Genomic DNA, 57671 nt, shown 5'->3' on the forward strand with positions numbered 1-57671 from the left:
GTTTGACCCCTGGTAAATTATTCTACCAAAATATCACAAATTCCTTCTAATTACTTACATTTTGATATAGAAATTACTTATATGGGTCTTTAGAACGATAAACATTCGCAGTTGTATATTTTTGTCGTTTGAATATTAAAAATTAAAACATTCAAGTTAAAACAAGAAAAAACCATGCTTCTCTAAACTCGAGAAAGGCACGGTTTTCAATGATTTCATCTGGAATTTTCAGCATTCATTGGATTCATATCATTGTTACAGATATGGAAACAGCCTAGGAATATCACCTTTTAAAGAGGATTAAATTCGCGTAACAATACTTTTGATTATATCTAATTACATTTCGGGTTTGAATGCCTCAATACGAATACGTTTGTAATCGGCATAGATCGCATCGTTTTTCCACAGCTTAGGAATGACGATCTCGCTAATCTCCTGACACCATTCATTCACCTGCTCAGAGCTAAAACCCTCAAAATAGTCATCTCCAAAATGAGCCAACCAGCCTATAATTCCATCTTCCCCATCTGCCAGTTTGGTAGGGCGGTCATAGTGATAGGCCTGTCGAACCACAAAGCCTCTGTCTTCCAAAAGAGTGCTGTATTGTGCAATCGTCGGAAAATACCATGGATTACGTTCGGAAGCCTTGATCCCTGTATGCCGGTCCAGCACTTCCTCCAGTGCGTTAACGATGATCTGCACATTCCCTTTACCTCCAAATTCAGCCACAAACCGTCCCCCAGGCTTCAGTGCATGCCACACACCTTCTACAACATTTCGAGGCTTTCGCATCCAGTGCAATGCAGCGTTAGAAAAGACCGCATCATACTGATGCTCTGTTTCGAACTCCTGACCATCCGCTTCCCAGAACTCCAATTCCGGAAACTTTTTCCTCGCTTGAGCAATCATATCTGAGGAAGCGTCTATGCCAGTCACTGCTACCCCGTATTGGGAAATCTCATGCGTTAAATCACCGGTTCCACAGCCAAGGTCAAGAATAGATTCTCCTTCTGTCGGACGAAGCCAGGGAATGAGACTTTTTCCATACTCCGATACAAAAGCCAGTTGATTGTCATACTCTTGCGCCTGCCACTGATTGATCGATTTCATCTGCTCCACCGTCGCTTTCACTGTTGTATCCTCATTGTGACACATTTTCTCTTATTGATAAAATATATATAATCTATTTATTTTATAGGTAAAACCAATTAGAATAACACTGGTGTCAACAGACCCGGAAGTCCGCTCGATGAAGGAGCACATTTATCACCTCATGATTCGTAGCGGTTTATTGAGCTGAATTTCCTAACGATCATCAGAAGCCTTATTCGGAGGAAAAAGAGTCTTTTTCAATTCTACCGATCCTCAGAAACGCTATTTAGTTAAAACAGCATAAAGAAGTACAAAAGAAACCTGAAATTAAGATAATAAGCTCGCTGGTGATCGTTAAAATTTCAAAACGCCGAAAATGGGGCAAATAGCGTCTCTGGTGATCGTTAGAGTTTTGTGGCACGGTGGAGAGGAGCTATTGAATGATGGAGAGAGGCAATTTCACTGTGAAACGCCTTATTAGCTCTCAAGAACGGCATTCTGCCTGTAGTCTGTAGTTGAAAGCACGAAGTCAGTGTTGAGGAAAAAGTAAGTACAGTCGAGACTGCGATGCTTGTGCTAACGAAGCCGATGCGCCGACGAACCTCTGGGCTTCTCATCCCCTGAGCGCAAAAAAGCTTCCCGAAGGAAGCTTCTTTAAATGACGTCCCAGGAGGGATTCGAACCCCCGACCGACGGCTTAGAAGGCCGTTGCTCTATCCTGCTGAGCTACTGAGACAAATATGTATAATAAAATTCGGCACGATCTCTATTATACTCTGATTTCTATTTTTAGCAATACCTTTATTATAAATTAATAATGTATCCGATAATCCACCCTTGTAGGATATGTATATGAAACAGATCGCCGAATAGGGTTTCCTTGCCACCTGCCCTGTACCTAAACCTGTAGACAAGTGTATACTTATTCAGCAACCTTCCATCCGGGTAATTGGTTTGCACACACCATATGAAATTCTATTGAAGGAGACCATGCTTATGAGACAACTTTTATCATCCCTATCCTATTTCAGTATTTTCTTTGCCCCGTTTCTGTTCCCCATTATTGTATGGATTGTGGCGAGGGATGAATACATCGCCGGGCACGCGAAGCGCGCTCTTTTCTCCCATGTGTTCCCGTTTCTTGCAGCCATTCCACTGCTGTATTTCTTTGTGACAGCTCACAGTTTGGGATCAGCGATCGGGTTTGTGATTCTGTTCTTCATCATTTACGGCTTAAGCTTTGTATACAATGTGGTCAAAGGAATTCAGGTCTTGCGTGAATATTACTGAACACTGAATAATTCTAACTCACCACAAACAAAAAATGTTCCAAATCACCAAAAAACCCGCCGTGATGCTACGACGGGTTTTTCTATCTCTGCTCATTAATCCTCTAGTGTCCGTTAGTTTCTGTTACTTGTTCGTCCTCTGCTTACCCCTGACCAACCAAATACCGTTGAAGTGTAGGTTTAAGCAAACCAAAGGCCAACAGGTTACTTTGAAATTGAGCCTTGTCTTCCTCCGCCGTGATACCCTCACTATTTTCAAATGCCGTTTCTGTCGCATCTTCAAAAGCGGTATGCATATTGTTGTTATACCAGTCAATGGCTCCATCCGAGTGATTGCGCACAATGCGCACTACCTGCAGTTCATTCCCCGGCTGAGCCCTGGCAACATATACAAGTAAAGACGGATCACCTGCATTCCCCGGTTGTACTTCCACTTCGGCACAAGACAATCCGTCTACTTCCGTTAATCTGCGTATTTTAGCATCCTGAATGGCATACATCGTCATCTTCTCCTTTTGTTCTAATCACTTGCACTTATCGTTCCAATCATGTCGCTTGCCTGTTCAAGTACTTTGTTCGATCTGGTGCCTAGTCTCCGGTATCCCGAGCCGGTAAATTTCCCGATATACCTGCTGCAAAACGGCTTCATAAGCACGGTTCACATGATCTTCTGGTGTGTCAGGCCAAGGAAATACCATTCCCGGAAAGGCTTCTTCTTCCTTTTCCTGCATAAGATAAAGCAATCCCAGTAAATGTTCGGCTTCCTGAGGTGTCGCCTGAATCACCCATTCATACGACGTTGCAGAGGAATCCGGTATGACAGATCGGCCCATGACAGACACATAATAATTGATCCTGTCCATTGCATGTTCTCCCCTTTACAGGCAGCTTTAGGCTGTTATCCCTAGATGTAGTTTCCGAAGAGGACAGACATTTTATGCCTGCATTCGGCATATATTTGTTACGACCTCTGACGAAAAAGACAACATTTGCTAGCCGCTTTCGATTTTTGGCAGCATACGGATGAACGACTCGACCAAGAAAGGATGAACAAACCATGTGCGGTATAACCGGCTTCGTACAGTGGAATCGGGATTTGACACAGGAATCGGAGTTGCTCGTCCGGATGACGGATAGCTTATCGAACCGTGGCCCCGACGCTTCAGGTACATGGATTTCCAACCCCTGTGCTTTTGGACATCGCCGCCTCAGCGTAATGGATCCGGAGAACGGGGCACAACCCATGCATGCGTTACAAGGAGACACCTCCTATACTGTTGTGTATAACGGAGAACTATACAATGCACCCGAATTAAAAAAAGAGTTGCTTCAGCGTGGGCACCATTTCCGTACCCAATGTGACACAGAAGTTCTGCTTGCCTCATATATCGAATGGGGCCCGGCATGTGTTGAGAAGTTTAACGGAATTTTCGCTTTTGCCATATGGGACGGCGGAAGAGAACAGGTTTTCATGGCACGTGACCGCTTAGGCGTAAAACCTCTCTTTTATAGCAACACCAAGGATGCACTTGTTTTCGGTTCTGAACCCAAAGCGTTGCTCCTTCATCCGGATGTCGAAGCCACGGTGGGACCAGAGGGGTTAGCAGAAGTATTTATTATCGGGCCTGCACGAACACCCGGACATGGCGTGTACTCTTCACTCCATGAACTAAAGCCTGCTCACGCTATGATTTACAGCCGTAGTGGCATCAAAACATATGCCTATTGGAAGCTGGAATCCCTCAAACACGAACATAATCTGGACGAAACAGCAGCTGAAGTACGCCGTCTGTTACAGGATACGCTGGAACGCCAGTTAGCTTCTGATGTTCCCGTGTGTTCCCTGCTATCCGGCGGCCTTGACTCCAGTGCCTTGTCCGCTTTGGCTGTCGATTATTACAAGCGTACAGGGCAAGGTCAAATCAGCACGTATTCGGTTGATTACGTCGATAACGCTAAACACTTTCAGGCACACTCCTTTCAGCCCGGAGCTGACGGCCCTTGGATCCAGCGGATGGTTGACGAGCTCCAAACCGATCACCACTGGATTGAGATTGAAAATGGAGAACTTGTGCACGCACTCACTCAAGCTATGCTGGTAAGAGATCTGCCCGGCATGGCAGATGTCGATTCTTCCCTGTATTTATTCTGTAAAGAGATCAAAAAAGGAGCCACCGTCGCCATCTCCGGGGAAGCTGCTGATGAAGTATTTGGCGGTTATCCTTGGTTTCACCGGGATGAAATGTTGAACTCAGGCACATTCCCATGGTCTGTAGCACCTGACATGCGGGCAGGACTGTTATCTTCGGACATTCGGGAGTGGATCAGACCGCTCGACTATCTTGCAGACCGATATTCGGATGCTGTCGCCGAGGTTCCGTTACTCGATGGTGAGGCAGGAAAAGCAGCTCAGATGCGTGTGATGTCTTATTTGAATATTACTCGTTTCATGCCTACACTCCTGGATCGTAAAGATCGGATGAGTATGGGTGCCGGCCTGGAAGTCCGCGTCCCTTACTGCGATCACAGACTGATTCAATATGTATTTAACATTCCCTGGGAAATGAAAATTACCGGTGGCCGGGAGAAGGGTATTTTGCGAAAAGCGCTTGAAGGCGTCCTTCCTGACGATGTGTTATATCGTAAGAAGAGTCCATATCCCAAAACACATGACCCTAAATACCTTGCGGCAGTTAAGCAACAGGTGCTTGAAATACTGGATGATCCAACGTCGCCAATTCTACCTTTAATCGATAAAGCGCAGATTCGGAATCTCGCCTCTTCGCCGGATGCCTCCTCGAATCTTCCGTGGTTTGGACAATTAATGTCAGGGCCACAGTTGTTCGCTTATTTAACACAGATTAATAGCTGGCTGAAAACATACAACGTCGCCATCCGTTAAATAACGCATCCTAAGCTTGCGTGCAGCTCCAAGCAAACTTTAATCACGGCTTCTGACCAATGTAGTCTTCCACAAGTTTTAAGCAACCCAAAAATGCCCCTATACCATTACCATGGTGCAGGGGCATTTTCACATATTCAATTCTATTCTTAATTAAGAAACTTTGAAACGAGCAACCGACTGCTGTAACATCTCAGCCATAGATGAAAGATCATTCGCAGCCGATGCAATCTCCTGCATTGCAGACAACTGCTCTTCGGTTGTTGCACTCACTTCCTCTGTTCCCGCAGCCGCATTTTCTGTTACCTCCATGATGGATTTCATCGATGCATTAATCTGCTCTACGCCCGCATTCATCTGTTCGATCGAAGCAGATACCTCCTGAGCTTGGCCCGCGACACCACTTACCGAAGTTCGAATATCGTCAAACGTAGACCCGGCTTGATTCACTAATTGAATACCTTCCTGTACCTCAGAAGAAACCATACTCATCGAGTGTGCAGCATTTTTCATACCCGTTTCAATGGAGGAAACCAATGTCACAATTTCTCCTGCAGACTGTGCAGACTGCTCGGACAATTTCCGAACCTCGGTAGCCACAACCTGAAATCCTCTTCCGTGTTCTCCCGCTCTCGCTGCCTCAATGGCCGCATTAAGAGATAACAGATTCGTCTGTGCAGATATTTCAGAGATCGCGTCTACCATTTTTACAATATTGGTGGAGTGTTTGCTCAGTTCTTCAATGACGCCAGCAAGGTTTGAAACGGTATTTTGGATGGAGTTCATCTGTCCAACCGCTGAGCGGATGGATTCACTGCCAGATACGGTCTGGGCAGAAGCTTCTGCCGCCTGCTCGGAAACAACAGTTGTATTTTCAGCCACCTGCTGGAAACCCGTCGCCAGTTCATTCATCGTCTGGAATCCTTCACTGACCATACGAACCTGTCCATCCATTCCCTCTGCGATCTCCTCCATCGTAGTCGCTACTTGTTCATTGGCGGTAGCAGTCTGTTCTGTACTTGCTGTCAACTCTTCCGAAGAAGCCGCTACCCGTTCCGCACCATCGTTAACCTGATGTATCAGCATACGTAAATTGTCGGACATCAAGTTAAAAGCCTCAGCCATCTCCCCAATCTCGTCTTTGTTACGAACCTTCAGTGGTCCCCCTGTTAAGTCCCCTTCCGCAATACGGCTCGCGGCTTGTGCAACAGCTTGCACCGGTTTCGAGATAATTCGGGCGATAATAATGGCGATTGCTAGACCAATAAGAATAGAGACGATCCCCAGGATGCTGATTAATCGAAGAACCGTAGCTGTCTGAACATTGGCAGCAGCGACTCCTTCATCCATTGCTTTTTGCTGATGATTCTCCATCGATTCAACAATGTTTTCAAATTTAGTTATAAGCGGCGGAATTGTATTCTCCATTAACTGAGATATTTCTTCCACTTTCCCTTGCTTGGTTATAGACATTACGTTTTTTGAGATATCATAATACTGGTTCATCAATTCGCCAGAGTCCGCCAGATATTGTTTCATATTGGAACTCGTAACCGTCGCTTTTAAATCTTCGCTCAATTTTATGTAATCTTCATACGCCTGCTTAAATACATCCTCTTTATCCTGACCCGGTTGCATGATGTAGTTCCTCAAAGCGACTTGTTGTGACTTGAGATCAATCGTCATATTTTTAATTTTAAGTAATTTGCTAGTTCTATCATTTATTAAATCGGTGAACGTTTTCTCCAGACTTACAAATTGAAAGTATGAAATAGCTGTAACCGCTATCAACAACAATAGAACGGATGAAAAACCGATAAGCAATTTTTGACTGATGGATACTCTTTTCACTTTGAATTCCTCCTGAGGTTCAATGAAATGTTGTAAAACCAAATATATTTTTACGTATTCACCCCTCCTCAACTTGATACTAAAGACCTATATTATGATATACGTTAATACTATATACGCTATTATTATCTCTCATTCAGGTCTTTGTTCCTAATTCATACTAACCCAAATTGAACCAAACTTGAATCAAAAATTATTTTAATTTTGTAAATTAAAAAGTCAAGACCTATTTAAAAATAAAAATTACTTTTCTTACATTCGTCACATAACAAAAAAAACACCTTCCAGTACGCTTGCAGCCAAACCTTTCGGTTTGAAGCAAGCATTTCCTGAAAGATGAATTTATTGATGTATGAAGGCCGGGTTCCGTTCCAACAGCCCTGTGCCAAACATTTCTCTGAACGGAGAATCCTGCATATGGATATAACCAATGTAACAGCCACATTTTTTCATAGTACAAGGTCGATCTGCCGCCAAAGCTTGCAAGCCGTCACGATAGAGATGACCAATGATGCGGCGATCTTTGTAACACCTTTTCACATGTCCCGAGCCTTGCACGTAAAATACATCCGAGCCTGCAGCACAGCTTTTGCCTAAGCTATCATAGTCCTGCAAATTGCCCTCAAACAGCGGGTCGATTCCCTTGAGAAACTTTATCTCGTCCGGGGTGTAGTACTTCGGCCGATCTTTGAACGCATTAACCCACATATAGACATCGTCCGGCAGAGCTTTCCTCATAGATTCTATTGCTGGAAATGCACTGCGCAATCCTACCGTACCTACGCTGAAAGACAGCCCCATCTCACGCAAAGACATACACTGATTAACAAAAGAGGTTTCTTGGGTCTCCCGAGGATGATATGTTGCCCAGAAAGCAGCTTTATCCACATGCAGCTCACGCGCCCAATCCAGCTTAACGGACAGGTTAGTCTGGACTGCTACTTTCTCCACATGGGCCATATGTGACAATTCAACCATCGCTTCCCGATACCAGCGCCGCACCAAAGCTTCTCCATAGGGGTTGAAGAAAATAGAAAAACGATGCCCCTGACTCTCCTGTTCCCTCACCCAGTTAACAAATTGCCGCAACTGTTGTTCATCTACACTTAGCGTTTCTTTGGAATCAACTGTTTTGCTAAACGGGCAATAAGGACAGTCATAGTTACAGGAGGACAACTTCCCCCGATAATATAAGGTCGCTTTCATGAGAAAACAAACCCTTCCATCTGCTCACGGATTTCAGCAGAAATCAGCCAGTCCCCAATGGCATCAGAGTATCCGAGCCCGTCCTCTGTCAAACGCAGCACTCGCTCATCTCCAGCGATATCAAAACATGCCATCTCTTCTGCCAGTAATTCGTTCAGCCACGGATAGTCGGACAGCACATCTGTTCCAAATCTCTCCTCGTAGGTGGACAACAGGAGCCCCTCCCGATGCAGTAACGCTTTTAATATGAATCGGCGTCTCTGTTCTTCACGGCTTAATATAATGCCATAATCCGCTGTGTCATAACGTTCAGCGTTTACGTAATCGGCGATAATGCTCTGCGTTGCTTTATAGGTCACACCATACTTGGACGCATAGTGCACCTCGCTCGTATAGGAGCGAGCACCACATCCGAGACCAACCATGCCCTCTTCCTGGCAGCTGTAGGGTAACAGCACTTTGGCAGAAGACTGCTCCTTCGCAAATCTACGCATGGAATATTGCGTGTATCCTTTGCTTTTTAACAGTTCACGCGCAGCTTTGTACAGTTCCATCCGAATATCGGGTCCTTGACGCTTAATATCTTCGGGCTTCACAATGGTATTCTCCCGTGTATACAAAGGATAAATAAACACTTCCCCTGGATCATAGGCCAGCACACGTTCAAGGGAATAGATCCACGTATCCACGGTTTGCCCTGGCAGACCATAGATCAGATCCAGATTCAACAGCGGAAAATCATGACGAAGCAGCTTCTCCAAAGCCCGTTCTACCTCCTGCGGTTTTTGCGGCCGATAGATGGCAGATGCCTCTGCTTCAATTAAACTCTGAATCCCCATACTTACTCGATCCACTCGTCGTTCTTTCAAAATGCTCAATTTTCCATCCGTTACGGTGTCAGGGGAAGTCTCGACCGAAATAGAAGCTTGTGATGGATCTAGTCCCATCGTATGTTCAGCAATGTCGAACAGCCGGCTCAGCTGCTTCTCATTCAACAACGTAGGTGTTCCGCCGCCAATGGCAAACCTCGAATAGGGTCTACGTGACGTAATCGGCGCCCACTGCCTCGCTTGACGTTCAAGTGCATCCACGTACTGTTCATGGCTATCCTGACGCTTGTCCGGCAGTGTGAACAGATTACAAAACCCGCAACGAGCGGCACAAAAAGGGATGTGCATATATAAAAAATAGGTATCTGTATCTTCCTTTTCCCACAGTGACTGCAGCGGAACCGGGGGATTCAGCTCACGATATGCCGTCTTATGCGGATAGGAGTAGAGATAAGAACGATAAGGGAATTTCAGCACTTCACGAAGACTTGCTCTTGAATCGGAGCCAGACTGTGCGGCACCTGTTGTCGTTTGCTCTGTAGACTCACTCATCGGCATCCTCCTTATAAAATAAATTCACGGTACGGCACAGTCCAAACGACATCGTGTGCCAGACGGTGACCGTGATACCCATCCTCACCGTAGGCGGTACCATGGTCAGAGAAAGCAAGACAAAACGTTGGGCGCTTGCGTTCTCTCATCGCTTCAAACAACGGCCCTAACGCCTTGTCCACATATCGCAGCGCAGCACGTTGTGTCTCCACCGAGTCTTCCCGGGCGCCTTCCACAAAATATCGATTGGGGCCATGAATGGCAGACACATTCATGAACAGAAACAACTTTTCATCAGGCGCAGACTGATGAAGCAGCTTTAAAGCATGGTTGACCTGATTCTCTGTGGACCTGGGGTTGGTGACCCCAAAATTCATTCGCCAATAACTTTGCTGAAAATAACCAGGCAGCACTTTCGCGAGAGGGTTCTTTTTCGTGAAAAAAATGACCCCGCCGATGCAAATCGTACGATACCCCTCAGCGGCAAATCCCGAAACGATATCTGGTGTATCAAACAACCAGGTGTGAGGATGAGTGTTAAGTCCGGTATTCCGAGAATGGAACAACCGGACATGAGATGCTTTATCTGTATTCGCAGGTGTAGGCATAAAACCGCCAAAAAAAGCATGATGTGCAGCATATGTAAAGCTGCCGGGGGTGTGCCTTTCTTCCCACGGACCTGAGCCGCACAGATTAGGGCAATGCTGCTCCTCCAGCTTGGCAACGTCATATCGCAGCGTATCCAGTGTGATCATTAAGATATCATGGGAGCCTACAATGGTGTTCATATCAGTCATGTCTAACAGGCTCCTTTCGCAAAAGCTTCATTTCCCATTCATAAGGGCTCATCCCTTCATGTTTGACCCGGTATAACAGGTCTCCAAACGGATTCACATCCAGCACGTACGCACGAGGATTCATGCCGCTAGTCAGCATCACATCAATACCTGCCGACCATGAATTAGGGAACGCTCTCATCGTATCCCGGGCTGCCTTCTGAATCATGGACAGATGTAATTCGTTCAGGCCAGCTTCTGCTGGCAGCATCCGCTCATTCCGTAGATGAAGATTCGTGATCGGTGTATGGCTAAGACGCATAACTGCGTGACCGACCTGTCCTGCCATCATCAGTTGACGGATATCATAAGCACGTTGATCCAGTGTTGCTTTGGGCATCCATCGCTCCATTTGCGCACCTTCAGCACAGAGCCAGTCCAACAGCGTACGAATTTCATCCTGACGGGTATACTTCTGAAGTTTACCCTGGTTATAAAAAACAGTTTGACCTTGCACGGACTCCATACCTACCGTTGTTATCGCCATCTCCGCACCCGTCCGCGGATTCACCTGATATGCGACAACACCAGAGGCCCCCGAGCCGTAGGCCAGCTTGACAAAGACGCGGTGCATCCCTGAAACGTCCATCGCCGCACGCAAAAGTTCCCAGCACTCGATCGACTCCGAGGAAGGTAATAACGGCGGCACTGGAATACCATGTTTCTTAAGGTGCGTCTGACAATCTCTTTTATCAAACATCATGCCAATCTCCGCAGGATCATTCCAAAATTGCACATCAGGCCACACTTCACGCGCTTCTTGGCCCATTCGGTCAAGACAAGCTTTCCAGCCACGGAACCATTGGGCAGGCGCATAGATTCTACCCCATTGCTGCTCCAATGTGAGAGCCTCCTCGGCGGAGAAACCTTCCTTACCTGTCATCTGCATCTGTGCCGAAGATATCCGGTCACTCGGCAAACCGCATGCTGAACCTTCAAAACCAGGTACCCTATCATTAGACATGGTATGGCTCGGCACTTTAGAATCCGTAGCTCCGAGATGTAACAATCCGCGTTCAACATCCCAATCTTCTCCTGGTGCATCCAGTCGAATCAATGGCGCTGGGCAGTCTGACTGTACAAGTTCAGCCAAACTGCCTCCCTGTCTCCATGTACGGAGCAGTTTCTCATAGGACACCACAGTAGCAGGTCTCATGCCCATTTGTTTTCTGGCTTCTTGCAGCCCTGTCGTTCGTCGATTATTCGGATTACCGATTAATAACAGAGGCTTTTCATTCAACATCAACATCGTTTACTCTGTCACCATCGGGAACCGCCAGTCGTCTTCATCACTTTCCTGCTGATCACTAACATCCACAGACATACCCGATTGGTTAAAGCGCTCCATGATTTCGTCCGTCATGTAGTGATAACTCAGGTTCAGATGTTTTAATTGTTTAATTTTATCGCTGGCGAGCAGCGCCTCTGCGCCTTCATCGGATAATGTGCCTTCGGAGAGATCAAGCACCTGAATCTGATCCAATATCGGTGCTTCTGCAACAGCCTTGGCAATCTCATCCTGAATTTCACTATTCTTCAAACCAAGGTACTCCAGCTTAGGGAAACGTCCTTTTTCGATCAAAGGCAACACATCGTCCAATGAACCATCGAATCCGTAATCTTCAACACCCAGATACAGTTCGAGTTTGCGCAGTTCAGGCAGCTCTGCCGCGGCAATGGAATGTAACACTTTCTTCGGCAGACCACCACAAATAATCTGTAATTCTTCCAGCTTGCTGTGCTTGAGAGGCTCCAGTTCCAGTCCGCTGCTGCCTTGGATCACAAAGGAAGTCAAATGAGGAAAGGCTTGCAGAATCGGCGCAAGATTCGTCTGAACAATCCACGAAATCTCACATTCTTCGGACTCCATATCCCCGATAAACAATCGTTTTAGGGCCGGAAAACTTGATGCAAGCTCAATTAACGTATCCTTGAATTCCTGCGGAGAATTTTCATAAGCTTGTCCCCAATCTCCAATGATCAGACTGTCCAGCGTTGCCGCTTCCGGCTTCGCTGCCAAATCCCGAAGAAGTGTCTCTATCCGAACACCTTCTTCATAGTCATCGTAAGACACAGCCAGCTTCACTTCTTGCATGCCAAATCCCTCCCGTATAAGGTTCAATCATCATTAACTAATTTGAATGTTAACCCATACCCGGCTCGACTTGCAACTTCTTCCAACCCCAGTCCCAAAGCCCTTCCCAATCGTGCAAAAAACCTATTTTTCCTCATAGTAAAAAGAACACATGTTCCCGTGTGTTTCATCCCCTATCAGTCCCTATATTTAGGTACATAGATGGATTCCATATAACATGTGACACACATAAAAAAGACGCTAACAGAAAGGCAACTCATTCCCACAAGAATGTACGTTGTGTCTCCATTAACGTCTTATGAATTAACTTGTAATCTTGCTTACCTCACGCGAAGAGATCAAGCGGTTCTCAGTGAGCCACCTTCATCTTCTATGCTTTTAAACGAGAAACGAGGGCTCGCAGCGCATGACCCCGATGACTAATGGCTTGTTTTTGTTCCAGCGTAAGTTCAGCCATGGTCTTCTCGTACTCCGGCACATAGAAGAGCGGATCATATCCGAAGCCGCCTTCCCCTGCCGCGTCAGCCGTAATCCAGCCTTCCGCCGTACCTTCGGCTTCATACTTGTCCCCGCTTGCCGGATCGTACAGCACCAGTGCACAGACAAATTGTGCCGGGCTCAGGAGGGGCTGCTGGGAATCTTCCCCGGACTTCAGTGCAGCAAGCGCATCCAGCAGCTTCGTATTGTTCTGTGCATCCGTTGCACCTTCACCTGCGTATCTTGCCGAGTAGACACCCGGCTCTCCGTTCAGCAGTTCCACACAAAGTCCTGAATCATCTGCCAGAACGGGTAGCCCCAGCGCATCCCCCACCGTCTTCGCTTTTTTCCACGCATTCTCGGCAAAGGTAACGCCGTCTTCTACGACATCCGGCAGCTCCGGATAGTCAAACATGCTTTTGACCTCTTTACCCAGCGGAGCAAAGGCATGTGCGAATTCACGAACTTTCCCTGCGTTGCGGGTGGCAACAATGATAACCGGACTGTCCAGACTCATTTTACGCCTCACCCAGCCCGCGTGCGCCAATCTTAAGCGCGATCGGCCCGAGCACTTCTTTTTGCCGCGCGATCATCTCCAAAATTCCCTGTTCACCAAGTTCAAGCATCGCGTTCAATTCGCGGCGATCAAATGGCGCTTCCTCACCTGTTCCCTGAAGCTCCACATATTTGCCACTGCCCGTCATCACCAGGTTCATGTCCACTTTGGCTTTAGAATCTTCTTCATAGTTCAGATCCAGCACCGGTTGTTCTCCCACAACCCCTACGCTCACGGAAGCGAGGAAGTCTGTAATTGGGAACACCTGCAGTTTGTGCTGCTGGGCAATTTTGTTCACTGCGAGCGCGAGCGCGACAAATGAACCGGTAATCGACGTTGTGCGTGTGCCTCCATCCGCCTGAATAACATCACAGTCCAGCGTAATGGTACGTTCCCCGAGCGCCTGCAAGTTCACAACCGAACGAAGAGCACGGCCGATCAGACGTTGGATTTCCATCGTACGTCCCGTCAGTTTACCCCGATTCGCTTCACGCTGGTTCCGGGTGTGCGTGGCACGCGGAAGCATGGAGTATTCCGCTGTAACCCAGCCTTTGCCTTGACCTTTCATAAAGGGCGGTACACGTTCCTCTACCGTTGCCGTACAGATTACCTTTGTATCCCCAACTTCAATCAATACAGAGCCCTCGGCGTATTTATTCGTGTTAATTGTTAAATTCATCGGGCGCAGCTGTTCGCTAGTTCGTCCGTTAGATCTCATATTTTCTGCCTCCTACGACTTAAGCATCCTGTAATGTTGAACTTATTCTCTATTGCAGTCATCCTTTATATTTTACCAAAGAGTTCAATTAAAAGCACCCTTAGGCATCTCCTATCCTTTAAATCGGGATTTCGTTGATATACTCCGGCTTCGAAACAGGTGCGCTGTAATCCCGGTTATCGTCGCCTTTGACCGTTTTCTGCCCGTTCCATTCAATCTGCACTTTGGTATCTTTGCTGGCTGTATTCTCTGCGGTTGTCAGGACAACCGACTGCAGCAACTCACTTGGTACGACATCCCCTTCTCTAAACATGTCATCTTTCAGTGCAACCGTCACCGTGCCATCATCAGACGTCTTAACGGACTGGAGTTCTGTTCCACCTGTCATGACTTCTTCCAGTTCCCCGCTCTTGGCCGGCCCTTTGATTAACTCATTTAGTGCGGCCTGCACCCGGTCTCCGCCCGGAGTTACGAGACGTGTAACAGGAACATAGTACTGCACACCAGCAGGGGATGCGGCTGAAAAATAAACCGTAACCGGACTGCTGTTCGTAGTAAAGGACTCACCCAGATCCAGATTAATGCCTACTGCACGGTTCAAAGGCTCCGGCAGCGGCGTACTGTTCACAGGCATCTGGCTTAACTTTTTGCCATCCACCCAGATCTGTACATTATTTACGTCTGGCGTGCCCGTCAGCGTCCACGTCACCGCTTCCAGCATTTTACGCTCATCTTTGGCATCATATTTGGCAAAGTTACCCGAGAACTCGACAACGGCCAGTTTGTCGTCCGCATGGATCGTTACATTTTGCACAACCGTACCCTGCGGTAGTACACCTTTGAAACCTTCAGGTAACATGCCGGCGTATACTCCGCCCGTAACTAATGTATCTAAAGCGGTCTTCGGGCTGCTCACATCGGTTCCAGACGGAAGTGTTAACGAGACTGGAGCGAGCAGCCCCTGCTGGTCTTGCAAATATACGGTCGTCAGCGGAAGGGATGCGAGCGTTCCATTCCCTTCTGCAGCCTGAATCATGGCGGCTTCCTGAATACGCGGCGGCGGATCAATCGCTTCTGAAGATTGGGCACCAAACATACCACAGCCAGTCAAAACTACAGGAATACTTAATAAAGCCGCTGCTGATGCCTTGCGTAAAGATGGGATTTTTCTCATGATCACGTTCCCCCTCATCATTTTTACAGTTTGTACTACCATGTATACGAGCCTTTGATCAAAAAATAACTACTTTTTGCACAAGCCCTCGCTGAATCTGACGATCTTCATATGTAACAAACATAAAAGCAACGCAATACGGTTAATAACGTATGTAGGTAAGAAGTACACAATCATCGATATATAATCGATATATATGTTGAATGATTTTTTTACACGTTAACGGAGAGGACAGAAAAAACCTGGAAAAGCGGAGCGTTCGCCTAAAAGCTTTCTGCAAGAAAGCTACTTCGAAAGCATACGCTTATCAGCGGATTTTCACCTAGATAAAAGGTAATCAAAAAAATCTGGGGATAACAGCGATTGAAAGGTTCTTCTGTCATCGGAGTGTTCCCGTGTAAACCCTTCATTTTAGCTTATAATGACACCAAAGGAGGACTCGCCCATGGAACATCCGGAGCAGGAAAAAATCCCTTACAGTCTGAATAGCCGCAAAGTTGCCGAAGCGACAAGGGAATGGTTGCACAAACGGGGCGTCACGATCCCTGAGATCGCAGAACTGGTTATGCTGCTTCAGAAAAAGTATTATCCTGGACTAACGATGGAAGAATGCATTGAGAATGTAGAGATGGTTCTGAAAAAACGCGAGGTACAAAATGCGGTGTTAACCGGCATCCAGCTTGATCTACTGGCAGAACAAGGACAACTGATCTCTCCTCTGCAAGAGATGATTGAGAACGATGAAGGACTGTATGGCGTAGATGAAATTCTCGCCTTCTCGATTGTGAATGTATATGGCAGCATTGGATTTACCAATTACGGTTATGTGGACAAGCTGAAACCTGGCGTGTTAGAACGCCTCAATGACAAAAGCCTTGGGCCTGTGCATACGTTCTTCGATGATATTGTCGGGGCCATCGCTTCTGCCGCCAGTAGTCGTATTGCTCACCGCAAACAATCCGAGATGGAAGAGGCGCTGGGAGAAAAACCGGTCAGCGACGACAAGGTTTAGTTCTATTTCACTTGCCAGTAACGATAAGTTGGCATAAAACGGATTCGTTTTCGCGTGAATACATATCAGCCTGATATACGTTCATATGAAACGCCTCAGCAAAAAAAGCGGCCTGCATTGGCCGCTTTTCTATTCATAAATGAGGTTGTAGTTCACACCAAAGCAAAAGAGATAGAGACACTATTCCATGTAGCCATGCCTACTTGAGCTGCTCTTGTCCCAGCGGCACAGCTAATCCATAGGTTTACGCCCACTTTCGATCCCTGATCGGTTCTGATTCGGTTCGTTTGGGCCCAATCGTGATCTCCGGTCCTTTACGTTCCAGTAACAAACCGCGCAATACAGTGATACCTATAATACTTATACCTGTAAATACATACATCAAGCGCATCAGGACATGAGCCGAATCATTTCCTGTGACCATGCCATGAACAAGTAACCCGGCAAACACCGGATAAGATAACAGGTTGAACATAAACCAGCATTGGTGACCTAACTTCCGGCGCAGATCACCAGACAATAATACAATCAGCAGACCGTAGACGGCTAACGTCCCCAGCCCACTGCCAATCGGATGTACCGATGCAGTAAATGGAATCAACAGTTCACTCCAGGTAAACGGGCTGTACTGATCAATAATTAGTGTGAGTGCATGGAAGGTTCCAAGTCCAAAGGCAAGCCAGATTGTCCGTGTGTGCCACTCAGACATGAGGGCTCTCGGCTCCCCCTTTGCCATCGGTATGCCTTGAGCAATACCAAGAAACACACCCGTAAAAAGCAGCAAGTATGCGGCAACTCCACTAATTCGAATCATATCCCACGTTGGCAGATCATCTACAATCCACTGTGCCATAACCGGCTCCTCCAAATCTGCTAGAATTGTCCCGTTCCTATTCGATCAAGCTGAACCGATGATCCGGGTCAAATCCAGGCCAGCGCTCAGCAAGTATTGACGTATTACCTCTAAAATAAATGTTCCCATCCCGAGTCGTCCAAAGAACATCGTGCCGATCATAATGACGATTAAGCCAGTTCACTGCCTCCGCACTTCCCAAAATACATACGGTCTTCGCTAAAATTTCGCATTGCGAAGCATGCTGACCGACCACTGTACATTGCAAAATGTCGGTATCCGCCGGTTCCATCGTCCGGGGATCAATAAGATGATGTGTTGTATGACCATGCTCATCTTGCCACTGTCTACCCGTAATGCCTGATGTAGCGACGGCCCCTCGCTGCAGTCTAACAGCCCCATTCATACCTTGCTCCTGTGAGAATGGACTGTTCACCTCAAGTGTCCAATACTGATGCTCTGTCATCCCCCATGCCTGAACTTGACCACCTGCATTAATCATGCCCGCAGTAATCTTCAACGTCCTCTGCAACCAGTCTGCAATACGTTCTACAGCCCAACCCTTCACAATTCCACTGAGATCAAGTTCGGCTCCTGGATCTAAGTGAACCATCCGGCTGCCTTCCCGTTGTATCCAGTTCGGGCGGCTGTAGTCATACCCATATTCGCTCCTATTGACGTGTTTCGTTTCTCCTGTACGAAACAGACGCGCCAAGAGAGGCTGCTGGGAAGCTCGCTGCTGTACCTTCTCAAAGCTTATATCATATCCCGCTGAACGCAGAGCCTGTGAAATACCTGGCTGAAAAATGCCCTCCGTCTGCCCGATATATCCATAAGCCAGACTGAGTACCTCATCCATCGCAGCCGACACAGGTATCCATCCCTCACTCTGATTCAGACGATTCAGTTCACTGTCAGCCACAAAACGGCTGAAACGCTGCTCCTGTGTTTCAAACCAATTTTTGACGAGGGAGGCCGCATGTTCCGCTTGTTCTCTACCTGCCGAAAGCTGTACTTCCACCTTGGTGTTCATCGCATAAAAACAAAATTGCAGGGGACGCAGAGCCTGCTCTGTGCTGTTCATGACGCACCTGTGCGTGACCGATCATTGCCACTACTGATTCCGGAATCTGCATTCCAGTCATGTTGCCCGAATTGCTGACTGCGTGAATTGGCATCCTCACTTTGCTGATCTGCCCCCTCTGGAGACCACTCATCCATCACATCGTCGCGTGATCCAACCGAAGTTGAAGCCGTCACTCCTGTATCTGCACCTTTTGCCGCGGCATAAGCCGTATCAAAAGCATCCGAAGTTCTTACATATTGAAAGAGTGCAGCAACAGTTAACGTTGCTGCAGCCGAAGCTTGCCATTTTCTCCATTGGTTTCGTGTACGTCTTGTCATCGCGTATCCCTTCTTTCTATAGCGAAGTTCATAATTGTATGATAGGCAAGCAGGCTTAAAAGAAGCTGAATAAACCGTTAAGAGTGGCTAAAGCTTTTAAATGTGATGTCACAAAAAAAGCCCGGAACAGGTACATCCTGCTCAGGGCAACGACAAGATTGATATTCAAATCGTATGACTTCTGACTACTTATTATAATGTCGAAAAATAAATGATGCCTTCCGGTTGCTGTTCCTGGCTCACTAAGCCACGCCGGATTAATTCCTGCAAGTGAGCCAGCGTTTCGCTCATGGCAAAGCGCAGCTGATGGGTGCCAAGCCGATCACCAAACAGATGCAGGCAGATGTCATACGCGTGAGCCGAGCTTTCCTGCAAACGTTCCGTCAGTTTTGCCAGACGTTCTTCATGATGAGCAAGTAATTCGGTAGTGCGTTCCGTAAAACGGGTAAACGGATTTCGATGTCCCGGATATGCACATTCCACCGTAAGAGAACTCAGGCGCCGCAAGCCGTCCATGTACGATTGTAACGGTTCCGGGTCACTGCCCGGCTGCAAACTGATATTCGGCGAAATCTGGGGTAATACCGCATCTCCGCACAAAATCTCCCTGGATTCGGGAGCATAGAATGATAGATGACCTGGAGCATGTCCGCCCGTTTCCACAGGGATCCATGCTTTTCCACCCATACGGAGCGTACCCCCATCTGCAATGATCGTTACCTTCGGGAGCGGTGTAATCTGTGAAATGAATGTTTTCATATGTTCCTTGATTTCAACCGTCTTATGCTGCGGCATACCATGAAGAAGGTAATATTCAGGCAGCCTCTCTTCGATACTCGCTCCGTCTCCCCACATATAATCCGTTTCCTGCCGGGATCGTGCTGACATCAACACCGGTGCACCCGACATTTGCTGCATCCATCCGGACAATCCCAGATGATCAGGATGATGGTGAGTTAATACAATTTGGTGAATATCCTCAAAGGTCAGGCCGAGATTCGCCAATGCTTCTCGCCACTCCTGCTCCGTCTCAGCGGTCCGCGGTCCCGGATCAACAATGCTCGCTTGTCCATCCGGTTCAATCAAAATATAGCTGTTCACCCAGCGTAGAGGAAAAGACATGGTGATTTGAATACGGTGCATGCCCTCCGGCATGGATAATGCTTCGGTTCTTGTACGTCTCATCGGCTTCCCCTCCATTTTTAATCCGCAGGACGATGTCCCACAAAAATCATGCGCGGCGATGTCTGCTCTTCATATATCTCTTCATCGTAGCTGCCGTGAACCTGATCTAGATGGAGTTCCGCCTCCCGCAACATTCCGCTGAGCTCCTCACGCGTATAGAGCTTGACACTTTCCTTATAAATTCGCGGCTCCGTTCCGTCTGCGAGGTCCGTAATTCGAATCTCCTTTTGCACAAAACCGTCTTGTATCCTGCGCAATTCCTCAATCCGCTGTCCTTCGTCTTCGCGAACAGAGTGTGGCACCAGATGTTTCTTCACATAGGCTGTGTTGATAAAATCTATAATGAAGCTGCCTCCCGGTCTCAATACATCATGCATTGCACGCAGCACCTTCAATTGCTCAATATCCTCGGGAAAGTATCCGAACGAAGTGAAGAGGTTAACCACCGCGTCAAAACGAGCTTGTAGCGGTAGCCTGCGCATGTCGGCATGATACCACCTGACCCGATGATCGGTATCCAGTTCCCTGGCTTCGTTCAGAAGCACATCCGACAAGTCTACTCCCGTCACCTGAAAGCCAGCATCCGCAAGCGCCAGAGCGTGCCTGCCCATGCCACAGCAAAGATCGAGCACGTCTGCACCAGGATGGAGTTTCAGCCATTGAATCATTTTATGTACTTCTTCATAGGCACCGTGCACATCCCGATGTTTGTATACGAGCAGATAATCTTCGCCAAAACTCTTTTCGTACCATGCCGTCATGTAAATTCTCGACCTCCGTATTGTCAGTGGTACCCTTAAGCCATTTCAATTGAACTAAACTGGTTCTGCTCTATGTATCATTCCAAATTATTGTAACGCTTTATGCCTCAAACTCAAAATAACCCTCTAGCCCCCTCATTGAACGCTCCCATAACGCACGATATAATGTTAGACATGTCATACTCCTGCGAATCGGTTAAAAACATACAACAGGAGGTGTTCCTATGATTCGTATCGGACTTACGGGATGGGGCGATCAAGATGACCTCTATCCAAACCGTACTAAGGCAAAAGACAAGCTTAGTCTATACGGACAATATTTCTCTACAGTAGAGGTGGATAGCTCCTTTTATGCCGTGCAACCTCGGGATCGGATGGCTCGCTGGGCGGCGGAGACACCTGAGTCATTCTCGTTTATTGTGAAAGCCTACCAGGGAATGACGGGACATCTACGGGGCAAGCCTTACTTTGCCAGCACGTCCGAGATGTACAAAGCCTTTCGGGAATCGCTTGAACCTGTGATTGAAGTTGGGAAAATGCAGGCAGCCCTGTTTCAATTTCCCCCTTGGTTTGAATGTAACCGGGACAACGTGAACGAACTGCGGGAAGTGAAGCTTCGCATGGAGGGCATTCCGTGTGCAATTGAATTTCGTCACCAAAGCTGGTATGCAGACCAGATGCGTGAACGCACACTTCATTTTCTGAAGGAGCAGGGATGGATTCACAGTGTCTGTGATGAACCCCAGGCAGGGGTGGGTTCTATCCCCATTGTTCCTATTGCAACCGATCCCCGGATGACGCTCGTTCGTATGCATGGACGCAATGTATCGGGCTGGCAGCAAAACGGCGCACCAAACTGGCGTGAGACACGTTATTTGTATCGGTACAATGAGCAGGAACTGCTGGAGTGGAAAGGTTATTTGGAACAGCTGCAGGAGCAGAGTGAAGAAGTGTTTGTCATTTTCAACAACAACTCCGCCGGAGATGCCGCTACCAATGCACAGATGATGATGGAATTGTTGAGCCAGCCCGTTAAGGCATTTCCTGACCGCACCGAGCCTGAGAATGAAGAAGGGCCCGAGCAGCTGGAGCTGTTTTAGCACTACACATGATTCGCTTTATAATGAAACCAAGTGTCTGGACATTTTTTCGACCAATGTTTTATTAACCTGACAAAATGGATTACAATAGATTGAAAGCAGATTAGAAGGAGGCCTTTTTAATGAAAGAACAAGCTTATTTGGAGCAAAACCGGGACAAACATCTGGCAGAACTGAACGAATGGTTATCCATTCCAAGTATCTCCGCCATTTCTGAGCATAAAGAAGATATTCAACGAGCGGCACAATGGGCAGCAGATGCACTTACACGTGCAGGCATGGAGAATGTCGAGATTATCCAAACAGCGGGTCATCCCATTGTTTATGCAGATCATCTACATGCTCCGGGTAAACCCACAGCTCTGATCTATGGACACTACGATGTGCAACCCGTTGATCCACTTCACCTGTGGGAGACACCACCTTTTGAACCAACCATTCGTGACGGCAAGTTGTATGCTCGGGGTGCAACGGATGATAAAGGACAAATTTTTATACATATCAAAGCCGTTGAAGCGCTGCTTGCGGAAAATAAAGAACTGCCAGTCAACGTAAAATTCTGCATCGAAGGCGAAGAGGAGATCTCCAGCCCGAACCTGCCGATTTATTTGAATGACAACACCGACAAATTGCATGCAGACATGGTGTTGATCTCGGATACGTCCCTTCTGGAAAAAGGAAAACCTGCCATCTCCACGGGCCTGCGCGGCCTGTGCTCGATACATGTGGATCTGTTCACCGCCAACACCGACTTGCACTCCGGTTCCTTCGGCGGCGGTGTACCCAACGCGCTGCATGCCCTCGTCTCCCTGCTGGCATCCTTGCATGATGAGCAAGGCCGCGTGAGCGTAGATGGATTCTATGATGGCGTTCTGCCATTGTCCCCCGAGATGAGAGAAGAGTTCGTGAAGCAAGGCTTCAACGAAGAACAGCTTCGTCAAGATCTGGGACTTGCGCAACTGTACGGTGAAGAGGGTTACTCCTTTGTGGAACGTGTCGGCGCTCGCCCAACACTTGAACTGAATGGCGTATGGGGTGGTTTCCAGGGCGAAGGCAGCAAAACGGTCATTCCCAAGGAAGCTCATGCCAAAATCACTTGCCGCCTTGTCGCGGATCAAGACCCGCAACATGTGCTGGATCGCATAGAAGCTCACCTCCGTGCACATGTACAACCAGGAGCGACTTTGCAGATCAAACAGATCGAGAAAGCTTTTGCGTTCAATACCGATCCGACTGATCCTATCCTGCAAAAAGCCGCAGATGCCTATGCAAAAGTATATGGTGTGCGCGCCCTCTTCACGAAGGATGGCGGCTCCATTCCAATCGTTGAGAAGCTTTCCCGCGTGCTTGGTGTGCCTGCCGTGATGATGGGCTTTGGTCTGCCAGACGAAAACCTGCATGCACCAAACGAACACTTTAACCTGGAGAATTTCGATAAAGGGTTACTGACGGTCGTGGAATTCATGAAAAGCTTATAGTCGTTAAAAGACACGCTTACACGGAGATCACTACGCAGGGAGAACAAGCTTCCGATCGCTGTTATTCCCAGATTTCTTTGATCCCTTTTCTAAAGGGAGAAATCCGGCAATAAAGGCGAGCGCTTCGCTTCTACAGCTTTCTTCTCCCCACTCCGTTTAACGTGTAAATTTTATTTAAAGCTTATAGAGGATAAAGTATAAGAGAGCATGCTTCGCTTCTTCAGAATCAATTTCGCCCCCTCCACTACGTTATGCGCGTTACGATAAGTCGTTTTAAAGCAAAACCTAGCTTTTTTGGGGATGAAGCAGAAAAATGGAGGGCGCTCGGGTGGGCGTTCCGGTGGCGAATCGTTCTGGGCAGATGCCTTGATAACTTCATGTTGTAATAGCGTTAAAACGGTGACCTGTATGGTCATCGTTTTTTTATATTTTTAGATTTCGTTTGTGCAGTGATTAATTTAATCTCATATACAGGATAAATATGGTAATATTCTGTTAAGAGTTTGTGGAAGGACACTCTTATAGAATTATATTTTACGGGACAGCAACATCAATCTTGAGTGTAGATTACTTTTTCCAATCGGATAAGCCCCTATTGCAACCAGTCTTACAACCCGAATCTGAATGATGAGGTGAACGGTAATGTCTGCTTCTCATTTGACCAAAAACGCGCTGGCTCATTCGCTAAAATGCCTGATGGAACACACGCCGTTAAACAAAATCACGGTAAAACATCTGGTGCAGGACTGCGGTGTGAACCGCCAAACCTTTTATTATCATTTTCAGGATATTTACGCCCTGCTTGGGTGGATTTACGAAACGGAAGCAGTGGAAAGTATCCATGCATACCGCAGTTATGATACGTGGACTGAAGGGTTTTATAAAATTTTCTGTTACATCGAGAACAATAAAGCTTTTTGCTGTAATACACTTGAATCACTTGGGCGCTCTCACCTGGATGGATACCTCTATCAAGTTACGCATGATCTGATTATGGGTGTGATCGATGAACTGGCATGCGGGATCAAGGTTCGTAGCGAGGATAAAGAGTTTGTTGTTAATTTTTATACGTTGGCTTTCACAGGCATGATTATTCAGTGGATGAGAAATGACATGAAAGAACCGCCAAAACAGATTATCGATCGGCTAAGTGAACTGATTGAGGGCAATGTTCTCAGGGCGCTGCATAAGTATGAGCATAAATATGTGTACGAGTAAGTGCATCTACAAGGAAACCAGTAGTAGTAACAAAGAATAGCCGACATGCAGTACTTTAACAAAAACGAAACAACATTAAACATAGAAGGAAATATCAAGCTGCCATCCTGTTTAGGATGAGCGGCTCTTTTACCGTTATCGGGTTTGTATTGACGAGTTTAGCTGTTGTTTCGGCTGAATTTCCTATTGGTGTGAATAACTATACGCTGCATCGGCATATCATTGGCACGATTCAACCCCTAAAACTAGACATTTTTCCAAAAGTGACTAAAAATCGGACAGCTCTCTTCTTTTGATCATACCTTCTTTTCCGGTGCAGGTTTACATTGAGAATGTGAAGAATACACCATCTTTGGAGGCGATTGATCGTGAAAAAAGAACATGGCTCTAAACAGGTTTATTTTGTAGGCGGCGGTATTGCCTCCCTCGCGGGAGCGGCTTATTTGGTCAGAGACTGTGACTTCCCCGGCGAAAATATTCATATCATCGAGGAAATGTCCATTCTTGGGGGCAGCAATGACGGTGCAGGTAATCCGGAACAAGGTTACGTCATTCGCGGTGGACGGATGCTCAATGATGAAGCGTATGAAAATCTGTGGGAACTGCTGGAGACCGTCCCTTCCATCGAACATCCGGGTATATCGGTCAGGGAAGAGATTACGGCTTTTGATAATGCAAACCCTACTCATTCCAATGCACGGTTAATAAACCGCGATGGTCAGGTGGAAGACGTGTTGTCCATGGGGTTTGATATGGCCGACCGCCTGGCGATGGGAAAACTCATCATTACGACTGAAGACACGCTGGGTAAATTGCGGATCAACGACTGGTTTGCACCCCACTTTTTCCAAACGAACTTCTGGTACATGTGGGCGACGACATTTGCCTTTCAGCCTTGGCACAGTGCGGTGGAGTTCAAACGATATATGCTTCGCTTTTTTCACGAATTTCCACGAATTCAAACGCTCGAAGGGGTTACACGCACGCCCTACAACCAATATGACTCCATCATTCTACCGTTGCACCGATATTTGGAGCCGTACGGCGTAGATTTCACGCTGAAATGCACCGTTACGGATTTGGACTTCACAGAAGGCGACGGAATTACAGTAACAGCTATGCATGTGCGGCGGAACGGTGTCAAAGAAGTAATTAACATCGATGAAGGGGATTTAGTGATTGTCACGAACGGCTCCATGACAGAAGGTGCTGATCTGGGCTCCATGACATCCGCTCCCAAACTGAACGGCAAGGGCAGCTCTTGGAAGCTGTGGGAGAACATCGCGGCGAAAAAACCGATGCTGGGCAATCCTTCTTCGTTTAACGACCATGTCGATGAGTCCAAATGGGAATCATTCACCGTCACTTTCCAGGACTCGGTCTTCTTTGATCTGATGGAAAAGTTCACACGCAACCGTGCAGGTACAGGAGCACTGGTTACATTTAAAGATTCGAGCTGGTTTATGTCCGTTGTTTTGGCTTTTCAGCCCCATTTCCGCAATCAGCCTGAGCACGTCAAAGTCTTTTGGGGCTATGGGCTATACTCGGATAACGTAGGCGACTATGTGAAAAAAAGAATGTGTGATTGCACCGGGGAAGAGATTATGCAGGAGTTGATCGGCCATCTTCATTTTCAGGAGCATCAAGAGGCGATCATGGCAACAGCCAATTGTATCCCATGTATGATGCCTTATATCACCGCGCAATTCATGCCACGGCTGAACAGTGACCGGCCTCAAGTTGTGCCGGAAGGTTCAACGAATCTGGCATTTATCAGTCAATTTTGCGAGATTCCAGACGACGTGGTGTTCACGGAAGAATATTCGGTGCGCGCTGCACGGATTGCCGTATATACGTTGCTTGGCATCAATCGTCCGATTGAGCCGATCCATCAATATCAATACGATGTGCGGACGCTGTTCAGCAGTTTTGTGACTTCGTTTAGATAAGAAATGAGTTCGTAGGCTGACTTTTATTTTGCTATTGGCTGACCGCGAAGTTCGGATCCAATTACGTTCATTCATGTGAACCTCATTGCAGTATATTGAAAGAGCCCTGTCAGATCTAAAATGTACCCTTGATAAAGGACATTTTAATTCTTTGACAGGACTCTTTTTTTGAATGTATCTTTTGTAGAACTGTAAAGTATGTCTTTTGCAAAGCTGTAAGATATGTAAGAACAAACCCCATCAATAGAAGTGCCATGCTGGGCGGAACACCACCTTCGCGAAAGGAGCAAACAAAAAACTAAGGGCACCAAACAAAAAAACAAAGAGCACACCAAAAACATAGACAAAAACTAGCTACTTGATGCTCTAACGATCACCACAGAGCTTATTTCCCACTTTTAGAGTCTTTTAAAAATCTAACGATCACCAGAGACCTTATTTGCGATGGAGCTTCTCTTTTACACCCCAAAACTGCTCATTTACATGAAATAGCGTGTCTGGTGATCGTTAGAATTGAGAACACTGCGAAATAGGTCAAATAAGCTTCCTCAGGATCGTTAGAGCCTCAAACATCATTGTCACAGTCTGATTCGCTAATCGCCACTAGCGGCAACGGTTTAAAGTGTGAACTATTCGCACTGGTTCAGCTCCCAGCACGTAGTGCCCTGCTTCATGACGAGGGTGGGCAGCTCCCAGCACACAGTGCCCTGCTTCATGACGAGGGTGGTCAGCCACAACTAAGCATGGTTCGATACTTCATCGACATATGTGGGTGATTACTTGGTTACCCACTCTACTGTGCGTCTGGATAAAGTTACAGGCAGGCAAGCATCTGTCCTTGACCAACTCCGCCTTTATTCCAACGTTACGGACGGAATGTCGTGAATTTCAGCATGTGCACCAGTTTGGAGAAATGGGTTATCTCCTGATCTACATCTTTGGTGTCAGTGCCCGCCATGGCCTGATTGGCTCGCAGCGTTCTGCGCGTGTTCAGCATACCTTCGATCAGCTTCATGACCGTGTTGCGTCCACGATGATCCACAATCATGTATTTTTTGCGTGCATCCAGCTCGATCCAAACGATGTTATTAAAGGTTGTGAACAAATGTTTGCGGTACTGCTCCATATCCGTCTCATTATAATGCTCGCCATAAAAAGTATAATATCCGTGAATGTGCAGCTTCTCCGCCAGCACAGGGATAAACGGATCATGTTCCAACATGGCGTTACGTTCCATGGTTCATGCCTCCGTGGATGATCCGCAGATCTCGTTTTTTGAGATCTATTTTAACATATTGTTCAGCGCATTTCCTCTCCACTGCCGATCCTTCTACCTTTCACCCAAACTGTATCAATCTCCAAATCTTCATTCAGCAAAACGATATCTGCCTGCTTCCCCCTCGCCAGGGAACCCGTTCGGTGGTCGATACCTAGCAAACGCGCTGGCGTAAGGCTCGCTGCTCTGGAAGCAGCGCCCAGACTCAACCCTACCTCCTGCACCAGATATCGGAAACCACGAACCATGGTCAGGGTACTTCCCGCCAGAGCGCCTCCATCCTTCAAACGCGCCTCACCGTTCTTCACAATAACAGGCAGATCACCGATTTTATATTCCCCGTCCTCCAGTCCTGCTGCCGACATCGCATCGGTAATCAGCACAAGCTGATCATTCGCCTGCTTCAATTGAGCAAGGATTGATATAGCCGCAGGATGCACATGAATTCCATCGGCAATCACTTCGGCACTGATACGTGGATCACTTAACACGGCTCCTGCTGTTCCCGGCTCCCGGTGGTGCAGCGGTGTCATCGCGTTAAACGTATGCACGGCATGATGAAGTCCTGCCTCCACCGCGCGCTGTACATCCTCGTAAGTTGCATCCGTGTGCCCAAGCGCAGCCGTTATCCGCTGTTCCCGCAGCCAGGAGATGACCTCCAGCGCACCTTCTCGTTCCGGGGCAAGCGTCACCTGGCGAATGAGGCCGGGGTATTGTTTTTCCCATCCTTGCAGCCAGCTGACGTCAGGAAGCACGATGTGATCCGGATTTTGCGCGCCAGGCCACTTCGGACTGAAAAATGGCCCTTCCAAATGCACACCTTCCAGCTGAGCAAATGGCATTGCCTCCGAACGGTATCGTACTACTTCAGCCAAAACATGATCCAGACGTTCCTTCGGAGCTGTCATGGATGTCGCCAGCATCGCTGTTGTTCCCTGCGAACTATGAAATGAAGTGATCTTGTCCAGCACGTCAGGACTGGCATCCATGAAATCTTCTCCATTGCCGCCATGAACGTGGATATCGATAAATCCTGGTACGATCAAGCCTTTCCCTTGGGCAGGAAGTGATCCAGCTTCCCGACGAATCTGTTCAGGCAGAGCTTCCGGTATGCCGGCATACACGATTTTTCCAGCGCGCCAGGCAATCAGGCCGTCTTCCAGCAGTTCATCAGCAAGCAGCAGTCTGCCGCGGAGCAACGTTATCTTTTTTTCTAGCTCACCGTCACTGACTTTAGGATTGGTTTCGGTCATCTAACCAGCCTCCCTGCCGCTCGATCCAGCAATACAACGACGTTCGGATGACATTGCAGCAAGGATGCAGGGCAGGAGGTTGTAATCGGACCCATGAACGCTTCGCGGATAATCTCTGCTTTTTCTTCTCCACGGGCAATGAGCAGGATCTGTTTCGCTTTTAAAATCGAACCGACCCCCATCGTAATCGCTTGTGCCGGGACTTCGTCGATGCTATCAAAAAAGCGGGCATTCGCTTTTCTCGTCTCTTCCTTCAATTCCACCACATGTGTGCGACCCGTCAATTCCGTTCCCGGTTCATTAAAACCGATATGACCATTATGCCCGATCCCCAGCAGTTGTAGATCCACTGGCCCCCGCTCCTCCAGACGTTGCTCGTAACTATCACATTCGGCTGCTAGATCTGCAGCCTCGCTATTCGGCACATTTGTACGGGATAGATCGATGTCAATATGATGGAACAACTGTTCATTCATGAAACTGCGATAACTTTCACGATGCTCTGTAGGTAAGCCTACATATTCATCCAGATTAAAGGAAGAGGCCTGAGCGAAGCTCACCAAACCCTTTTGATACATCGTAATTAATTGCTTGTAAATACCCACAGGTGAACTTCCCGTTGCAAGCCCGAGTACGGCACGAGGTTTCGTTTGCAGCAAGCTGGCGATCAAGCCTGCACCTGTCGCGTTCAAATCTTCTTCATTTTCAAAAATACGAATATTCATCTGTCAAGCACCTCCGGTGTGATGGAAACGATAGGACTGCACATTGTGATACGACTGCTCAAGTTTAGGTATAAATTGATCAAAATCTGCACTGACCATGCCTGTAAACAAAATATCAATCACATGCAGCAGCGCAATGCGTGAAGCCATATCCCCGCGCCGCATCCCTTCTTCGAGAGAAGATGTGAACAGCGGGATATCCGATACGGTAGCGAGTGAGTTACTGCCATATGACGTCAGCGAGATGGTGGAAGCTCCAGCCTGTTTGGCACAAGTCAGCGCATCGATGGTCTCCGGTGTTTCGCCTGAGTAAGACACAGCCATCGCTACATCTCCTTGCCCCAGCGAGGAAGCGGATGTAATCTGCATGTGGGAATCGGAAAAGGCAGTACAGCTTTTGCCGATCCGCACCAGCTTCTGATAAAAATCCTGTGTAACAATGGACGACGTCGCCACACCATACAGGTCAATACGCCGGGCATGACATAACAGCTGCACTGCTTGTTCCAGCCTGCCCAAATCCAGTAAGCGTGTCGTATCCGCAATAGATGCGAGATGATTCGCTTCAATAGCCTCGACGATTTTGGATAACGGGTTACCTGCAACGATATCCTGATAGGCTGTTTCATTCGGTGCGTGTGACAGCTCGGTAGCGAGTTTCATTTTGAGATCAGGGAAACCTTTGAAGTGAAATGATTTGCAAAAACGAGTCACCGTCGCCGCGCTTGTCCCGCTCTGCTCTGCCAATTTGTTAATCGTCATACCGGGAACATCCGATGGCGATTGTAAAATCACCTCGGCGATCCGTCTCTCCTGAGACGGTAAATTGTGCAATTCTTGCTGCAACGCATGTAAGATGGCTGCCATAAGCACCTCTTTGATATTTAATATGAAAATTATTTTTATTATTTTTACAATTATAAAGAAAATAGTTTTTATACCTTTATTTTAATCAAGGCACATTGGCAAAGCAAGAGGATTTTTCGTTTGAATTGATATGCTTTATGACGTAAATCAGGTAGGCTATAACCAGATACGCTTCATTTGAAGTTTTATCACAGTCTGCTAAAGTTAATCGTATGTCATTGTTATTCATTCGCTCGTATTTGCACTCTTACTCTTACTCTTACTCTTACCTTTTCCTTAGTAACAGGAGCAGAACAAGTGACGCGTCTATATGTAATGATCCATTCGGGGATCAAAAAAGGAGCACTGCTTATGAACCGCAGACAGCGTAATAAAATCGTACCAAACATCTGGATCATTGCCGCCAAGCGTAGTGACACATCCTACAATTATTTTGCCCTCTATGCCATCGACTGGAAACGCGGAGCCAGGTTAAGCTGGGAGGGTTGGGAACGTTACGAAGACTTGTTACAATTTCAAGTGCCGATTAAACGCAAAACGGAAGGGCGCACCGTCTCATCACAACCTGCCGCTAAAATTGCTAAAAAAGCTTTGCACTTACAATTAAATAAGGCACAGTATGAGGAATTGGAGCAGCTATTTTATAAGCCGTTCTCGAGAAAAAGATGGAAAGCGTTTATGAAGGAACATAAGCGTAAAGAGGAGGTTTAATCGAAATGACCAGAAGGTGGGTTTGGATTATTGCTTCCATCGTAATTGTTGTTGTGTTAACGATCCCAGCATATATAAATTATAACGATAGGCAGAATGAGTATTATGTTTTTATGGAGAACAGTTCCGAACATATGACACAAACGTTAGAGAAAAATGATATTCCGTATCTGATTGATGAACACGGACGATTACTGATTAAAAGGAAATACGATGAAAAAGTTGTCGTCTGCTGTACATAATATTTATAAGTATATAAGTATTATGTACAGCACTACTCGTAATAAAAGTCACTTCCTTTTAACGTTGGGGGATTATGTTACACTTCGATCATCAGATTCATAGTGAGGTGAGGCCAGTGAAATGGGAGGACATTACTGAATTGCATCCGGGTCGTTTTGTGCTAGTTGAGGCAATTCAGGCGAGTTCCAATAATCAGCTGCGTCAGTTGGAGGACATGTCAGTTATTCAAGACTATGATGATCCACAAAAGGCATGGAATGGGTATAAAGAGATGCATAAACTTCACCCCACCCGCGAGTTGTATGTTTTTCATACAAGTAGAAGCGATGTTGAGGTTGTTGAGGAGTTTTTCTCAGAAGTAAGGCAACGAACATGAAGCCAAAACTTATTAACGGCTTACCTACATCACTGCTCTTATCCAATAAAACATAAAAGCCTTTCCCCATACTTCATACTGAAGGATAGAGAAAGGCTTTTGTGTTGCCTCATTTTTAACTGTAATTCGCAGGCTAAATCTTCAGTTCTCCGAGCTTGATTAGCTCTACAACTGCCTGCGAACGACCCTTAACATTGAGTTTCTGCATCACATTGGAGATATGGTTACGCACCGTTTTCTCGCTGATGAATAACTGCCCTGCGATGTCACGCGTTGTTTTGTCCTGAACCAATAATTCGAATACTTCGCGTTCACGGTGGGTTAACAAAAATTTGCTTTTATGATGATCGATACCCTTCAATGTTCACCCCTCCTTGCTCGGGTTGTGTTGGTGTAACAAGGTTAAGGGGATACAGTCAACTCATCTTATGTAAGGTCAAGGGCGTTGGTTCAGTTTTAGAAGAAAAATGGGCTGCATTTCGATGATGGTTTGTCCATATTGGTCTGTATTCATCTGCCTATAACAAAAATGCCCTTGCCATGGATAGACACCCACCTGCAAAGGCACCATTGTTCATCTCACCGTCCTACCGATTCATGCGGTTCATCATGCCACCTTCATTGTTGTTACGATTCATTAAACCATCATGGTTGCGATTCATGACGCCATCACCCAGGATACCGTCCCGGTGATGGGTGTCACCCGCGTTCGTTGGGAAAATGCGCTCCACCATCGACTGGAACGTGTCAATCATTCCGCTCACCGGCTTACCGTTACGCAGGTCGGCTGCATAGTTCTCCACCTGGCCTACGAAATCCGGGTTGGCTGACACATATACGTTCTCCACGTTTGGCGCAAACTGCTTGATTTTCGCTGATATCTTGCCTTTGATCTCTTCGGGCGTGTTGTCATCCGAACTGTCCATCATGCCTGGACGCTCACTTCTTGTGCCATACTGGCTTTCGTTCATTGGACGGGCTTTGCCACTATTCGTCAGGCCACGCATCATCCCGATTGTACCTGTACCCATCGTGCCATAAATACCACGATCATTGCCCATATGACTACGGTCTGTTGCCGTACCTGTATTCAATCCCGGGGCAATTCCGCTTGTGCTGTACGGAGACATCGTGCCTGATCCGCCATGAACACGCATTCCACCCATATCCTCATTCATCACCCCACCACGCATCGTATCGCTGGCATGATTACGCATGGTGCCATTCAGACGGCTGCTTGGTTGACCTGTTGATTTGCTACCCAGCTTACCCGCATGCCCATTCGCCAAACGAACAGCAACATAAGCATTACGGTCCGTCAACATGACGTGAGCAGACTCGACCTCCTTCATCTCGGTAATGCGTTTTGCCAGTTCGTCACTGGATCTCAGGTCTGTGACGTTGTGCATTCTGTAACTTTTCGCACGAATTCCATCCATCCCGTTGGTCTCGACGCCGTAACGGTTGATACCATGCGCTTGCTCACGCACGCTTTGTGTATGCATGTTATTATCGCGATTCCCACAACCCGTCAAGCCGGCCATTACAAAAATTGCAGTAGACAATGATAACGTAATCGCTGTTGCCTTTTTGACTGTTGGCATGTAATGTTCATCCTCCAATGTGGTTGGTTTGGTTCACATAGATAGGATGCACGTCTGCTGTGATCGATATGCTGAAAGGTTATGGCACTTTGACTTGCCAAGCTGGCTAATTATTTTTATGGTTTATGGAAGTTGTGGCACTCGATGTTTTGAGTTTCTCCGCAAACTTCTCCACTTCTTTCAGACCAGCTGCATTCATCGGATAGGCCCACCCTTCATCCGGGGTAATCACCCAGATCGTATCTGGATCCGAAGAGGTCGTCAGCAATCGATATACCGCCGTGACCGACTTCCCGTTCACTTGCTGCTCTACAGACAAGGTTGACCGAGGAATAGCCCCTTTCAAATCGGATGCTTTACGAACGTCTTCGGCTGTGGTGAGATTTTTGATTTGCCCGATCAGAGATATCGCATCTTCTGCCTTAATGGATTTCCCATTTAACGTCCAAGTGTGCTCAGATGCCGTATCCCCTTCGGCCGATGCTTTCAGCATCCAACTCGATGCTTCGCCTTCCCATTCCAGAATACGTACATTGGATTCATCCATATTATACGGGGTCGTGTCCAGCAAACTGCGTCTTGTGAGAGCGATATTGGTCACCGCATCATTTTTCACAGCCACCACTGCTCCTGAGTTCACCCGTACATAATGTGCATCGCCCGCAGGCAACTGACTGCCAATTGCAAGTTTGAATTCTCGCCCATCCTTTGTTTTGATATCCAGACGTGTAGCCTTGTTACCCAAAGCGTACTTCTCCACATCCTTCGGCGACTCTTCGACAACCATCTCCTGGTCAGCGCTACTCAGTGCATCAAGCCAGCTTCCCACACTGTATTCATTCAGCGGGTAGCCTTTCGGCTCAGCCATATGCCAGACGCCATCCTGTAGCTCTAAAGTCGACACAGCATTTGCACCTGTACTTGCAGTTTTATCTGTACCTGATTGTTCTCCAGTCCCCTCATGCAGCGTAATCGCCTGAATATCTGCTGATGATATCCCAAGAAGCTTGGTTTGTACCGCCTCTTCTTCCCGAAAATAATTCTGATTCGCTGCATACAGCCATCCTGCAATCAATATAACAACGACCACTATCGTTGGTATTAACTTTTTCATACCCGTCTGCGCCTCCACCATAAGAGTACACCGATAATCACAAATACAAGCGGGAATGCCACAATGGCTGCAAAAAATATCGTTCTGGCCTGCTGACCATTCAGATACGCAATCTCATATCCAGCCTGTACGCGTGGACGAATCGTCAGCCCGTCTTGCTTTTCACTCAAATAATTCACGGTATTCAAAATAAAATCCCGATTGCCGCCATTTGTAATTTCCGAATCTTGCATGAAAATGGATGATCCCAAAATGACCGCTTTGGGCTTGCCATCCTTCGTATCTGCGGCATAGCCGAGATCAACAGGCCCTTGAATGTCCATGTCCTTGTCATTGTTCGTTTCACTTTTCAGCAAACCGCTTAGATTTGTTTCCCCGTAACTGTCATTCGAGGAATGCATCAGCGGAGATAACTTGTACTTGTCCCGCTCCTTGCTTGTTAAAGCAATCGACAGGGACAACATTGGATACAATTTATTCTGAGCAAGCTTGTCTGTGATGGCATGACTTCCGTACTCCGGAGAGACCCACAGCGGCCCCATCGTACTGGCTTGATTATTATTCACCATAACCGCATGCTCATCAACCACACCATAATCTGCGATCAGCGCATCGATATTTTTCCAGCTGGTTTTCATATCCTCTGCAAAACCGAGGGATAATAAGAGCTTACCCCCATTGCTCATATATGTCCGCACAGCCTTAAGTTCAGAATCACTCAGATCTCGCTGTGGCCCGATAATAGCGAGTACACTCGCATCATCAGGCACTTTGCCAGCCTGGTTCAGCTGTAACTCCTCTGTTGTGACATTATTCTGTTCCAGTGAAGATCGCAAAGTCCCCATCTGATCCAGACTCAGTTCTTCATGTCCGGTCAGGAACACCATTTTTTTCGTTTCCGTAGAGGATAGGTTCATCAGTGCCTGTGTCAATTTTTCTTCACCTGTGAACTGATAAGACCCATCGCTTCCATCCCCGTTTGCGGTGAACAAGCTGGCAATGTCAATGACCTTATGCCGGTCTCCCTGCTCCAGCACAATCGAGCTGCCCGTGATCCCGTACTTGGAGGCAAGCGCTGGTTCCTGCGTTAAGTTGTACTGTTTCATTTTCAGCTTACTGCTGCGTTTCGTGTACTCCTCTACCATATCCGCCACTTCGCGGTTCAGGACCGTATTGTTTGCATTTTCCACCGTTAATACAAGAATACTCACGTCATCTTTCACATTTTTGATCGCCGTAAGTGACTGATCGGATAACGTATACTGTTTATTTGAAGTCAGGTCGAGCTGGAAACCGCCAAGCGAATTCAGGAACAGGGTTAGCAAAATAAAGATGCCAATTACCGCGACAGATAAGACGGTACTGTTGGTATGACTTAACCATTTTTTCATGTTCTCACCTCCACCGCTTCCGTTCCACAATTTGAATGCTTAACAGTAAAAACATACCCGTAAGTGTGACATAGTACAGAACATCCGGTCCGCTGAGCACACCCTTGGTAAAGTTGTCGAAGTGCTTTGTCAGCGCAAACGGATCGAGCCACTTCTGCAATGTTGACCCTGTGTTGCCTGCAAATGAATCAAGCATCCACAAAACGAGCAATATAATAAAACCCACCACCGCAGACACCATCTGATGCTGGGACAACGTGGAGGCAAACAGCCCGATTGCCATCATGCTGGCACCCAGGAAGAATAAACCAAGTGCAGACAGCCAGACAGATGTCAGATCCAGCTTTCCATAGAACGACATAATGAATGGATATACCAAACTGCACAAAATCAGGACAATCAGTATGGCGAGTGAAGCCAAATATTTTCCGAAAATAATTTCAGTCACTCGTGTCGGCGAAGTCAGCAACAGCTCGTCCGTTCCCTGCCTGAACTCCTCTGCGACGAGACGCATCGTCAATAACGGCACCACAAAAAGCAGCATGGATAGTGTATTCCCCAGTACAAGGCGGTAATCCACAATGCTCGGTTGGTAATATACAAAGCTTGAATAGAATAGCAAACTGGTCATCAGCACATATATAGCAAAAGCAAAATAAGAGGTGGGCGACAGGAAATACGCCTGCAGCTCCTTGTTACAGATCGCCATCATTCGTCTCATTTGCTTGCCTCCCCTGAATCGGAAACTGAATCCACAGAAGCTTTCGACTCCATATCATTTGTATCCTGAATCTGCTCCGCAGGGGTAGAAACTTCTTCCTCTGCTTCAGTCATTTCCGATGTCGTTAACTTCAGGAAGATTTGCTCCAGACTGAGGTTCTCTTGTTTCATCTCCAGAATAGGTAAGCCTGCACCAGACAACAGATAGAATAGTTCCTCCCGGAAATCCTCCGAAGTTCCCCCAGTAAGTCTTACTCGAACAGTCGAAGATCCATTGGAAGATGAAGATGCATTAGCAATAACTTCACTTTGCGCCTTCTCCCACGGAGTTAATACATGAAGCAACTGCTGCTCCGTAGCTTTGACTTCAAGCGACACTTTGAAACGATCTCCCATCGCAGAGCCAAGATCTTGCGGGGAACCATCTAATACCAATCTTCCCTGATTAATAATCAGCATGCGATTACAAAGTGTGCTTACCTCAGGTAAAATATGCGTACTTAACAGCACCGTATGATTTTCACCCAACTCCCGGATCAGATCCCGGATTTCAATAATCTGGTTCGGATCAAGTCCAGAGGTCGGTTCATCCAGCACCAGCAGATCGGGTTTATGTATAATCGCTCCAGCTAGTCCCAGCCGCTGTTTGTATCCTTTGGACAATCCACGCACCAGTTGTTTTTCCCTGCCCTGCAACCCCAGCCTGCTGACCATCTCACTAATCCGAAGTTTCACCTCACGCACAGGAACATCCCGTAGATTAGCGACAAATTTAAGATATGACTGCACCGTCATGTCCGGGTAAAGCGGCGGCGTCTCGGGTAGATATCCTATTTTGGATCTGACACTTCGTCCCTGATCATGAACCGATAAACCATCGACCAGGACTGAACCTTCCGTTGGATGCAGATAACCTGTAATCATACGCATCGTCGTTGTTTTGCCAGCACCGTTAGGGCCCAAAAAACCAACAATCTCGCCTCGTTCCATGGTGAAGTCCAATTGGTGCACACCGCGCTGGCCTTCATACACTTTGCTCACCTGTCTCACTTCGAGCACGTCCTTCATCCTTTCCCGTTAAAAATACCCGTGCAGCATAATCGAACACACTACACAGGAAGTTCCTTATATGATAGGGAATGTACGCTAGCCTCAGCTTAAGATCACTTAAAATAAAGCTTAATTTTTTTTGTCTAAATTGTGAACTTTTAATGTTCTACCCACACCCCGCCCTTGGGTTATACGTAACATACAGTACAGGAGAATGAGCTCCTGACCATAAGTCAGAGGGTGAATCGCGTGAAAGTATTGTTTACGTTTTATGTTCCCAGTGGCGGCGTGGATACGCTTAATCGGCTGCGGACTGCTGTGTTGAAACGCCATGGCATAGAGGCACATTTATTGTATTTAAATACAGGCTCAGGCTTGCAGAACAACAGCGACACACGCATTTTCACTGCCTCCAGCGACCAGGATATTCATCATCTGATCCACAGTCAGCACTATGATGCTATTATTACCACTTCTGATATTGCCATGCCTGGCCGATTGAGAGGACTCGGTTATAACGGTCGGATTATTTTTGAAGCACAGGGTCTCGGCACGCGGGAACAAGCACTGGAAACGATTGAAATGGCCGTCCCCTACCTTCAGGCTCACTGCGATGCAGCCGTACTGCCACCAACGGATCATCTGCTGGATATGTTCATTCATATTTGTCCATGGCTTCATCGCTTTGTCATTCCCAACATGCTGGATACGGACACATTTGCCCCACTTTCCGTAGATATCCCACCTTACCCGGTTCTTGCATGGGTCGGACGCCTGGAGCATAACAAAAACTGGCATGAATACCTTGAGATCTCCCATGCAATTATTAAAAAGAAACCAAAAGCCAGACTGTGGCTCTTCCACGATCCCACCTTGGCTAATCCGGAAGATGAAGTCATGTTCCGGCATATGCTCGCCGAGTATGGATTACAAGACCGCATCGGCATCTTTGTGAATGTTCCCCACTCACAAATGCCTACCTTCTACTCGATGGTCGCAGCTTCAGGGGGGATTATGCTGTCCACTTCATTACTGGAAGGCTTCGGTTATGCCGTAGCCGAGGCCATTAGCTGTGGCTGCCCTGTACTCAGTACAGATTCAGATGGGGTTCGTTCATTCATTACCCACAACAAAACCGGAAAATTCTATCCGATTGGCAATGTGCAAGCCGCAGTGGACGAAGCCATGGATCTGATGAACAATAAGAAGCTACGAGAATATATTCGTATTCAGGGAAGACAGCATCTGAGTTTATCCTTTTCACCCGATCGATATGCGGCCTCTTTCCGCGAAATGATGACGGCTTTGAGGATTTTTCATTAGTCAAAAAAAGGCAGTTCAGAGCATACGCTTCCTGAACTGCCTTAAATTTGTTATATATTAGAAATTTATTAATGTCCCATCATCATTGCCGGGTCGGGACTATCTCCCGTCGGCAATTCCTGTTCAACTACACGCTTCGGTTTACGCAGAATCAGGCTGAGCAGACAGCCGAACAGGGCAATACATGCAGCAAGGAAAAACGTATCATTGAAACCACTCACCATTCCGTGCACAATATCCGCTTTTTCCGTACCTGTTGTGTTACTTGTCACACGAGAGGTCAAGAAACCGGTAAGACCAGCTACCGCAAAAGAAACGACAACCTGCTGTGCTGCAGCAGTCAGTGGTGTCACACGTGCAACCAGTTTACGCGGTGCCGCATTCAGTACATGTGTGTTCAGTGGCATCATGGACAAGCCCATACCAAATCCCATCATAAGCAAGGCTGTAATAATAAGGCCAAGTCCAGTCGTTGCCGTAATGGAAGACAGAATAAACAAAGCGCCTGAAATGATACCCAGACCTACAAAGGCCAGCGGTCTTGCTCCGATTTTGTCAAACCATCGACCGCCCAGTGGCATCGAAATCCCGGAAGCAAGAGCTTGAGGTAACAGGATAAGTCCTGTCTCCAATGGCGTGTATCCTTTGATCTGCTGCAAGTAGAGCGGAATCAGAATCATGGAGCCGAACAAAGCCACTTGGGCCACCCAAGCGAGCACAATACCTCTTGAGAAATCAGATGAGGTAAACACCCGAAGTTCGAGCAACGGATTTTTCTGCCGAAGCTCTACGATAATAAACAGGATAAGTGCTACTCCGCCGACAATGACACCCGTAAGTGTTGTCGCAGACGTCCAGCTTGTGCCGCCTTCACTTACACCATAGGCCAACATGGAAAATGCAATGGGTGCAAGAATCATGCCCAGCAGATCCAAAGCCGGTGTACGTCCACGATCTGTGTCCGGTAAGAAACGAACACACAGAATGAAAGCTGCGATACCGATCGGCAGATTAATCAGGAAAATCCAGTGCCAGCTAACCGATTCGATGAACCAGCCAGACAATACCGGCCCCAGCGCTGGAGCAAGCAGCATGGGAATACCAAGCATTCCCATGATAGAACCTCTACGTTCCGGCGGAGCCAGACGGAATACCATAGCCATCCCGATTGGAGCAACCATGCCGCCTCCAAGTCCTTGAATGACACGAAATAGAATTAATTGCTCAGGTGATTGGGCAATGGAACACAATACAGAGCCAAGTGTAAACATGGCAATCGTGAACAGAAATACTCTTTTGGCCCCGAAACGGTCGGTCAGCCAACCTGCCAGTGGGATTACCGCGGATAAGGCCAATGTATATCCTGTTACTGTCCATTGAATCGTTTTCAGATCTGTCTCGAAGTACTGGACAAGATTGGGAATAGCTACGTTAACTACCGTGCTGTCCAGAATAACCATAATCATTCCGACGATAATGGATAGAAGGGGCAAGATGATCGTCTTGAGTGAAAATGCCTCGTTCTCCTGCGCTACTGATGTTTGTTGTTTCACGAACTCACTCTCTTTTCCGGCGTCACGACGGCATCGGGATTAACCGAGGTGCGGACTGCCTATAAATACGTTTTTTCAAACCATCGTTTTAAATCATTGTTTTAAACTTTCGTTTTATACTGGTTTAATTTTAATGAAAATACCTTTGCTGTCAAGCTATTTTTCAAAGGATATCTTTGTAAGAAAGCAAATACAAAAAAGGAGCAGGGCTCCTGCCTGCTCCTTACGTTGATATGTTGTACTTTATTCACCATTATTCAACTTATTTCATACCCTTGCTTACATTACACACGGGGTACCACTAACACATTAATCCGCAAGTTTCACCATTTGGTGCTCTGAAAGCACACCGATGAGCTGCCCGTTCTCACTGCGACAATAGATGCGAATCACCAGATGATTCGGCTTAGAGCTATTGCTTATAATCCTCAGCTCACTGATCTCATACGACACATTCAGACCACGAATAACATGGCTGTTACTCGCCACCTCCGAGCTTGAATTCACATGAAACAGATATCGGTATTGTTCTCCGTATGTGCCCGCTGCACCAACGTATACATCCGGGCCTTCTCCGTCACCGACATAAGCCACCTCTACATCCATGTATTTGACAGGAATATAGGTCTGAAGCAGACTCTCATGCATCTGAATGATATATGCCGCCATCTCGTATCCCCCCTGCGGAGCCCGAATTCTTCCGAATTTCTCCCTGTAGACAGGATATGCTGCGTCTCGTCCATTGGCATGGACAATCACCCAATTTTATAGATTTGTAAGCAATGCCCGGCCTTACTCCCCACTTATTTCATAGAATAACAGGATAGGAGTTCGGCCTGTGCAGGCCGTGACAAGGAGGTCGTCATGAGAGTTCTACTCGTTACGTATTGGGAACTTACACATATGGGGGGCATCTGGACATACATCAAACAGCTCGCCGACAGACTTACTGCCCTAGGTATAGAAGTGGATATTATGGGCACAAACAGTGCCAGAAATGAAGTATATGTCCGTAATCTGAACCGTTCTTTCTCGAAAAACCTGGTATGGCCCATGCTGCAAGCCAAGCTGAACCCAACCGACCTGCCGCAATTCACAGCCGATCCCCTGCTGGCTTATTACGAGTTGAACAGATATGCCTTTGAGATGGCTGCTGCCCATCTGGGGGTGGAGCATTACGATGTCATCCATGCACAAGACCCCGTGGCAGCTGTCGCAATCAAGCGCATCTTGAAGCGAAACATTCCTCTCGTCACCAGTTACCATGGAGCACTCGCCCGTGAAGCGTTCTATGATGCACAGAACTCCAACCCGCAACTGACACTGCCAGACTATCTTCGATCCAAAAGAGGACGTTATTTCCTCTCCCTGGAGCAGCGAAGCGCCGCACAATCTGAATTGATTCTCGTGTCGAGTCATTGGATCAAAAGCACGGTGGCTGAACTCGCGGTGCCAGAGTCCAAATTCAGACAGATTCCGTATGCTGTCGATCTGCCGAACTATCGTAAAGCAGCGGCTGCCAGGTTCCCCCATCGTGCACCGGCTGGCAAGAAGGTCATTGCTTTTACCGGAAGACTTGAATATATCAAAGGGGTGCATGTGCTGATCAAGGCGCTCGCCAACCTGAAGAAAAAACGTTCGGATTGGGTGTGCTGGATTGCAGGAGAAGGCAATCTGCTGGATGAGTTGCGGGGGCAGGCTTCTAATGCTGGCATTACCGAAGATATCGTGTTCTGGGGCAAGCTGGACAACATCCCCTCTTTTCTTAAACAGGCAGATATTTATGTGCAGCCCAGCCTTCAGGACACACAGCCTTTTTCGGTTACCGAGGCGCAACTTGCGGGTGTTCCCGTCATCGTCAGCGGCACAGCGGGCATGCCCGAAATGGTTGAACCCGGCCTCACCGGCTGGGTCGTGCCTACACAGGATGTCGATTCTCTCAGCGAGCTGTTGCATGCCTTACTTGAAGACGATGTAACCCGTAAAAAGGTAGGAGCAGCCGCCAAATCCTGGGCAGAACAGCATCGTTCTCTGGAAGAAATGGGATTACGTACACTGGATGTATATCAAGAAGCGATCTATAGAGGAGGACTCCGGGCATGACCTTACTTGTTCCAAGTGATCTGTATAACCGCTGGTTTTCCGTTCCCGTCTCCACGCCCCACATTGAAGTGGACTATGAGACGATGAACGCACTCATGCAAAAGCTTCCGAAAGGATATGTGTTTCCCGATCCGGTATCGATGGTTATTTTGAATGAGAAAGACTGAGAGATTAAGATACGGGTAAACACTCACGGCTATCGTGCAGACATGAACAAAAAGAAGCCACAGAGTATAATCTGCAGCTTCTTTTTTCATATTCAATTCCATACTTGAATTCGATTCATACCTAAACTTTATTTAACCATCAGGCGCCCTCAATCCGACGCCAGCTTCGAATACATATACAGATCATTAAACGTTTCTCCAGAACCTGATCCTGCTCCACTTCCCACTCTCTCGTAAGATCTCAACGTGCCTTCCCGCGTAAAAACAAGCTTCTCCAGCAGTTTGATCGAATTCACGTTATGAGGGTTAACCTTCGCTTCAAGCCGGTGTATTCCCAGCGATGTGTAACCATGATCTAACAGAGCAGTAACGGCTTCCGTGGCATATCCTTTGCCCCAATAAGCCTTAGCAAGATCGTATCCGATCTCTGCTCTGGCCTGTTCAAAATCCAGGGAATTGTAACCACAGGAACCCAAGATTGCACCAGATTGCTTCTCAATGATGGAGAATCGGATTGCCTGCTTATCCTCCGTAAGATTAGCCAGCAGCTGAATCATCTCTAACGCTTGTTGTTCATCCGAGAAAGGAGATATATTCATAAATCGAGCTACCTCTGGATCGGACCATACCTGAAACAGCTCAGCCGAGTCAGATTCCTTCATTTGACGCAAATGCAGTCTTGTCGTGTGTAATTCGGTAATCAATACGTTAACCTCCATTAATCATAGTTTAATAGTCTGGTTATCCAATATTGATATCTGCGCATCGTTCATTCCCTTCTATGTATACGTCACCGTACATTATACTTGAAGTTCACCTTTCATGCCCGCTACCCGCAGTTTTCCACTCCACACTCATCTGTTTCATCTCTCAAAAAAGAAGAGCGTGCGCCCTGCAGCAGCTAAAGGGCTGCAGGTTAGGTCTCGCTCCCCATGTTCAGTATTTCATCCTGCTCAACCACTTGGCTCTGCAGAACACCACTCGTTAATTACTTCCAATACCCGCCTACATGCAGCAAATTGAGCAAAGTCGGACGGTGTTTCTCCTGAACACGCTCCATCTCCGCGACCAGTTCCTTGAAATGACGCTTTGTTCCCATCGACTCATGCAGCCGATAACACATTAGAGGTTCATTGAAATAAAACAGCTCATACAGCGGGAACAGCCTCAACCACATCTCATAATCATGTGTATACCGAAAATCGGTGTCAAACACTCCAAAACGCTCAAACGCCTCCATCTCCACCATTACCGTACAGCCATTGATCGGACAGCCTTCCATCAGCACCTGCAGCATCTCCAGACGACTTCCCACCTCGGGCTGCACCGTATCCAGCCATTCGCCATGTTCGTTGACGTAATGATATGCTCCGTGACAGAACGAAGCGTTGACATCAAGCATGAACTTTAACTGCTTTTCGACCCGATTCAGCAGCATCACGTCATCCGAGCTAAGCCACACAAAATAGTCCCCTGTCGCGTGTTTGATGCCCTCGTTAAGTGCGGTCGCTGTACCACCATTTTCTTTGCGAATGTACTGAATCTGATCCATCATCGGCTCCAGTCGCTCCACATGTTTGGTTGAACCATCATCCACCACAACCACCTCAATATGGGGATACGTCTGGTGAAGGGCACTGTGAACGGCCTGCTCGATATACGGACAATTGTAAAAAGGAATCACGATCGATACCTTCGGCTCCATCCGAGCACCCCCTTCCTCCACAAATCTCTACTGCAAACTATTGCATCTTCTCCAGTATATGAGGCTTCCAAGCAGCGGTACCCCCTGACATGAAAACTCATTGATTACATACATCCGGTTACTTATCCCTTTATTTCCCTTGTAAAAGGCTACGCCAAACAGACCGCTATTCAGCACGCAGTGCGGCTTCATAACGGCCCCGTTCGCTACCCGCCAAGCGTAGCAATACGCTGCAATAACGGTTCGCGGTACCTGGACCAGACCATGGATGCTTCTCTGCCGATCACATCCGCATGACGTACCGAGCCCATCCCCCCATGCCAGCGATACGCCGTAAGCGGCTCATTCAGGTACGGGAAGCGATGACCATTAAGCAGCATGCGCAGCCAGAGATCCAGATCATGTGTGTAAGGCAATAGCTCATCAAACAACCCCACGCCGCTAAACAGATCCTTACGAATCATGACCGTGCATCCATTAACCGGATTGCCACCATTAAACCGGCGCAGACAGTCCAGTTCGGACATCGGCTCTGGTCCGCCATGCATTTTGGTAACCGCCGAATGTTCGTTGATATAATGAAAATTCGTATGGGACACCAGCACATGTTCACGCTGCATGAAATCAAGCTGGTAACGAATTTTGTCAGGGTAAAAGAAATCATCTGAACTCAGCCAGGCCACATAATCCCCCGAGGCATGCCGAATGCCATGATTCAGTGCGGAAGCAGTTCCCCCGTTACTTTTGCCAAGCACGTTGATATGCGGCAGATAAGGCTGGAGCAGCTCCGCATGCCTTGTGGAGCCGTCGTTGACGACAATGATCTCCACCTCAGGATAGGTTTGATCCAGCGCACTCTGGATCGCCATCGGCACGTAGGGGCAATTGTAGAACGGAATCACAATGGATACTCGCGGAATCATCCTCTCGTCCTCCCTTGCTGGGCACGAACATCACTCAAAATATCCCGCAGCGAAGCCTCAAACGGGATCTGCGGCTGCCAGCCCAGCTTGCGCAGTTCCGACATTTTCTCCTGCTTCCCTGCTCCGTCCGGCCCGGATGAAGCGCCATCCCAGCGGATCGGTACGTCTGCTTCTGTCATGGACAACAGCAGATCGGCGATCTCGCCCAAGCTACGCTCCACCCCGGACACCACCGGATACACTGTACCGCTAGTGCCATGCAGTAGTAAGGCAGAGTACGCCCGAACCGCATCCCTTACATCCAGAAAATCACGCGTATTATCCCGCCCGGACAGACGGAATGCTTCGGTTTTGCCCGTCTGCTCACAGGCAACTACATGACGGGCGAGCAGAGAGCAGATGCCTGTGGACGGCCCGGCTCCGATCAGATTACCCGGTTCGGCCAGCATAATCTGCTGACCGAATAGAGACATCCACGACAGGGACACCATCTCCTCCAGCGCTTTGCTCAAGCTGTACGGATGAGGCGGCTGAGGGATACGTCCTGGCGCCGGGGTGTATTTGAGCCTTGAACCTACAATGACGGTTCGAGCCTCCGGACAGCTCCGCAATGCATCTAGCAGATACAACACCGCCATGACGTTGGTTTCGAGCACGAGCAGCGGATCTGCCCAGGAATCTGGCACCGAGTTTTTGCCAGCTAGATGTAATACATATTCTGGCTGAACCTGCTTAATCAGTTCGCGGACTTGAAGCTTGTTATTCAGATCACAGACATATACACCCACATTCTCACCAAAGGAATATACATCCGGTCTGCGGACGACCGCTGCAACCCTCGCTCCGATGTTCTGAAAATAAGTTACAGCATGTCGTCCCGTAAAACCGGAAGCACCTGTAATCAGTACTTTTTTACCCGTCAGCTCTGCTCCATCCATAATGCCAGCTCCTTCAGCATAGTTGAATAGTCCGGCAGGTCTGTCTTCACATCCTCACGGGTGGATACCAGCGTGCGATCCTGCACCATGCTATCATCCGGTACAATCTTCACATCCTGCTTGTTCCAGACCTGCTGGAACAGCACAAGCAGATCATGTTTGCTGACCGGCGCAGGATGAGCAAGATGGATCAGGCCACTGACCGGAGAAGCCAGATAGTGGTCTACCCATTTGGCAAGCTCAAGTGTGGTTACGCCATTCCAGAAGACACGCGTATACCCGCCGACCTCACCCGTGCTGGACATAAACCACTGCATTAGACCAATACCACCCTGCCGGATTTCAGGCCCAATAATGGAAGTCCGAATGGTCAGATGTCCTTCATCCTGCACTTCACCCAGTGCTTTTGTAATCGCGTAGGAGGACGTACCGTCTGTCACATCATCCTCCCGGTATGCCCCACGATCCCCGCTGAACACACAATCTGTGCTGATGTGGATTAGACGTGCACCGATCGAATCGGCCATCCGCCGCAGACGATGCGGCAGAAAACCATTGATATGATAAGCACCAATTTTATCCTCATCCGCAAAGCTGTTCAGCACACCAACTGCATTAATGATGACGTCCGGGTGCACCGCTTCTACAAGCCTGTCGACCATGAAACTGTCATTCACATCCAGGATCAAACCATTCGGGTCAGTCACGTCCCGAGTGGTGTAGAAGACGCTATGCACACCTTGACGGCGGAAATAGTCGACCAGAATATGGCCGGCCATTCCGTTTCCCCCAAGAATCAGCAGCTTCATGACAGAAACCCTCCGCGCTTCAGAATCTCACGAATCTCCTCTTTCGTCATCAGCTGATGTTCGGAACTAAAGCTGCTGTAAGGCACAGGTGGGCAGTTGGTATAATGCTCCCGCAACCCTGGAATACCGAGAGTAGGCAAAATCACCAGATACTGTTCGTCGTAGACAACGGTGGTCATGCTCTCGAATTCACTCATCAGTATTTCATGGATTTTTTCGCCCGGGCGAACACCACGTTCCACAATCGCTACGTTTTCCACACCGGAATCCTCAATCAGCACCTCGGCAAGATCAACAATCTTGCACGTTGGCATCGTCATGACAAAGATCTCTCCGCCAACACTTTCCACCGAAGCTTTGAACAGTAGTTTAATCGCGTCCTTGAGTGTAAGAAAGAACCGGGTCATGCCCATATCCGTAATGGATACCTGCCCTTTTTGGCGAATCTGGTTTTTGAACAGGTGTACTACACTGCCGTTGGTGCCGAGCACATTGCCGCCCCGTACCGTAACAAACTTGGTATCACTGTGCAGCAGGTTCGCATAAACAATCAATTTTTCGCCGATTGCCTTGGTCATGCCGTAAAAGTTCGACGGATTGGCCGCTTTGTCGGTCGAAATATAAATGACTTTCTTCACTTTATTTTCAATCGCCGCTTCAATAACATTCTGTGTGCCGATCACGTTTGTTTTGAGTGCTTCATATGGCTGGTCTTCACATACCGGTACATGCTTAAGTGCAGCCAGATGGAAAACATAGTCCACATGCTGGCAGGCTGCCGTCAAGGCGTCCTTGTCACGAATATCGCCAATGCGAAAATGAAGGCGCGAGTCTTCGAAATCACGGCTCATAGCTACCTGGCTGGACTCGTTGCGGGAGTACACAATAATTTCTTTTGGCTGCTGGGGCAACAGTTGAGCGACAAGCTCATACCCCCATGATCCCGTACCGCCAGTCACGAGTATACGCTTATTTTCAAACATGCATTTTCCCTCCAAGCAGAAATTTGACCACTTTACTGGATACATCTGTTGCCTTGTAACCTTGCGGACAATCCCAATCATTCGGCAGTTTGGTCATCACGTTCACACAATCCGCAATTCGAGCCGCATCCAGGCCGGAGACCACATTACTGCCGCAGTCCACCGTTTCCGGACGTTCTGTCGTACGGCGCATCGTTACGGTGGGCACCCCCATGATGCAACACTCTTCTTGAACCGTTCCGCTGTCTGTGAGCGCACAACGTGCATGGCGCTCCAGCATGACAAAGTCGAAAAATCCAAAGGGCTCATGGAATTCCACCAGCGGATGCATCTCCAATTGAAGATGCTCAGCAATCCGAATCGCCGTCCGCGGATGAATGCTGCAGATCACACGTTGCCCATGCTCCTCGGCAACCTGATTCAGCCCTTTCATGATCTCCAGCAGATGAGGGGCATGATCCACGTTTTCAGCCCGATGAGCGGTGACGAGAAAATAGTGTCCGGGCTTCAGTTTGAGCTTTTTCAAAATTTTGCTGGCATTAACCTGTGCGCTGTAATGTTCCATCACCTCGTAGATCGGGTTGCCCGTAAGCACAATACGGCGGCTGGGCACACCTTCACTGACGAGATGTTTCTTGCTCTGTTCGGTGTACGGCATATTAATGGTGGAAATCGCATCAATAACGCGGCGGTTTTTTTCCTCCGGCACATCCAAATCAAAGCAGCGATTCCCCGCCTCCATATGAATAACTGGAATGCCCATACGTTCAGCAAGTACGGCACACAAGGCACTGTTCGTGTCTCCAAGCAAGAGCACCTTGTCGGGCTTCTCCTGCAGGATCAAGTCTTCCATCTGTGTATACATGGAGGACAGTTGTCGTCCCAATGAGGCAGCTTCATCCTGAAGAACGTAATCCGGGGCACGCAGACCCATTTCCTTGAAAAAAAGACCGCTGAGACTTTCTGTGAAGTTCTGTCCCGTGTGTACCAGAATATGTTTGGACGCGTACTGGTCCAGCTTGGAAATGATCAGGCTGAGCCGAATAATCTCAGGTCTCGTGCCCAGCACCGTCATGATCTTCATCGTCATCCCTGCCTCCTAACTTATATTGAAAACCATCTCTCTTATCGTGTATTGGAACCTTTGCGTACCTTCCGGCTGCGTCTCTTGCTCCCGGAGGAGCGCCTGCGGGTACCCAATTTGGACAATTTCGTGGCAGATGCATGCCGGCTTTTCACTTTACGAGCCGTACGGCTCTTCTTCCCGGTTCGGATCGTCCGTTTCAGCTCTTTGAGCTTGCGGCTAGAAGTAGGAGCGCCTCTCTTGCGGCGACGTTTTCTCCCACGGATTTCCGGTTCATTCCGTTGATGTTCCTCGCGCGGTTTCCCGGCTCCCTCACCCTGCTGTGTCACGGTTACCGGCGGCAACGAAGAGCGGGGAAGAAGCTGTACAACGCTCTCTGGAAATAACAATGTCCGTATAAGAGCTGGATCGGGAACCAGTACTGTACGCAGTCCGCCTTCTCCCCATGTCATGACGGGACCACTCGGTGGCTGGATATAGGTGAACCATCCGGGAAAACGCAATAACCACTGTGTGACCATCGTATGCAACTTCACTCGGTAGGTTTCGATTCCATACAGCTTTTCCGCTTCTGTCCGGTTACGCCATCCGGTATCGGAAGCAAGCTCCGAATCATTCAGCAGCGTCATCGCCAGTGTAACGAGTCCCTCACTATCTCCTGGCGGAGCCAGAAATGCACCGCTGCCTACGGATACCATCAATTCACTGAGACCGCCTTGGTCAAAAGCGATGACTGGTTTCGCAAAGTACAGCCCCTCCAGCGCAGTCATGCCAAATCCCTCTTTTACCATGCTGGGGATGACCACGATATCCATCGCGGAGTAGGCCAGAGATATATTTTCCTCAAACGTGGTAAAAATGAAGCGCCTTGCATAGCCGGATCGTTTCACTCGGTACACACATTCGTCGTAATACTTTTTGTCCGACGGTGTGCCAATGATCCAGAAGCGGCAGCGCGGATGGGTCTCACACAGTTTTAGCGCCATATCTACAAAGGGTTTCAAACCTTTGGCATCATATATGAAGGAAGAAATATAACCGATACAGGTATGCGAAGACTTGAATCCAAGCTCTGTGCGTTTGCGTTCACGCAGATGAAGCCAGCGATCCGGTGCAGGCAGGGAAGGCTCCCATGTCGGGGGAATAATGGTCACCCTGTCACTCATGCCTGCTTCTTTGAACGGTAACGCTGCCGTCTCGGAAATCCCGATAATCCAGTCCGCATACCGGCCCATCATCTGGATCGCTTCGGCTGTGTGTTCATTCGTCTGAATAATCTCGGTAATTTTCCAGATGACCGGAATTCCCAGTGATTTTGCTGCCACAGCAGGCATTACATTCACGCAAGTATTCGTTAGAATCATATCTGGTTCGTGACTTCGAATCAGCCAGAGCGCATCCTGAAATGCCGGGGTATGCCGCAGATGTTCTGCATCTTGCGCAATTCCCTGATAAGGGGTATACACACCGTGAAGCATCGGCAAATTACAGATGTGAACCTGGATGCCAAATCTTCGTGCAAGTCCGGTGAGTTTCCCTTCCTGCGGCGCTACAAGCACACATTCAAAGATCGTACCAATCTCTCTCATAAAATGAAGCAGAAGTTTCTCCGCCCCTGTAATACTCCGGGTATTGCACACATGGGAAAACAGCATCAGTTTTGGTTTCATTGCCATGGCCGCACACGGACCCTGTATACAAGAGACAAGCTGATACAGGGCACTGTGCACACCTCCTCCTGGCCGAGATTAAGGGAATATAATGCTTAACAATGTGTTGATTCTTCTGCCATACGTGTGATCTTTCAACGTCCGTTCAAGCCCTCGCAGGGCAATCTCGCGCCGCTCCTTCTCATGTGCAAGGTAATAATCTACCTTCTCAAGCATCTCCTGCGGTGAAGAATACGTTTCAATCTCTACCCCTGGTTTATAGAAACGGGCCAGGTCGTCGCGTGCATCGGTCAGCTGCAGTGTTGTGCTCGCAGCAATCTCAAATGTTCTCGGATTCGGTGAGGCTGGCGGAATTTTGATCTGGTTATTGTTGACCGAATCGTCCTCATGGGAGCGATGCAGATTGATCACGATTTTGGTGCCGTTGTACACGTCATTCGTTTCTTGCGGACTCATCCAGCGGCCAAGCTCGATTTTCTCGCCATAGGCTGTATAGTCAGGCAGACGATCCCACCAGATGCCGTTAAAAACGGTATTGTGCGACATCAGCTGCGGCATGATTGGATTGAAGAAGTACACGCGGTTCCAGTATGCCGAGCCGATAAAGCTGACATCCCGTTTAAGCGGGGAAGGGGTTGTAATCGGGAAGTAGTGATTGGTGAAGGCGGCAAAAGGCATATAATGAACGGACGCACAGCCATGCTGGCGATAGAGTTCTACACAATTGAGTTCCAGTGTGAATACATGGTCATAATGCTTCACGATTTCCAGCGTCATGTCGGTATAATACGGATCATCCGTAAGCCAGATTGCTGTCTGAATTCCCGCTTGACGTATGGCATCGATGTGCTCAACGGGAATATCCATGCCGTCCAGCACAAGCACCAGATCAGGACGCGTTTCGAGCGCAACCTGCGATACTGGCTGGCGCGGATCGGACAGGGTCACCTGAGCAACCATGCCCTGTAACGTGGCCATAATCGCATCATCCAGCGGAGAGTATGGGAACCCCTTACCCGAAGAAACATAGAGCACGTGAAGTTGCCGGAAAGGCAGCGGCTCTTGTGCGCAATTCACGATATAATTGGCGCGACCGCGCAGGTACCCTTCTTCTTTACCTGCATCAAATCCGGCGTGCTGCCCGTTTTTACGCGCCTGATCTGCCAGGCTGACTACAGGTGGTTGATGAACCTTTCTGGTTTTACGATGTTTGAAAGACATACCGCCACTCCTTTTTATTTGGGATAACGTGCTTTCTGATGCTGCCCTTCCACAGAAGAGAAACTACAGATGTCCTAACAACTCGGTAATGCGGCGGGTAAACGTATGACGATTCATGGTAGTGAGCAGACCTCGCCAAGCGATGGCCTGACGTTCCTCTTCATGATGCAGATAATATTGGATCTTGCGCTGCAACTCTGCCGCTGTGCTAAATGTCTCGATGTCATACCCTGGCTGATAATAACGATGCAGATCTCCGCGAGTATCGGTAATCTGCATCGTTCCGCACGCACCGATCTCATAGGTGCGTGGATTGATCGAACGCCCCGATAGTTGGTGGGTATTTCGATTATCCTCACCGTTCTCACAGGTTCGGTGTACGTTAATTACGATTTTGGCGCCATTGTAATAATCGACCGTTGCACCCGGGTCGATCCACCCTTCGTGAATGAACTGTCCCAATACATCGAGCCGTGCCAGACGGTTCCACTGGCTTCCGGCAATGAACACCTTTTTGTCTGCAAGGTACGGAGCGAGCTGATTGAACAGATCAATCCGGTTCCAGAACCCTGTGCCAATAAAGCAAATATCGTACTGATACTGAGGCTCTGTGCGGCGTGGATGAAACATGCCGGGATTTACGGCAAGCGGCATATAGATTACACATTGTGCTCCTTTTTCTTTGTAGAAGGGCACGGCTGCTTCTTCATGGGTAAACACGATGTCGTAATGCTGGCAGAGGGTCGCAGTATCCTCTGTGAAATAGGGATCATCGACAAACCATACCGCCGTTCGAATCGCCAATTCACGTATTCCCCTCACCTGCTCCAGATGATTCTCGGGAAACACATGCAGACCGTTCATGACCAAAACAACATCAGGCCGGTGCTGACTGGCTTCCTGCAACATCGTTGCTGGCGATCCAACAACGCATTCTCGAACCGACTGCTGCAGTGCCAGAATGACACCTTGATCAATGGCATCGAATCCCTGCGGGATATACAGCACCTTCATGTCCCGCAGTGTCGGTTCAAACGTCTGTACCCGCTCCATGATGGCTTGACAGCCGCCAAACCTGCGGCCTTCTGCATATCCGCCGCGGTAGGCCGCCTCCGCTTCAGTCAGCGGGCGGTGTCTTCGTTTTGCCACATTTCTTCACCCTGTCTTCCTTCAAGGAGATCTTAGTCCTGACTCTCCACGAGATTGGTCTTCCCTCTAAAGGATATGCCTCGGGGTCAGATGCATCATGGACGGGTGTCCTGCCGGGCTCAAAATTGGCGTCTGCCCTCCATATTCGCCTGCACGGGCATGTCCGCTCCTGTGGTCAATGCAAATAGCCCGGAGGGAACTGTCCCTCCGGGCTATGCTTCTTTCTGTATGTTAATCCTTTACGGCTGTGTCTTGTACGTCTGTATCTATTACTGCGCTTTGTACGCCAGTTGGTGTCCGTCCTCGAATCCCTTGGCGAAACCGGTGTTGAATCCCTCGTTGTACGCCTCGTTGTACCCCTGGCTGTAGGCGCTGTCCGGGTTTGGATCGGTAGGGGTAACCGGGACGGCAGGTCGCACGAGTTTCTTGTTCCGGTGCCTCTGCACCGTACGTTTCTTTTTTTTCAGCCACGCACTACGTCCTTTGCCTGTGCGTTTGTGAACAACACGCTTGGATTTCAGCGCACGCAGCTTGCGGATTTTACGCAAGCGGGCCCCCCGAGCTAATAAAGCACGTTTTGATTTCAGCCTGGCCTTCTTTTTTAACATATCAGCATTCCTCCTGTAAATTCCCGGCAGTACGAATGATACATCCGGGGTCTTTGATCCAAGGCAGACCTGGCTCCCCATGACGAATTCGGGTCAGCCTGATCCCCGTGACCATACGAGACATTTCTTCCTGATATCGACTAAGCAGACGTATGTTCTCCGCGAGAATGCGGGCGGATACTTCCGAATGAGAAGATACACTGGCTACACTGTCCAGAATGCGGGCGAGCGCCTGCTGGCTATGGGCAATGGATTCGATAAGCGCCAGTTTGACCTCCTGCTCACGCTGCAAAAGACTCATTTTCCCATATCCCCGAGGTCCATGCCGCCAAACATGCCCCCATCCATTCCGCCGCTATCTTCGCTGTCACTCTGAACCATCACGGCTTTAAGGTTGTTGCATAGACCCGTCTCCATACGAGTTAGCCCTTCCAGCAGCTCGACCAGTTGCTCATGCATTTTTAGCGGCTCCCCTACCTGGTCACCATGGGTCAAAAAGCTGTCCCCATTCAGATGATTCAGCGTCCAGTTCCGCACCTTCTCCGCCTCAATGGCTTTGGCCTCTAAAATTAACGCAATATTCCACTGCATCTTGGCTGCAGCATCCAGCATCAGAATGAGACTTTGTTCTCTACTCATGTTTCTTCACCCGCCTTCCGGGCTTATTCTTCCTCTTGTACCGCGATCTCCCGCATAACCTGGGTCAGCGTCTCGGCCACAGCTTCTTCCAGGTCAGCAAGCCCGCCCAGGTAGGAGATGATGCTTTTGTTAATCTGTCCCGAGCTGTCCAGCAAACCTTCTACCCCATCCAGTTCCGGCTCGTTATCCGGCAAATGGTGGATGATCTCCGACATACGTACAGCAACCTGACGTTTGGCATCCAATACCCGCGCAATCTGCTGGTGGGAATGTGCGATATGGGTAATGATCTCATCGATTTTGCTCTGCATGGTGCTCCTCCTTTCGGTTAAGGCCTGCTTCACCCATAGAAAAACCCGGCCTATCAGCACTTGCCTGCTACAGCATATGCCGGGCCGGGAGCGTCAGTTACTCCAGCTTGCGCCTATATCGTTAAATTATATCGTTCCTGTGTATCATTCAATTACATAGCCCCAATCCAGAGAGCAACGGCTGAGGAATTACCAGGGAGAATGTCTATTTATAAGCAAAAAAGCCACTCTCCCGTGCTACGCCGGAGAGTGGCCTTGTTCTTGGATGTGTTCCTAGTTGGATGTGGCACTAGAATGTTGAGTTTGCTGTTCTATCCTGAAGTCTGTTAGAGCAGAACGGTGGATGTTATATCCGTGCCAGTCGATCTGAACAAGCGAAGAAGCTCGTGAAATAACACAAGTCTAAACGATTATCCGTGTTGTTTCAGGAATTCTTCTACCTGCGACTCGCCCACTTGATTTTCCGAGCTACTTCGACCCGCTGTAATTGCAAAACGCCAACACGTTCTTCGAACTTCTTGCGTTCATCCAGAGAGTGAGCGGCATGGATCTGATGACACAGACCTGTCAATTTGCTATTGATATAATCAAATCTCATCCATAATTCTTCTTCAGGAGTATGTTGCTGCTCCGTTGCCGTTTGAAATATTTTGAGTTGCTGGATAAGGGACTGGCGCCATTCCTGATCTTGAATTTGGATGGCAAAATGCAAAAGATCCAGATAATCGTCGATTTGCAACGTTATGTCGCAATCCAGTTTAGTCTTCATCGTCGTCTCTCCTTATTTCAATGCTTGGCTGGAATCAGTTACCTCCTATTTTACAGGAACAAGCCCCCGGAAAGCGAGTACTGAACGACATAATTTTGGAAAAAAATTTGTTTTTTTTCGCCGAAAAGGGCTTTACTTTTCCGTTATGATCATTTTCAATCCCTTTGAGGACATATGTCATCCGATTCATAATAAAAACCCGCTATCCGAGAATAAATTCTCCAAGCGGGCTTTACACATTTTTGCCTATTATTGCGAGATATTTCCGATTATTTATAAGTTGTTAGATTCTGTTACGACGACCATTATGTCGCTCCGCTTATATTAGAGCAGATTGATTGATTTGAACTAAAAGGATGCTTTGCTGTCGCGCTGCTGTCTCGTCATCAGTAACATAAGGAAAGAGATGATGATGATCGATATCGTCCAGGCCCAGGCCATCGTCTGATTTCCTGAATCCACAGCGACATAAATGGCCGTTGGCACCGTCTGTGTTTTGCCGGGAATGTTACCTGCAATCATCAATGTTGCACCAAATTCCCCTAGTGCGCGGGCAAATCCCAGAATAAAAGCCGTCATTAACGCTCTGCCTGCCATTGGCAACGTAATGTAGCGGAACACCTGCCATTCACCTGCTCCGATTGACCTGCCTGCATCCTCCAGATCTCGATCCACCCCGTTAAAACCGGATTTCATCGTCTGATACACGAGTGGAAAGGCCACCACAACCGAAGCAATGACAGCTGCCCACCACGAAAAAATGACAGGCGCCGAAAAGATCGCCTCGATCCAGCGCCCAAGCAGACTTCTGCGACCCAGAATGACCAGAAGCAGGAATCCAACTACCGTTGGAGGCAGCACAAGTGGAAGCATGAGGATCGTCTCCAAAAAAACTTTACCGCGAAATGAAGTACGTGACATTTTCCAGGCAACCGCCACACCCACTACGACGGCTACAATACTGGATAACAGTGCCACCTGAAGGGACAATCGTACCGGGGACCAGAATAGAGACCAATCTATCGCGTTAACATTCATTTCGGTATGGAGAAGCCGTATTTCGCAAAAATTTCTAATACTTCAGGTGTTTGCAGATAAGTATAAAATTGTTCGGCTTCAGTGCGATGGTTCGTGCCTTCAATGATGCCTAGCGGATAATTGGCAGGTGTGTAACTGGTTTTGTCTACTTCAAACGCAATTTTCACCTGTTTGGAAGTGAGTGCATCGGTTTTGTACACAAATCCGGCATCTGCATTGCCTGTTTCTACATATTGGAGTACTTGTCTGACGTCTTTGCCTTGAACAAGCTTGTTCTCAAGCTGATCCCACAGCTTCGCATTAGTCAAAGCTTCCTTCGCATAAGTACCCGCAGGTACACTCTCGGGAATGCCAATGGCTACTGTTTTGATGGCGTCGTTTGTCAGATCCTTCTCACTGGTCACTGTACTTGTCCCATCCGCGGGTACAATCGCTACCAATGAATTTTGCAGCAGGTTCTTCTGGTCGCTTGACGCAACCAGATTCTCATCGACTAATGCCTTCATATTTTTCGCAGACGCGGATACAAAAATATCTGCTGGTGCTCCCTGCTCGATCTGCTGTTGCAGTGCTCCTGATGCCCCGAAGTTAAAGTTCAGGCTAATATTGGGGTTGGCTTGTTCATAGTTCGTCTGGATCTCTTTCATTGCATCCGTCAGACTTGCCGCAGCGGATATCGTCAGCTCGACTTTTTCCTGTGGCTCAGTCGTTGCTAGCGTTGTATTCTCACCGGATGCCGCTGGTGTAGAGGCTGCTGGTTGATTTGCAGAAGAAGCCGCATCTTGCTTATTTGTATCTGCGTTTGCACCG

Annotated in this window: 59 protein-coding genes and 1 tRNA gene (1 of these 60 only partly in view); 13 read left to right on the forward strand and 47 right to left on the reverse strand. The window is 48.0% G+C overall.

The genetic code is table 11. The annotated features are described in order from the left end of the window. Window positions 1-336 precede the first annotated feature (336 nt). Together ACUTVW_RS21530 and ACUTVW_RS21535 are read right to left on the reverse strand one after the other, a co-directional pair. Window positions 337-1131 (reverse strand): class I SAM-dependent methyltransferase, encoded by a 795-nt coding sequence (locus ACUTVW_RS21530; protein ID WP_445647642.1) that lies wholly within the window; start codon window positions 1129-1131, stop codon window positions 337-339. 623 nt (window positions 1132-1754) lie between these two features. After that, window positions 1755-1828: transfer RNA gene (locus ACUTVW_RS21535), tRNA-Arg, on the reverse strand. A 260-nt stretch (window positions 1829-2088) separates the two neighbouring features. Between ACUTVW_RS21535 and ACUTVW_RS21540 the strand changes: the two genes are divergently transcribed. Further along, on the forward strand, window positions 2089-2382 hold the full coding sequence (locus ACUTVW_RS21540; RefSeq protein WP_434749700.1) for a DUF4870 domain-containing protein: 294 nt from the start codon (window positions 2089-2091) through the stop codon (window positions 2380-2382). Window positions 2383-2524: 142 nt separating this feature from the next. Here ACUTVW_RS21540 and ACUTVW_RS21545 read toward each other — a convergent pair whose 3' ends face one another. Together ACUTVW_RS21545 and ACUTVW_RS21550 are read right to left on the reverse strand one after the other, a co-directional pair. Further along, the gene (locus tag ACUTVW_RS21545) at window positions 2525-2881 is read right to left on the reverse strand and encodes a hypothetical protein (protein ID WP_445647643.1); all 357 of its coding nucleotides are present in this window, start codon (window positions 2879-2881) and stop codon (window positions 2525-2527) included. A 63-nt stretch (window positions 2882-2944) separates the two neighbouring features. Continuing rightward, window positions 2945-3244 carry a hypothetical protein gene (locus ACUTVW_RS21550; protein WP_445647644.1) on the reverse strand — a complete coding sequence of 100 codons (300 nt, stop codon included), beginning with the start codon at window positions 3242-3244 and terminating at the stop codon, window positions 2945-2947. 194 nt (window positions 3245-3438) lie between these two features. Between ACUTVW_RS21550 and asnB the strand changes: the two genes are divergently transcribed. Next, a complete protein-coding gene (gene asnB / locus ACUTVW_RS21555; protein ID WP_445647645.1) occupies window positions 3439-5283 on the forward strand; it encodes an asparagine synthase (glutamine-hydrolyzing) in 1845 nt (614 codons plus the stop codon). 153 nt (window positions 5284-5436) lie between these two features. Here the strand turns inward: asnB and ACUTVW_RS21560 are convergent, their stop codons facing one another. From ACUTVW_RS21560 to ACUTVW_RS21600, 9 genes are all read right to left on the reverse strand, one after another. Continuing rightward, the gene (locus ACUTVW_RS21560) at window positions 5437-7134 is read right to left on the reverse strand and encodes a methyl-accepting chemotaxis protein (RefSeq protein ID WP_445647646.1); all 1698 of its coding nucleotides are present in this window, start codon (window positions 7132-7134) and stop codon (window positions 5437-5439) included. A gap of 342 nt (window positions 7135-7476) precedes the next feature. Beyond that, a complete protein-coding gene (locus ACUTVW_RS21565) occupies window positions 7477-8340 on the reverse strand; it encodes an STM4011 family radical SAM protein (protein ID WP_445647647.1) in 864 nt (287 codons plus the stop codon). Then, the gene (locus ACUTVW_RS21570) at window positions 8337-9722 is read right to left on the reverse strand and encodes an STM4012 family radical SAM protein (protein WP_445647648.1); all 1386 of its coding nucleotides are present in this window, start codon (window positions 9720-9722) and stop codon (window positions 8337-8339) included. Before ACUTVW_RS21570 ends, ACUTVW_RS21565 begins: the two co-directional genes overlap by 4 nt. An 11-nt stretch (window positions 9723-9733) precedes the next feature. After that, complete coding sequence (locus ACUTVW_RS21575) at window positions 9734-10519, reverse strand: STM4013/SEN3800 family hydrolase (protein WP_445647649.1); 786 nt, start codon at window positions 10517-10519, stop codon at window positions 9734-9736. Further along, entirely contained in the window at window positions 10512-11807 is a 1296-nt protein-coding gene (locus ACUTVW_RS21580; protein ID WP_445647650.1) for an STM4014 family protein, read from the reverse strand. Before ACUTVW_RS21580 ends, ACUTVW_RS21575 begins: the two co-directional genes overlap by 8 nt. A gap of 3 nt (window positions 11808-11810) precedes the next feature. After that, window positions 11811-12653 carry an STM4015 family protein gene (locus ACUTVW_RS21585; protein WP_445647651.1) on the reverse strand — a complete coding sequence of 281 codons (843 nt, stop codon included), beginning with the start codon at window positions 12651-12653 and terminating at the stop codon, window positions 11811-11813. A 370-nt stretch (window positions 12654-13023) separates the two neighbouring features. Beyond that, window positions 13024-13647, reverse strand: coding sequence for an XTP/dITP diphosphatase (locus ACUTVW_RS21590; RefSeq protein WP_445647652.1), 624 nt, complete (start codon window positions 13645-13647; stop codon window positions 13024-13026). Between the two features lies 1 nt (window position 13648). After that, entirely contained in the window at window positions 13649-14404 is a 756-nt protein-coding gene (gene rph / locus ACUTVW_RS21595; protein WP_445647653.1) for a ribonuclease PH, read from the reverse strand. Window positions 14405-14522: 118 nt separating this feature from the next. Further along, window positions 14523-15578: a GerMN domain-containing protein gene (locus ACUTVW_RS21600; protein WP_445647654.1), complete on the reverse strand. Its 1056-nt coding sequence runs from the start codon at window positions 15576-15578 to the stop codon at window positions 14523-14525. Between the two features lie 445 nt (window positions 15579-16023). Here ACUTVW_RS21600 and ACUTVW_RS21605 point away from each other — a divergent pair, with 445 nt between their 5' ends. Further along, window positions 16024-16590 carry a phosphatidylglycerophosphatase A family protein gene (locus tag ACUTVW_RS21605; protein WP_445647655.1) on the forward strand — a complete coding sequence of 189 codons (567 nt, stop codon included), beginning with the start codon at window positions 16024-16026 and terminating at the stop codon, window positions 16588-16590. Between the two features lie 244 nt (window positions 16591-16834). Here ACUTVW_RS21605 and ACUTVW_RS21610 read toward each other — a convergent pair whose 3' ends face one another. The 5 genes from ACUTVW_RS21610 to ACUTVW_RS21630 all read right to left on the reverse strand — a co-directional run bounded on the left by ACUTVW_RS21610 (window position 16835) and on the right by ACUTVW_RS21630 (window position 20793). Next, window positions 16835-17443 carry a ferric reductase-like transmembrane domain-containing protein gene (locus ACUTVW_RS21610; protein WP_445647656.1) on the reverse strand — a complete coding sequence of 203 codons (609 nt, stop codon included), beginning with the start codon at window positions 17441-17443 and terminating at the stop codon, window positions 16835-16837. 37 nt (window positions 17444-17480) lie between these two features. Then, a complete protein-coding gene (locus ACUTVW_RS21615; RefSeq protein WP_445647657.1) occupies window positions 17481-18527 on the reverse strand; it encodes an FAD:protein FMN transferase in 1047 nt (348 codons plus the stop codon). Beyond that, a complete protein-coding gene (locus tag ACUTVW_RS21620; RefSeq protein ID WP_445647658.1) occupies window positions 18524-18847 on the reverse strand; it encodes a hypothetical protein in 324 nt (107 codons plus the stop codon). The genes ACUTVW_RS21615 and ACUTVW_RS21620 overlap by 4 nt, the downstream gene beginning before the upstream one ends. Before the next feature lie 192 nt (window positions 18848-19039). After that, entirely contained in the window at window positions 19040-20032 is a 993-nt protein-coding gene (locus ACUTVW_RS21625; protein WP_445647659.1) for an MBL fold metallo-hydrolase, read from the reverse strand. A 17-nt stretch (window positions 20033-20049) separates the two neighbouring features. Further along, window positions 20050-20793 carry a class I SAM-dependent methyltransferase gene (locus ACUTVW_RS21630; protein WP_445647660.1) on the reverse strand — a complete coding sequence of 248 codons (744 nt, stop codon included), beginning with the start codon at window positions 20791-20793 and terminating at the stop codon, window positions 20050-20052. A 224-nt stretch (window positions 20794-21017) separates the two neighbouring features. On the opposite strand from ACUTVW_RS21630, the gene ACUTVW_RS21635 reads away from it, so the two are divergent. From ACUTVW_RS21635 to ACUTVW_RS21650, 4 genes are all read left to right on the forward strand, one after another. Beyond that, window positions 21018-21893: a DUF72 domain-containing protein gene (locus ACUTVW_RS21635; protein WP_445647661.1), complete on the forward strand. Its 876-nt coding sequence runs from the start codon at window positions 21018-21020 to the stop codon at window positions 21891-21893. A gap of 122 nt (window positions 21894-22015) precedes the next feature. Next, window positions 22016-23371, forward strand: a complete 1356-nt coding sequence (locus ACUTVW_RS21640) for a dipeptidase (protein ID WP_445647662.1) — start codon at window positions 22016-22018, stop codon at window positions 23369-23371. A 642-nt stretch (window positions 23372-24013) separates the two neighbouring features. Next, on the forward strand, window positions 24014-24589 hold the full coding sequence (locus ACUTVW_RS21645) for a TetR-like C-terminal domain-containing protein (protein ID WP_445647663.1): 576 nt from the start codon (window positions 24014-24016) through the stop codon (window positions 24587-24589). Between the two features lie 368 nt (window positions 24590-24957). Then, window positions 24958-26538 carry an oleate hydratase gene (locus ACUTVW_RS21650; RefSeq protein WP_445647664.1) on the forward strand — a complete coding sequence of 527 codons (1581 nt, stop codon included), beginning with the start codon at window positions 24958-24960 and terminating at the stop codon, window positions 26536-26538. 865 nt (window positions 26539-27403) lie between these two features. On the opposite strand, the gene ACUTVW_RS21655 is transcribed toward ACUTVW_RS21650, so the two are convergent. From ACUTVW_RS21655 to ACUTVW_RS21670, 4 genes are all read right to left on the reverse strand, one after another. Further along, complete coding sequence (locus ACUTVW_RS21655) at window positions 27404-27775, reverse strand: hypothetical protein (RefSeq protein WP_445647665.1); 372 nt, start codon at window positions 27773-27775, stop codon at window positions 27404-27406. A 62-nt stretch (window positions 27776-27837) separates the two neighbouring features. Further along, window positions 27838-29067, reverse strand: coding sequence for an N-acetylglucosamine-6-phosphate deacetylase (gene nagA, locus ACUTVW_RS21660; RefSeq protein ID WP_445647666.1), 1230 nt, complete (start codon window positions 29065-29067; stop codon window positions 27838-27840). Then, window positions 29064-29792: a glucosamine-6-phosphate deaminase gene (nagB, locus tag ACUTVW_RS21665; RefSeq protein WP_445647667.1), complete on the reverse strand. Its 729-nt coding sequence runs from the start codon at window positions 29790-29792 to the stop codon at window positions 29064-29066. The genes nagA and nagB overlap by 4 nt, the downstream gene beginning before the upstream one ends. 3 nt (window positions 29793-29795) lie before the next feature. Next, window positions 29796-30659 carry a MurR/RpiR family transcriptional regulator gene (locus ACUTVW_RS21670; protein ID WP_445647668.1) on the reverse strand — a complete coding sequence of 288 codons (864 nt, stop codon included), beginning with the start codon at window positions 30657-30659 and terminating at the stop codon, window positions 29796-29798. Window positions 30660-30956: 297 nt separating this feature from the next. Between ACUTVW_RS21670 and ACUTVW_RS21675 the strand changes: the two genes are divergently transcribed. From ACUTVW_RS21675 to ACUTVW_RS21685, 3 genes are all read left to right on the forward strand, one after another. Then, window positions 30957-31370 (forward strand): hypothetical protein, encoded by a 414-nt coding sequence (locus tag ACUTVW_RS21675; protein ID WP_445647669.1) that lies wholly within the window; start codon window positions 30957-30959, stop codon window positions 31368-31370. A 5-nt stretch (window positions 31371-31375) separates the two neighbouring features. Continuing rightward, on the forward strand, window positions 31376-31612 hold the full coding sequence (locus ACUTVW_RS21680) for a hypothetical protein (RefSeq protein ID WP_445647670.1): 237 nt from the start codon (window positions 31376-31378) through the stop codon (window positions 31610-31612). 116 nt (window positions 31613-31728) lie between these two features. Next, window positions 31729-31989, forward strand: coding sequence for a hypothetical protein (locus tag ACUTVW_RS21685; protein WP_445647671.1), 261 nt, complete (start codon window positions 31729-31731; stop codon window positions 31987-31989). Between the two features lie 133 nt (window positions 31990-32122). Here ACUTVW_RS21685 and ACUTVW_RS21690 read toward each other — a convergent pair whose 3' ends face one another. The 6 genes from ACUTVW_RS21690 to ACUTVW_RS21715 all read right to left on the reverse strand — a co-directional run bounded on the left by ACUTVW_RS21690 (window position 32123) and on the right by ACUTVW_RS21715 (window position 37886). Further along, window positions 32123-32350, reverse strand: a complete 228-nt coding sequence (locus ACUTVW_RS21690; protein WP_090919235.1) for a helix-turn-helix domain-containing protein — start codon at window positions 32348-32350, stop codon at window positions 32123-32125. Between the two features lie 226 nt (window positions 32351-32576). Beyond that, window positions 32577-33593 (reverse strand): YhcN/YlaJ family sporulation lipoprotein, encoded by a 1017-nt coding sequence (locus ACUTVW_RS21695; RefSeq protein ID WP_445647672.1) that lies wholly within the window; start codon window positions 33591-33593, stop codon window positions 32577-32579. Between the two features lie 106 nt (window positions 33594-33699). Next, on the reverse strand, window positions 33700-34707 hold the full coding sequence (locus ACUTVW_RS21700; protein ID WP_445647673.1) for a DUF4340 domain-containing protein: 1008 nt from the start codon (window positions 34705-34707) through the stop codon (window positions 33700-33702). Beyond that, a complete protein-coding gene (locus tag ACUTVW_RS21705; RefSeq protein ID WP_445647674.1) occupies window positions 34704-36098 on the reverse strand; it encodes a GldG family protein in 1395 nt (464 codons plus the stop codon). The genes ACUTVW_RS21700 and ACUTVW_RS21705 overlap by 4 nt, the downstream gene beginning before the upstream one ends. 4 nt (window positions 36099-36102) lie before the next feature. Then, window positions 36103-36819 (reverse strand): ABC transporter permease subunit, encoded by a 717-nt coding sequence (locus ACUTVW_RS21710; RefSeq protein WP_445647675.1) that lies wholly within the window; start codon window positions 36817-36819, stop codon window positions 36103-36105. Then, window positions 36816-37886 (reverse strand): ABC transporter ATP-binding protein, encoded by a 1071-nt coding sequence (locus tag ACUTVW_RS21715; RefSeq protein WP_445647676.1) that lies wholly within the window; start codon window positions 37884-37886, stop codon window positions 36816-36818. The genes ACUTVW_RS21710 and ACUTVW_RS21715 overlap by 4 nt, the downstream gene beginning before the upstream one ends. 231 nt (window positions 37887-38117) lie before the next feature. Here ACUTVW_RS21715 and ACUTVW_RS21720 point away from each other — a divergent pair, with 231 nt between their 5' ends. Beyond that, a complete protein-coding gene (locus ACUTVW_RS21720; protein WP_445647677.1) occupies window positions 38118-39191 on the forward strand; it encodes a glycosyltransferase family 4 protein in 1074 nt (357 codons plus the stop codon). A 68-nt stretch (window positions 39192-39259) separates the two neighbouring features. On the opposite strand, the gene ACUTVW_RS21725 is transcribed toward ACUTVW_RS21720, so the two are convergent. Both ACUTVW_RS21725 and ACUTVW_RS21730 read right to left on the reverse strand, forming a co-directional pair. Further along, on the reverse strand, window positions 39260-40744 hold the full coding sequence (locus tag ACUTVW_RS21725; protein WP_445647678.1) for a DHA2 family efflux MFS transporter permease subunit: 1485 nt from the start codon (window positions 40742-40744) through the stop codon (window positions 39260-39262). Window positions 40745-41053: 309 nt separating this feature from the next. Then, entirely contained in the window at window positions 41054-41413 is a 360-nt protein-coding gene (locus ACUTVW_RS21730) for a hypothetical protein (protein WP_445647679.1), read from the reverse strand. Between the two features lie 195 nt (window positions 41414-41608). Here ACUTVW_RS21730 and ACUTVW_RS21735 point away from each other — a divergent pair, with 195 nt between their 5' ends. Continuing rightward, window positions 41609-42847, forward strand: coding sequence for a glycosyltransferase family 4 protein (locus ACUTVW_RS21735; RefSeq protein WP_445647680.1), 1239 nt, complete (start codon window positions 41609-41611; stop codon window positions 42845-42847). Beyond that, on the forward strand, window positions 42844-43014 hold the full coding sequence (locus ACUTVW_RS21740; RefSeq protein WP_167375712.1) for a hypothetical protein: 171 nt from the start codon (window positions 42844-42846) through the stop codon (window positions 43012-43014). Before ACUTVW_RS21735 ends, ACUTVW_RS21740 begins: the two co-directional genes overlap by 4 nt. 149 nt (window positions 43015-43163) lie before the next feature. Here the strand turns inward: ACUTVW_RS21740 and ACUTVW_RS21745 are convergent, their stop codons facing one another. The 17 genes from ACUTVW_RS21745 to modA all read right to left on the reverse strand — a co-directional run. Beyond that, the gene (locus ACUTVW_RS21745; protein ID WP_445647681.1) at window positions 43164-43718 is read right to left on the reverse strand and encodes a GNAT family N-acetyltransferase; all 555 of its coding nucleotides are present in this window, start codon (window positions 43716-43718) and stop codon (window positions 43164-43166) included. Window positions 43719-44002: 284 nt separating this feature from the next. Then, window positions 44003-44719, reverse strand: a complete 717-nt coding sequence (locus tag ACUTVW_RS21750; protein ID WP_445647682.1) for a glycosyltransferase — start codon at window positions 44717-44719, stop codon at window positions 44003-44005. A 206-nt stretch (window positions 44720-44925) separates the two neighbouring features. Beyond that, window positions 44926-45642 (reverse strand): glycosyltransferase, encoded by a 717-nt coding sequence (locus tag ACUTVW_RS21755; RefSeq protein ID WP_445647683.1) that lies wholly within the window; start codon window positions 45640-45642, stop codon window positions 44926-44928. Beyond that, window positions 45639-46580, reverse strand: a complete 942-nt coding sequence (locus tag ACUTVW_RS21760) for an NAD-dependent epimerase/dehydratase family protein (protein WP_445647684.1) — start codon at window positions 46578-46580, stop codon at window positions 45639-45641. Before ACUTVW_RS21760 ends, ACUTVW_RS21755 begins: the two co-directional genes overlap by 4 nt. After that, window positions 46562-47389: a dTDP-4-dehydrorhamnose reductase family protein gene (locus ACUTVW_RS21765; RefSeq protein ID WP_445647685.1), complete on the reverse strand. Its 828-nt coding sequence runs from the start codon at window positions 47387-47389 to the stop codon at window positions 46562-46564. Before ACUTVW_RS21765 ends, ACUTVW_RS21760 begins: the two co-directional genes overlap by 19 nt. Beyond that, window positions 47386-48372: a polysaccharide biosynthesis protein gene (locus ACUTVW_RS21770; protein WP_445647686.1), complete on the reverse strand. Its 987-nt coding sequence runs from the start codon at window positions 48370-48372 to the stop codon at window positions 47386-47388. Before ACUTVW_RS21770 ends, ACUTVW_RS21765 begins: the two co-directional genes overlap by 4 nt. Beyond that, entirely contained in the window at window positions 48365-49456 is a 1092-nt protein-coding gene (wecB, locus tag ACUTVW_RS21775; protein WP_445647727.1) for a non-hydrolyzing UDP-N-acetylglucosamine 2-epimerase, read from the reverse strand. The genes ACUTVW_RS21770 and wecB overlap by 8 nt, the downstream gene beginning before the upstream one ends. Before the next feature lie 41 nt (window positions 49457-49497). Beyond that, window positions 49498-51132, reverse strand: a complete 1635-nt coding sequence (locus tag ACUTVW_RS21780) for a glycosyltransferase family 4 protein (protein WP_445647687.1) — start codon at window positions 51130-51132, stop codon at window positions 49498-49500. Window positions 51133-51204: 72 nt separating this feature from the next. Continuing rightward, the gene (locus tag ACUTVW_RS21785) at window positions 51205-52347 is read right to left on the reverse strand and encodes a CgeB family protein (protein WP_445647688.1); all 1143 of its coding nucleotides are present in this window, start codon (window positions 52345-52347) and stop codon (window positions 51205-51207) included. A 63-nt stretch (window positions 52348-52410) separates the two neighbouring features. Further along, window positions 52411-53496 (reverse strand): CgeB family protein, encoded by a 1086-nt coding sequence (locus ACUTVW_RS21790; RefSeq protein WP_445647689.1) that lies wholly within the window; start codon window positions 53494-53496, stop codon window positions 52411-52413. A gap of 269 nt (window positions 53497-53765) precedes the next feature. Next, complete coding sequence (locus ACUTVW_RS21795) at window positions 53766-54104, reverse strand: hypothetical protein (RefSeq protein ID WP_445647690.1); 339 nt, start codon at window positions 54102-54104, stop codon at window positions 53766-53768. Between the two features lies 1 nt (window position 54105). Then, complete coding sequence (locus ACUTVW_RS21800; protein WP_445647691.1) at window positions 54106-54405, reverse strand: hypothetical protein; 300 nt, start codon at window positions 54403-54405, stop codon at window positions 54106-54108. Beyond that, complete coding sequence (locus ACUTVW_RS21805; protein WP_434749619.1) at window positions 54402-54743, reverse strand: restriction endonuclease subunit S; 342 nt, start codon at window positions 54741-54743, stop codon at window positions 54402-54404. Before ACUTVW_RS21805 ends, ACUTVW_RS21800 begins: the two co-directional genes overlap by 4 nt. A 23-nt stretch (window positions 54744-54766) precedes the next feature. Then, window positions 54767-55054: a nucleoside-diphosphate sugar epimerase gene (locus ACUTVW_RS21810; protein WP_111269428.1), complete on the reverse strand. Its 288-nt coding sequence runs from the start codon at window positions 55052-55054 to the stop codon at window positions 54767-54769. A gap of 436 nt (window positions 55055-55490) precedes the next feature. Further along, entirely contained in the window at window positions 55491-55823 is a 333-nt protein-coding gene (locus tag ACUTVW_RS21815; RefSeq protein WP_434749617.1) for a hypothetical protein, read from the reverse strand. Between the two features lie 348 nt (window positions 55824-56171). Beyond that, window positions 56172-56861: a molybdate ABC transporter permease subunit gene (gene modB / locus ACUTVW_RS21820; protein WP_445647692.1), complete on the reverse strand. Its 690-nt coding sequence runs from the start codon at window positions 56859-56861 to the stop codon at window positions 56172-56174. Beyond that, window positions 56858-57671, reverse strand: partial view of a molybdate ABC transporter substrate-binding protein gene (gene modA / locus ACUTVW_RS21825; RefSeq protein ID WP_445647693.1) — the 3' portion only. The gene runs 68 nt beyond the window's last position; only the last 814 of its 882 coding nucleotides appear in the window; its start codon lies beyond the right edge, outside the window — the gene reads right to left on this strand; it ends in the stop codon at window positions 56858-56860. Before modA ends, modB begins: the two co-directional genes overlap by 4 nt.

The sequence above is a fragment of the Paenibacillus sp. TSA_86.1 genome, from assembly GCF_052691815.1.

Excerpts from the sequence above, each read along its gene's own strand:
- ACUTVW_RS21735 (WP_445647680.1), top strand. The coding sequence starts at position 41,609 with ATGAGAGTTCTACTCGTTACGTATTGGGAACTTACACATATGGGGGGC.
- wecB (WP_445647727.1), bottom strand. The coding sequence starts at position 49,456 with ATGAAGATCATGACGGTGCTGGGCACGAGACCTGAGATTATTCGGCTC.
- rph (WP_445647653.1), bottom strand. The coding sequence starts at position 14,404 with ATGAGATCTAACGGACGAACTAGCGAACAGCTGCGCCCGATGAATTTA.
- ACUTVW_RS21580 (WP_445647650.1), bottom strand. The coding sequence starts at position 11,807 with ATGTTGATGTTGAATGAAAAGCCTCTGTTATTAATCGGTAATCCGAAT.
- ACUTVW_RS21705 (WP_445647674.1), bottom strand. The coding sequence starts at position 36,098 with ATGAAAAAATGGTTAAGTCATACCAACAGTACCGTCTTATCTGTCGCG.
- ACUTVW_RS21760 (WP_445647684.1), bottom strand. The coding sequence starts at position 46,580 with ATGGATGGAGCAGAGCTGACGGGTAAAAAAGTACTGATTACAGGTGCT.
- ACUTVW_RS21620 (WP_445647658.1), bottom strand. The coding sequence starts at position 18,847 with ATGACAAGACGTACACGAAACCAATGGAGAAAATGGCAAGCTTCGGCT.
- nagB (WP_445647667.1), bottom strand. The coding sequence starts at position 29,792 with ATGAATATTCGTATTTTTGAAAATGAAGAAGATTTGAACGCGACAGGT.
- ACUTVW_RS21755 (WP_445647683.1), bottom strand. The coding sequence starts at position 45,642 with ATGATTCCGCGAGTATCCATTGTGATTCCGTTCTACAATTGCCCCTAC.
- ACUTVW_RS21715 (WP_445647676.1), bottom strand. The coding sequence starts at position 37,886 with ATGAAGGACGTGCTCGAAGTGAGACAGGTGAGCAAAGTGTATGAAGGC.
- ACUTVW_RS21630 (WP_445647660.1), bottom strand. The coding sequence starts at position 20,793 with ATGACGGCATGGTACGAAAAGAGTTTTGGCGAAGATTATCTGCTCGTA.
- ACUTVW_RS21815 (WP_434749617.1), bottom strand. The coding sequence starts at position 55,823 with ATGAAGACTAAACTGGATTGCGACATAACGTTGCAAATCGACGATTAT.
- ACUTVW_RS21770 (WP_445647686.1), bottom strand. The coding sequence starts at position 48,372 with ATGTTTGAAAATAAGCGTATACTCGTGACTGGCGGTACGGGATCATGG.
- nagA (WP_445647666.1), bottom strand. The coding sequence starts at position 29,067 with ATGACCGAAACCAATCCTAAAGTCAGTGACGGTGAGCTAGAAAAAAAG.
- ACUTVW_RS21765 (WP_445647685.1), bottom strand. The coding sequence starts at position 47,389 with ATGAAGCTGCTGATTCTTGGGGGAAACGGAATGGCCGGCCATATTCTG.
- ACUTVW_RS21785 (WP_445647688.1), bottom strand. The coding sequence starts at position 52,347 with ATGTCTTTCAAACATCGTAAAACCAGAAAGGTTCATCAACCACCTGTA.
- ACUTVW_RS21540 (WP_434749700.1), top strand. The coding sequence starts at position 2,089 with ATGAGACAACTTTTATCATCCCTATCCTATTTCAGTATTTTCTTTGCC.
- ACUTVW_RS21800 (WP_445647691.1), bottom strand. The coding sequence starts at position 54,405 with ATGAGTCTTTTGCAGCGTGAGCAGGAGGTCAAACTGGCGCTTATCGAA.
- ACUTVW_RS21700 (WP_445647673.1), bottom strand. The coding sequence starts at position 34,707 with ATGAAAAAGTTAATACCAACGATAGTGGTCGTTGTTATATTGATTGCA.
- ACUTVW_RS21795 (WP_445647690.1), bottom strand. The coding sequence starts at position 54,104 with ATGTTAAAAAAGAAGGCCAGGCTGAAATCAAAACGTGCTTTATTAGCT.
- ACUTVW_RS21655 (WP_445647665.1), bottom strand. The coding sequence starts at position 27,775 with ATGGAACGTAACGCCATGTTGGAACATGATCCGTTTATCCCTGTGCTG.
- ACUTVW_RS21615 (WP_445647657.1), bottom strand. The coding sequence starts at position 18,527 with ATGAACAGCACAGAGCAGGCTCTGCGTCCCCTGCAATTTTGTTTTTAT.
- ACUTVW_RS21780 (WP_445647687.1), bottom strand. The coding sequence starts at position 51,132 with ATGGCAATGAAACCAAAACTGATGCTGTTTTCCCATGTGTGCAATACC.
- ACUTVW_RS21710 (WP_445647675.1), bottom strand. The coding sequence starts at position 36,819 with ATGAGACGAATGATGGCGATCTGTAACAAGGAGCTGCAGGCGTATTTC.
- ACUTVW_RS21625 (WP_445647659.1), bottom strand. The coding sequence starts at position 20,032 with ATGAGACGTACAAGAACCGAAGCATTATCCATGCCGGAGGGCATGCAC.
- ACUTVW_RS21600 (WP_445647654.1), bottom strand. The coding sequence starts at position 15,578 with ATGAGAAAAATCCCATCTTTACGCAAGGCATCAGCAGCGGCTTTATTA.
- ACUTVW_RS21680 (WP_445647670.1), top strand. The coding sequence starts at position 31,376 with ATGACCAGAAGGTGGGTTTGGATTATTGCTTCCATCGTAATTGTTGTT.
- ACUTVW_RS21805 (WP_434749619.1), bottom strand. The coding sequence starts at position 54,743 with ATGAGTAGAGAACAAAGTCTCATTCTGATGCTGGATGCTGCAGCCAAG.
- ACUTVW_RS21695 (WP_445647672.1), bottom strand. The coding sequence starts at position 33,593 with ATGCCAACAGTCAAAAAGGCAACAGCGATTACGTTATCATTGTCTACT.
- ACUTVW_RS21565 (WP_445647647.1), bottom strand. The coding sequence starts at position 8,340 with ATGAAAGCGACCTTATATTATCGGGGGAAGTTGTCCTCCTGTAACTAT.
- ACUTVW_RS21545 (WP_445647643.1), bottom strand. The coding sequence starts at position 2,881 with ATGTATGCCATTCAGGATGCTAAAATACGCAGATTAACGGAAGTAGAC.
- ACUTVW_RS21635 (WP_445647661.1), top strand. The coding sequence starts at position 21,018 with ATGATTCGTATCGGACTTACGGGATGGGGCGATCAAGATGACCTCTAT.
- ACUTVW_RS21810 (WP_111269428.1), bottom strand. The coding sequence starts at position 55,054 with ATGCAGAGCAAAATCGATGAGATCATTACCCATATCGCACATTCCCAC.
- modB (WP_445647692.1), bottom strand. The coding sequence starts at position 56,861 with ATGAATGTTAACGCGATAGATTGGTCTCTATTCTGGTCCCCGGTACGA.
- ACUTVW_RS21605 (WP_445647655.1), top strand. The coding sequence starts at position 16,024 with ATGGAACATCCGGAGCAGGAAAAAATCCCTTACAGTCTGAATAGCCGC.
- ACUTVW_RS21730 (WP_445647679.1), bottom strand. The coding sequence starts at position 41,413 with ATGGCGGCATATATCATTCAGATGCATGAGAGTCTGCTTCAGACCTAT.
- ACUTVW_RS21585 (WP_445647651.1), bottom strand. The coding sequence starts at position 12,653 with ATGCAAGAAGTGAAGCTGGCTGTGTCTTACGATGACTATGAAGAAGGT.
- ACUTVW_RS21610 (WP_445647656.1), bottom strand. The coding sequence starts at position 17,443 with ATGGCACAGTGGATTGTAGATGATCTGCCAACGTGGGATATGATTCGA.
- ACUTVW_RS21570 (WP_445647648.1), bottom strand. The coding sequence starts at position 9,722 with ATGAGTGAGTCTACAGAGCAAACGACAACAGGTGCCGCACAGTCTGGC.
- ACUTVW_RS21670 (WP_445647668.1), bottom strand. The coding sequence starts at position 30,659 with ATGGCAGCCATCTTACATGCGTTGCAGCAAGAATTGCACAATTTACCG.
- ACUTVW_RS21575 (WP_445647649.1), bottom strand. The coding sequence starts at position 10,519 with ATGACTGATATGAACACCATTGTAGGCTCCCATGATATCTTAATGATC.
- ACUTVW_RS21750 (WP_445647682.1), bottom strand. The coding sequence starts at position 44,719 with ATGGAGCCGAAGGTATCGATCGTGATTCCTTTTTACAATTGTCCGTAT.
- ACUTVW_RS21550 (WP_445647644.1), bottom strand. The coding sequence starts at position 3,244 with ATGGACAGGATCAATTATTATGTGTCTGTCATGGGCCGATCTGTCATA.
- ACUTVW_RS21640 (WP_445647662.1), top strand. The coding sequence starts at position 22,016 with ATGAAAGAACAAGCTTATTTGGAGCAAAACCGGGACAAACATCTGGCA.
- ACUTVW_RS21590 (WP_445647652.1), bottom strand. The coding sequence starts at position 13,647 with ATGAGTCTGGACAGTCCGGTTATCATTGTTGCCACCCGCAACGCAGGG.
- ACUTVW_RS21645 (WP_445647663.1), top strand. The coding sequence starts at position 24,014 with ATGTCTGCTTCTCATTTGACCAAAAACGCGCTGGCTCATTCGCTAAAA.
- asnB (WP_445647645.1), top strand. The coding sequence starts at position 3,439 with ATGTGCGGTATAACCGGCTTCGTACAGTGGAATCGGGATTTGACACAG.
- ACUTVW_RS21740 (WP_167375712.1), top strand. The coding sequence starts at position 42,844 with ATGACCTTACTTGTTCCAAGTGATCTGTATAACCGCTGGTTTTCCGTT.